This is a genomic window from Streptomyces sp. NPDC028722 (assembly GCF_040637655.1).
Classification (GTDB): domain Bacteria; phylum Actinomycetota; class Actinomycetes; order Streptomycetales; family Streptomycetaceae; genus Streptomyces.
This window is the reverse complement of sequence record NZ_JBEZWU010000003.1, coordinates 452,264-495,515: the sequence shown is the minus strand read 5'-3', so window position 1 is coordinate 495,515 and position 43,252 is coordinate 452,264. Positions and strand designations below refer to the sequence as shown.

Genomic DNA, 43,252 nt, shown 5'->3' with positions numbered 1-43,252 from the left:
CCGGATCTGGAAGCACGGTAACGTGTGGAGGTGACCGGTACTAATAGGCCGAGGGCTTGTCCATTGATGCTCGCGTTCACTGTGTTGGTTCTGAGACCACGACCACGTCACCCCGTCACGGGGTGTTTCGGTTGAAGTGTTTCATAGTGTTTCGGTGGTCATAGCGTGAGGGAAACGCCCGGTTACATACCGAACCCGGAAGCTAAGCCTCACAGCGCCGATGGTACTGCAGGGGGGACCCTGTGGGAGAGTAGGACACCGCCGAACAATCTTTGGGAAAACCCCCGCATCTTCGATGCGGGGGTTTTCTGCGTTCACCCCCGATCACGGCTGAAGACCGTCAGAAAGTGACTTCTTCCGTCCGGTTCGGTGTCCTCCTGGAAGGAGTGGTCTACGGTGACCACATGACCAGCCTCACCGGTGCACCTGGCCTGACCAGGGATGACTACACCGTCCGTGCCATACGTCCCGACGAGTGGGTCGCCGTGCGGCAGCTGCGGCTCGACTCGTTGCGGGATCCGGCCGCGCGCATCGCCTTTCTGGACACCTACGAGGAGGCTGCCGGCAGGCCCGACGAGTTCTGGCAGGACCGGGCCGTCCGGTCCGGTGCGGGATCCACCACGTCCCAGCAGTTCATCGCCGAGGCGCCGGACGGAACGTGGGCCGGCCCCAGGGTGCCTACCGCAAGGCGGGGTTCCTGCCGAGCGGACTCGCCGTCGCGTTCCCCCACGACGAGTCAGAGAACGAGCTGGAGTTCGTCCTGGACCGGCAGGCCGAGAACCCGCCCGCTTAGACCGATGCGGCCGACGTCTTCAGACCGGCAGTTCCTGGTGCGGCCAGCGGGAGCGGGCCTGTTCGCGGGAGCGGAGCAGGGCCAGCGTCGGCAGGCCCTGGTCGGTTCCGGTGGCGAGCAGGGCCGGCAGCTCGGGGAACGGCGCCACGGCGGCGATGTCGTCCAGGACCAGGGTGAGTGGTGGGTCGAGCCGACCGGAGGATGACCGTTCGGCCATGCGCCGGCCGTGCTCGACCACGCTGGAGACGAGGGCCGTCAGGAGCGGCATCGCGCCCGGGTTGCTCCGGGGGTCCTCGATGGATTCACCGACCACGTAAAGTGTGCCCCCCTCGTGGACGAAGGAATCCAGGGCGAGGGCGTCGGATCGGTTCGGGGTGCAGGCCTCGCGGATGTTGACCGTGAAGAGGGCGGACAGGGCCCTGCTGGTCAGTTCCTGCGCCATGTCCCGGCGTTCGGGGTGTGCGGTGAGGGCCGCCTCGAGTTCGCCCGCGGCGCCGGGGGCGGCCTTGGCGTGGGTGCGCAGCGTCCGTACGGCGTCCTGGACCTGGGTGCCCTGGGTCCAGCGGTGGACGTGGCGGATGGTGCGGTTCTCCAGGGCGGCGGCGTGGAGGTAGCTGCGCAGGAGGGTGGTCGCCGTGTCGGCCACGGCCTGGTCGATCCTGGCGGTGGGCCGTACGGGGGCGAGGAGGGCTGTCGCCCGGTGCAGCGCCGTCTGTCTGTCCGCGCAGCCCGCCGTGGGGGACCAGTGGAGGCGGGCCGGGGTGTCGCAGAGGTGTGCGGGGTCGTAGAGAAGGGTGGGGCCGAGCTTGGCCTTCGCGTCCTTCGTCTCCGCCCAGAGGGCCGGGTTCGATGTGACGACGAGGGTGGGGCCGGCGGCGTCCCTGATGGCCTGGACCGCGGCCGGCTGCCGGGTCGCGGGGGTGCCGTAGCGCACCGGGCCCTCGGTACGGGAGGCTTCCCGACCGCCCGTCCCCGCGGCGCCGGCGGGCAGGGGTCCGGCCCCCTGGGGCTCGGGCTCGCTGCGAGGTGCCGGGATCTCGTGCGTGGGGGCGGAGGCGGGACTGAGCGGGGGTGTCGGTGCCGGTGTGGGCGGTGCGGGGGCCGGGACCTCGAACGCCGGACTCGCGGTCATGGGCTCGGGGACGACAGGCCCCTTGGTCACAGGCACGGTCGCATCAGGTCCGCTGACCTCGGCCCTGTCGTCCGTCGGCCCACCGCGTCCGATGGTCGCCCGGCGCGCGCGCCATCGCGTCACCGTGCCGATCACGAACACGGTGAGGACGAAGAGGATCATCAGCTGGCCGATGAACAGGCCCCAGAACAGGCCCCAGCCGGGCAGCTGGGCCGGCGGGGTGTCCGGCCAGGCACCGGTGATGTCGTGGGGCCGGGCGATGAGGTGCCGCATGGCCAGGGGGGTCCTGGTGAAGGTGACGCCGTGGGGCCAGGCGCCCTGGGCGAACCGGGCCGCCAGCCCCGTGGCCGTCCACACCAGCAGGGTCATGCCGAGGAGGAACGCGAGCATGCCGACCAGCAGCCCGTCGGGGATGCCGCCGCTCCGGCCCTCCCCGCGGCTGTCACGGCGGTCGTCCGGTCTCACCCTGCCCCTCCCTACGCCACCGTCGACTCGGAGTCGCCCAGATGCTGCTCCACGAAGGCCGCCGCGCGCTGCTCGGCCTCCAGCTCGGCCGCGCGCAGGGCCTCGTCGGCCGCCAGGTCGCTGGACGACTGGGTCATCGCCCGGTCGGTGAAGACCAGTGGGCGTTCCGTCTCCGTGATCAGGTGTTTGACCACCTGGACGTTGCCGTTGACATCCCAGACCGCGATGCCGGGGGTGAGCGTCGGGATGATCTCGACCGCCCATCTGGGCAGGCCCAGCACCCGGCCCGTGGCGCGTGCCTCGTCGGCCTTCTGGGCGTAGATCGTGCGGGTCGACGCCATCTTCAGGATGGCCGCGGCCTCCTTCGCGGCGGCACCGTCGACCACGTCGGACAGGTGGTGGACGACGGCCACGAAGGACAGGCCGAGCCGCCGCCCGAACTTCAGCAGCCGCTGGAACAGCTGGGCCACGAAGGGGCTGTTGATGATGTGCCAGGCCTCCTCGACCAGGAAGATGCGCTTCTTCCGGTCGGGGCGGATCCAGGTGTGCTCCAGCCACACGCCGACGATCGCCATGAGGATGGGCATGGCGATGGAGTTGCGGTCGATGTGGGAGAGGTCGAAGACGATCAGCGGGGCGTCGAGGTCGATCCCGACCGTGGTCGGGCCGTCGAACATGCCGCGCAGGTCACCGTCGACCAGCCGGTCCAGGACCAGGGCGACGTCCAGGCCCCAGGCCCGTACGTCGTCTATGGCGACGTTCATCGCCTCGGCCGACTCCGGCTCGGGGTGCCGTAGCTGCTCCACGATGTCGGTGAGGACCGGCTGACGGTCGAGAATGGTCTCGTTGACGTAGGAGTGGGCGACCTTGAGGGCGAAGCCGGAGCGTTCGTCCAGGCCGTGGCCCATCGCCACCTCGATGATCGTCCGGAGCAGCGCGAGCTGGCCGGTGGTGGTGATCGCCGGATCCAGGGGGTTGAGCCGGATCCCGTGGTTCAGGGCGGCCGTCGGGTCGAGCCGGATGGGGGTTATCCCCAGCTCCTCGGCAATCAGGTTCCACTCGCCGACCCCGTCCTCGCCCTGGGCGTCCAGGACGACGACCTGCCGGTCCTTGAACCGCAGCTGGCGCAGGACGTACGTCTTCTCCAGCGCCGACTTGCCGTTGCCGGACTCGCCGAGGACGAGCCAGTGGGGGGCCGGGAGCTGCTGGCCGTACAGCTGGAAGGGGTCGTAGATGTATCCCTTCCCGGAGTAGACCTCGCGGCCGATGATGACGCCGGAGTCGCCGAGGCCGGGCGCGGCCGTGGGCAGGTAGACGGCCTGGGCCTGGCCCGTGGAGGTGCGCACCGGCAGCCGGGTCGTCTCGACCTTCCCGAAGAGGAAGGAGGTGAAGGCTTCGGTGAGGACGGACAGCGGATCCCGCATCGGCGAATCAGCCCCTACCTTCGGATGCCGGTGGCGAACGGAAGTGTGTTCACGAAGGCGCGGTGGTGCTCTCGGTCGCACCATTCCAGCTTGAGGTACGACTTGCCGGCGGAAGCTCTTATCGTGCGCTTGTCGCGGGCGAGTGCCTCGGGGGAACGGGAGGATACGGTGATGTAGCCGACGAGGTTGACGCCCGCGGCGCCGCTGGCGAGGTCCTCGCCGCGCTGGTCGAGGCGGTTGTGGGCGGCGATGTCCCGGGGGTCCACGGTGCGGTTCATCTTGGCGGCGCGGGACGCCTCGGCGTCGTCGTTGGTCTTCTCGGTCAGCATGCGCTCGATGGCCACCTCGGTGGGTTCGAGGTCCATCGTCACGGCGACCGTCCGGATGACGTCCGGGGTGTGGACGAGCAGCGGGGCGAGGAAGTTGACGCCGACGGGGGTCATCGGCCACTCCTTCACCCAGGCGGTGGCGTGGCACCAGGGGGCGCGGGTGCGGGACTCGCGGGTCTTGGCCTGGAGGAAGGTGGGCTCCATGGCGTCCAGTTCGGCCGGCCAGGCGTTGCGCTGGGTCATCGCCTGGATGTGGTCGATGGGGTGGTCGGGGTCGTACATGGAGTGGATGAGGGAGGCCAGCCGGCCCTGGCCCAGGGGCTGCCGTACGCGGATGTCGGCCTCCTGGAGCCGCGAGCAGATGTCGGTCAGCTCGCGGGCCATGACGACGGCGAGCCCGGCGTCCCGGTCGACCTTGGTGCCGCGGGCGCGGACGGCGCGGGCCATGGCGTTCGCCTCGGAGGCCAGGTCGCGGGTGTAGTGCATGCAGGCGACGAGGTAGGCGCGGTGCTGCTCGCTGCTGGTGGACACCATGGACTGCAACTGGTCGTAGGACCGCTGGAGCCAGTCCGGGGAGCGGTCGTCGCCGCGCAGGGTGACGTCCTTGGCGTGCGCGTCCGGGTCGGCCGGCAGGGTCCGGGCGAGCATCTGGATCCGGGTGACGAAGCCGTCCCCGTTGGCGACGTGCTTGAGCAGCGTGCCGAAGCGGTCGACGAGGGCCTCCTGGTCCTCGGAGTCGCGCAGGCCGACGCCCGGGCCCTCGATCTCGATGGCGGCGGTGACCGTCTTGCGGTCGGCGTGCAGCAGTACGGCGATCTCGTCGGGCCCGAAGGGGGCGGCGAGCCAGTTGATGCGCCCGATGCCGGGGGGAGGGCCGATCTCGACCTCGCGTCCGTCGAGGCCGGTGCCGGCCTCCATGACGGTCGAGCGGTAGTGGGCATTCCGCTTGACGGTCCGTTTGTAGCTGCGGTTGATCTCGAACCACTTGTAGAAGGTGCGGCGCTTGTACGGCACGTAGACCGCGGCGAGCGCGAGCAGCGGGAAGCCGGTCAGCAGCACGATGCGCAGGGGCAGCACCGGGACGAGGAGGCCGCACATCATGCCGAGGAACGCGCCGATGACGATCAGCGCGATCTCGCCGGACTCGCGGTTCCGGCCGACGATCGCGTTGGGCCGGGCGCGGCCGATCAGATACGTACGGCGGGGCGTGATCGGATGGGACAGATGGGACTCGGTCGTCAACGCCCTTCACCTCCCGAGCGGTTGTTGCGGGTGTTGCTGGCGTGCGGGGTGTTGACCGGGCTGGCCGCGCGGGGCGCGGGGGCGGCGGAGGGGACGGCTCCGCCGGAGCTCCCGGTCGGGGTACGGCTGCTGTGGGCGGCGACACCACCGGTGAGGGGGTTGGCCGGGCGCGGGGCACCGCCGGACTGGCCCCCGCCGCCGTTGTTGTCGGCGCGGGTGCTATGGGTCTTGATGCCCTGGGCGACGAGGGTGGCGGGCGAGCTGATGACGGCGGCGGCCTTGCCCTCGGCGCCCTGCATGATGCGGTTGCTGCGGGAGCCGGCGATCTCGTCGCCGAAGCCGGGGACGAAACGGTAGATCATCGCGCTGGCGAAGATGGCGAGCAGGATGATGGCGAGGCCGGAGACGACGGCGGAGAAGGCGTCGGGGCCGTCGGCGCCGGAGAGGGCTCCGGCGAGGCCGAGCACGATCACGATGACCGGTTTCACGAGGATGACGGCGATCATGATGCCGGCCCAGCGGCGTACGTGGCCCCACAGGTTCTTGTCGACCAGTCCGGCGTAGACGACGGTGCCGAGGAGGGCGCCGACGTAGAGCAGGGCGGCGCGGATGACCAGCTCCAGCCAGAGGATGCCGGCGGCGAGGATGCTGACCAGGGAGACCACGATCAGCATGATGGGGCCGCCGCCGATGTCGGTGCCCTTGTTCAGGGCGCCGGAGAAGGTGCCGAAGAACGTGTCGGTCTGGTCGCCGGTGGCCTTGGCGAGGACGTCCGTCACGCCGTCCGTCGCCGACACGACCGTGTAGAGGATCAGGGGCGTGAAGGCGGAGGCGAGCACCGTCAGCCACAGGAACCCGATGGCCTCCGAGATGGCGGTGGTCAACGGCACACCGCGGACGGCCCGCTTGGCCACGGCCAGGAGCCACAGGAGCAGCGTGAGGATCGTGGACGCGGCGAAGACGACGGCGTACTGCTGAAGGAACTTCGCGTTGGTGAAGTCTACGTTGGCGGTTTCCTTCACCGCGGTACTGAGCTTGCCGATGGTCCACGCGGCGGCGTCGGCACAGCCCTTCGCGAGAGAGGAAAGGGGGTCGAGGGTGTCGGTGAGGGGGTTGTTGGTGATACCGGAGGAGCCTTTGGACCCGTGGCTGCCGTTCTCGCAGTACTTCTTAGCTGGACCGGCGATCAATGAACAGGGATCGTCGCTCTTGGAAGGTGTCGGATGGGGGGCTGCGACCGCTTGCGTGGCCAGGAGTACGACGGCTGTTTGGACGGTGGCCACTAGGCCGGTGAGCTTGAGCGCGCGGTGCTGGCTACCGGGCATAGGTGAAGCCTCCGAACTCCTGAACCGCCCTGCTGATGTCGCCGGCCCCGGACACAGGGTTGTCACCAGTGACGGGGGTGGGACCGGTCTTCTGGGTGGATTCCCGAACCTTCCAGTCACCGTTGTCCCAGCTCAGTCTCATGGTCACGGTGAACCAGTTGCTGGTCACCGGGTTGGTTGAACTGTCGCTGGCCAGGCCGAACAGGCCGTTGCACCAGACCTCGACCGTCGCTGCGCCTTCGCTGAGCGTTGTGGTCCTGGTGCCTACCGGCACTGTGCGGTTCACGAATGTGCTGCCTTTGGGCGCGCTTCCGTCGTCATTGAGGCCGACCTTCCTGAGGAAGGAGGACGAGTAATCGGCGTCAAATCCAGCCTGGAGACTGCTCACCGTGCTGGGATCGGCGACGGTCTGCACGATCTGGTGCCGTCGGGCGGTATTGAACATGCCGTCAGACCCCAGAACTACCGCATAATTCGCCGCCGCACTCTGCGCCCCCTGTTCCGTGCGGGGGAAGTTCGAGGGGATGCCTGTGGTCTTGGTGCCGACGGGGTGGGTGCCTGAGGGGGCTGTCGAGGAGGTCTGGGGGCGGGAGCCCTTGGTGGTGGCGGTGTCCTTGGTCGTGTCGTCGCCCCTGTTCGCGAAGGCGATGGCTGCGATCAGGAGGACGACCACGCCGACCACCGTGACCAGGCTTTTGGAGGAGGAGCGGTGGGGGCGGCGGGGGGCGCCGCCGTAGGGGTCGTTCTCCGGTAGGCGGGTCCGGGTGTGGCCCGTGTCGCCGTAATCGCTGTAGCTCTGTTCGTCTCCGGGATTCATGCCGCGTACGCCCCCTCCACCTCGTAGACGTACGACGGTAGCCGTGCTGGTTCCCGCGCGGGCGCGGTGTGGTGACTCGACATCAGGGAGACGCAACCTCAGCCGGTGGGCACGACGGGTGGGTGGGGTGGAGGGGACAGCCGGGCGTGCCCGGGAGGGGAGGGGCTACACCGCCATGCCGTACACGATGGTGAACAGGGTGCCGAGGGAGCCGATGATGAAGACTCCGGTGAGGCCGGCGATGATCAGGCCCTTGCCCTGCTCCGCGCTGAAGGTGTCCCGCAGGGCCGTGGCGCCGATGCGCTGCTTCGCCGCGCCCCATACCGCGAGGCCGAGGCAGAGGAGGATGGCCACGGCCATGACCACCTCGATCATCACCTTGGCCTCGTTGCCCAGGCTGCCGAAGGGGCCCCAGTCCGGAGCGATCCCGCCGATGATGGTGTTGATGTCTCCCTTGTCGGCCGCAAAGAGCATGTAAGTCACCGCCCCTGGTGGGTAGTTCCGCGTGTGCCTCTGCGGTGTGCAGAGGTCAGGCCTCATTGTCGCCGACAACGTCGCCTACGTATGTCGACTTGGCGTCATTGGCTGGCGGGTTTCGTGCGAATGACTCGCACGGTCACTCTGTGTATCACGGCAGGTCACCCCGGGCAATGAAGTCGGAGCGGAACCTGGCGTGTGGTTCGGTCGTTGACCTCCCTCACGGCCGGTCGCTTGTGTGGCGCGGTTTCTGACGGCCGGTCGGGTGAGGCTCCGTGCCGATGTTCTCACGGGTGGCGGGGCCGGTGGCTTGGCGGACCTGGACGGCGTGGTCGTCGTGGTCTTCGCGGGGTGATGGCCGGGGTGGTTGTCGGGGGTCGGGCGTACGTTCGATGGGGTCGTCGGCGGGTGGGCGCGGGGGACCGGTGGCCCTTGGGTTTTCGGATCTGCGGTGGCGGGGCACCGGGTGTTCACAGGAGAATCTCAGTGATGTCGGAGCGGGTTTCTCAGCTTCGTGGGACAGAGTGGGGCTTGATGAAGCGCATCTCACGCATCTCACGCATCTCGGTCACCTCCCGGCCCGCGCTGCTCGGCGCGGTGGTGCTGCTGGCGCTGACCTCGGCGTCGGTGGCCGCCGCCGACGACGGGCGGGGGCCGCTGGAGGTCACGGCCGATGCGGTCGCGACCCGCCAGAGCGCGCGGGTCGGGGCGCTGTTCGGCGCGGACCGGGCGGGCAGGCCGTCCGGCGGTCACTTCTGCACCGCTTCGGTGGTGCACAGTCCGCGCGGTGACCTCGTCGTCACCGCCGCGCACTGCGTGGACGGTGACGACGGCGACCTGGTGTTCGCGCCGGGCTACCGGGACGGCCGGACGCCGTTCGGGGTGTGGAAGGTGACGCGGCGGTTCCTGCCCGACGGGTGGACCGGCGGTCAGGACGAGGACAGCGACGTCGCCTTCGCCGCCGTCGCCGAGCGTGACGGTGAGCGCCTCGAGGACGTCGTCGGGGCCAACCGGTTCGCGGCCGGGGTGGCCACCGGTGCCACCGCCGTGACCGTCACCGGCTACCCGGACTCCCGCGAGGCGCCCATCAGCTGCACCGACAGGCCGGCATCGCACAGCAGGACGCAGCAGCGCATCACGTGCCCGGACTTCACCGGCGGCACCAGCGGCAGCCCCTGGGTCAACGGTGACGGCCAGGTCGTCGGTGTCATCGGCGGTCATGAGCAGGGCGGGGACACGGCCGACGTCTCCTACAGCGTGGTGCTGGGCGGCGAGGCGGCCGAGCTGTACCGGGACGCGGTGTCTGAGTCCTGAGCAGGCGTCAGTCGGGCGGTTCAGCGGTGAAATGACGCCACTTCGCGTCCAAATGGCCTTGAACGGGGTCCGCATGGGGGAAAGTTGAACCGTGCGGAAGGTATGGGTGTTCGGTGGGGCGGCCGTCGCGCTCGGCATGGGCTTCGTCATGCTGCTCGTCGTCGGGGTGTACATCGTGGCCGGGAACCTGGTCAACGGGGCGACCTCGGGTGCCCGGGGGCTCGCCAAGGGCGCCGTACCGGCCGCCTACAAGTCGCTCGTGCAGCAGTGGGGCAACCTGTGCCCGGCGCTCAGTCCGGCGCTGCTCGCCGCCCAGCTGTACCAGGAGAGCGGGTGGAACCCGACGGTGGTCAGCCCGGCCGACGCCCGCGGCATCGCCCAGTTCATCCCGAGCACGTGGGCGACCCACGGCATCGACGGCAACGGCGACGGCCGGCGGGACATCTGGGACCCGAATGACGCGATTCCGTCGGCCGCGTCGTACGACTGCGAACTCGCCAAGTACGTCAAGGACGTCCCCGGCAACGTCTCCGACAACATGCTCGCCGCCTACAACGCGGGCGCCTACCGTGTCATAAGGGCGCGCGGGGTCCCGGCCATCAGCGAGACGCGGAACTACGTCCAGCGCATCCGCAGCCTGGAGGAGAGCTTCGCCGCGCCGGTCAGCCGGCTGGACCCCACCCGGGCGGCGGCGGGTGCCATCGCCTTCGCGCAGAGCAGGCTCGGCACGCCCTATCTGTGGGGCGGCAACGGCACCGCCGACCAGGGCGGACGCTTCGACTGCTCGGGTCTGACGAAGGCCGCGTACGAGAAGGTCGGCATCACCCTGCCCCGGGTCGCCAACGACCAGTACAACGCCGGCCCGCACCCCTCGCGGGACCAGCTGCTCCCCGGCGACCTCGTGTTCTTCTCGGACAATCTCACCGACTCCCGGGCCATCCGGCACGTGGGTATCTACGTCGGCGGCGGGTACATGATCGACGCGCCCCGGACGGGTGCCGTGATCCGGTTCGACCCCGTCGACACCCCGGACTACTTCGGGGCGACCAGGGTCACCGAAGATGGCGCAAAAGCACTCCCCACAAGGGTGTGAACCGTGCGTGAACCCGCCCCCTGAGCTGCGGCGATGAGTCTCTCTTCGATAACGTCTGCGTGATCATTCGGTGGAGAGTGGAACGTATGAATGGTGGCTGTGCGTTCCTGTTGACGTAGCCGAGCGGACGTCAGTGCGGCAGTGCAGCGGATGCGGATCTACGTACCACGGGGGGCAGGAGCGACGCACACCCGGTGCGTCCGGACGAACGACGAAGGGGCCGCAGCACCATGGCTGTACTCGCCGATTCCGGATCGAACCCCGACGTCGACCTGCTCTACGACATCAATGGCCTGGCCAAGGAAGCGCCGCACTGGTGGGACCGGGTCATGGCGTTCGTCGGCGAGTACGGCCTGCTGCTGGCCATGGTGCTGCTGATCCTGGGCTGCTGGTGGTCGGTGCGGCGCCGGGGCGGCGAGGAGGCGGCGCCCTCGGTGGCCGCGCTGCTGTGGGCACCGCTGGCGGCCGGCCTGGCGGTGCTGGTGAACGTCCCGATACGGGGTTTCGTGCAGCGCCCCCGCCCCTTCCTGGACCACGAGGGGCTGGACGTCCTCGTCGCCGGGAAGAACGACTTCTCCTTCGTCAGCGACCACGCGACGATCACGATGGCGCTCGGGGTCGGTCTGTTCGTCGCCCACCGCCGCTTCGGCCTCGTGGGCATCGCCCTGGCCCTGCTGGAGGGCTTCTGCCGGGTCTACATGGGCGTGCACTACCCGACGGACGTCGTCGGCGGTTTCGCGCTCGGTACGGCGGTCGTCCTGCTCCTGTCCCCGCCGGCCACCGCCCTGCTGACCCCGCTGATGCGGGCCGTGGAGCGCTCGCCGTGGGTGGGCGGCCTGGTGCGGCGGCGCTCGGCGCCGGGCGTCCCGGTCCTCGCCGGCGCCCACCGGCCGGCGGAGTCCGAGGAACGGGACCTGGCCGCGTGAGCCGGCGCCGGCCGGTGTCCCCCGCCGGGGGATGACCCCCGGCGGGTGCTACAGCCCCTGCGTGTAGGAGAAGAAGCGCTGGGGGTCGTACTGCTTCTTGACCTTGGCCAGACGGGCGGCCGCGTCCCCGTAGTACGCCGCCTTCCAGTCCTTCAGCGTCGGGTCGGTGTAGTTCTGGTAGGCGGCGCCCGAGGCGTACGGCTTCATCGCGCTGTGGGCCGACGTCAGCCAGGACTGGGCGGTGCTTCCGGAGGCCCCCGCGCCCCAGGACACTATGTACTGGGCCAGCATCCGGGAGCGGCGGTGGACGAACGCGGTGGCGGTCGGCGAGACCCGGTTGACCGCGCCGCCGAGGGCGGTGAACGCGATGCTGCCCGCGCCGCCCCGCACGGCGGCGGTCTGCTTGAGCACGGTCTGGATGCCGGCCGCGGACAGCGAGCGGTCGAAGAAGTCGGAGCGGGCCGCGTACGTCTCCCGGCCGAGCCTGCCCTGCGGGGAGCGGCCCGGCGTGGAGCCGGGCAGGTGGCACTGGGCGTCGGTGGAGAAGGAGGAGCAGCCGGCGTAGATCTCCATCGCCTCCTCGTAGCCGCGGCGGCGCAGGGTGACGGAGGCGGCGTCGGCGCCGGCCCGCTGGGCCAGGTGGTCCACGGCGTTCTTGAGTTCGCCGTAGGTGCCGAGGGAGAAGCAGGAGACCGAGACGCTCGGGGCGCGGCCGGGGGAGCACGACAGGTGCAGGGCGGACCAGATCTCGTCGGGCTGGCTCGGGCCCCACTCCTGCCAGGCCTTGAACACCCGGGCGGCCTTGGCCCAGGGCCAGGTCAGGTAGGCGGTCACGGCCTGCGGTGCCGGGTGCGTCCGGAAGTGCAGCTCGGTGACGACGCCGAAGTTGCCGTTGCCGGCGCCGCGCAGCGCCCAGAACAGGTCGGAGTGGTGGGTGGCGTCCGCGGTGACCTGGGTGCCGTCGGCGGTGATCACGGTGGCCTGGGTGAGGCTGTCGCAGGTCAGGCCGTAGGCGCGGGAGACGACGCCGTGGCCGCCGCCGAGCACCAGCCCGGAGATGCCGACGGTGGGGCAGGAACCGGCGGGCAGGGTGACGCCCTTCGCGGCGAGCGCGCGGTAGACGTCGATCAGCTTGGCGCCGGCGCCCACGACGGCTTGGCCGCCGCCGGCCCGGACCCGGTTCAGCCGGGAGACGTCGAGGATGAGCCGGTTGTCGCCGGAGGAGTAGCCGGCGTAGGAGTGGCCGCCGTTGCGGATCGACACCTTGACGCGGTGCGCGTGGGCGTAGGCCAGGGTCGTCCGGATGTCGGCGGGATGCGCGACGTAGGCCACCGCGGCCGGCTTGAGGCCGTCGAAGCGGGTGTTGTACAGCTGGTGGGCCGTCTTCCAGGAGGCGTCACCGGGCCGCACCAGGGTGCCGTCGAGGTCGCGGGCGAGGGCGGCCCAGTTCGCGGCGGCGCTCGCGCTGGTGGTCCGCAGGCCCGTGAGCGACGATGAACCCGACGGTGCGCCCGGGTGCGCCGCGGCCGGGGCGGAACCGCCTCCGCCCGCACCGCACGCCGTCAGTGCGGTCGTCGCCAGGGCGGCCGTGCCGCCCGAGATGAACGTACGCCGTTCCATGTCCGTCGCCTTTCGTCGGCTCTCGGGGAACGAGACGACGCCCCGCACCGCGGGGTTCCCCCGACCGGATGAAGAACAGCGAATATACGTCCGTGTGGTCCCGCCGCCGGAACCTCCACGTGCTCTCCCCGTGAGCATTCCGTGACCTCACCGGGCCGACGGCAGGGGTTCACTCCTCGTTCACTTCCGGCCATTGGTGGCTTCACCTGTTCTGCCTAATTTCGGCCGTACCGGGTGCTGAGTGCGGGCATGAACGCGCTCGACACACTCGTGCATCTTTTCTCGACCCTCGCGCGCCGCCGACAGCGGCGGCTCCTGGAAGGAACCACCAGAAGTGAAGCTTCAGCGCAAGAACCGGCTGCGCGCCCTGTCCCTCGGTGCTGTCGCTGTCTCCGGCGCCCTGGCGCTGACGGCGTGCGGCTCGGACGACAACGGCGGCGGCGGCAAGGCGTCGGGCAACACCTCCGCGTCGGCCGGCACCGGATCGGTCAAGTGCGACGACGCCAAGGGGCAGCTGCTCGCGGACGGCTCCTCCGCGCAGAAGAACGCGATCGACGCCTGGGTCAAGGCCTTCTCCCAGGCCTGCCACGTGCAGATCAACTACAAGGGCGCCGGCTCGGGTGCCGGTGTCACCTCCTTCAACCAGGGCCAGATCGCGTTCGCCGGTTCGGACTCCGCGCTGAAGCCCGAAGAGGTCACCGCCTCCAAGAAGGTCTGCTCCGGCGGCCAGGGCATCGACCTGCCCATGGTCGGCGGCCCGATCGCCCTCGGCTACAACGTCCCGGGTGTCGACAACCTGGTCCTGGACGCCCCGACCCTCGCCAAGATCTTCGACAGCAAGATCACCAACTGGAACGACGCGGCGATCAAGAAGCTGAACCCCGGCGCGAAGCTGCCCGACCTGAAGATCCAGGCGTTCCACCGCTCCGAGGACTCCGGCACCACGGACAACTTCACCAAGTACCTGATCGCCACCACGCCGGACAACTGGAAGTACTCCGGCGGCAAGGCCTGGCAGGCCAAGGGCGGCCAGGCGGCGTCCGGTTCGGCCGGTGTGGCCCAGGGCGTCAAGCAGAACTCCGGCGCGATCGGCTACTTCGAGCTGTCCTACGCCAAGGACATCTCCACGGTCTCCATCGACACCGGCGCCAAGTCCCCGGTGAAGCCGTCGACCGACTCCGCCACCGCCGACATCGCGGCCGCCAAGGTCGTCGGCACCGGCAAGGACCTGTCGCTCCAGCTCGACTACAAGACCAAGGCCGACGGCGCCTACCCGATCACCCTGGTCACCTACGAGATCGTCTGCGACAAGGGCAACAAGGCCGACACCCTGCCCGCCACCAAGGCGTTCCTGCGCTACATCGCCGGTGAGGACGGCCAGAAGGTGCTGGCGCAGAACGACTACGCCCCGATCCCCGACGAGATCATCACCAAGGTCCGCTCCACCATCGAGGGCCTGAGCTGACCTGATCCGAGAGTGCGGCCCCGGACCACGCAGGTCCGGGCCGCACCGTCCGGTGCACCGCCGCCACGAGTCGCGGCCCCAGATGGGGGCGCGACTCCGCAGACCGGAGAACCCGATGGACATATCGACGACGACCGACGTTCCCCCTCCAAGCCCCCAGCCCCCGGTGACGGAGCAGAAGCGCGCGTCCCGTGGCGCAACCCGCCCCGGTGACCGGATCTTCCTGGGCCTGACCCGCGGCTCCGGCATCCTGCTGCTCGCGGTGATGGGCGCGATCGCGGTGTTCCTCACCTACCGCGCCTCCCTCGCGATCAGCAAGGACCACGGGAACTTCCTCACCACCTTCGAGTGGAACACCAACCTCACCCCGCCGGTGTTCGGCATCGCGGTGCTGGCCTTCGGCACGGTCGTCTCCTCGATCGTCGCCATGGCCATCGCCGTCCCGATCGCCGTCGCGATCGCGCTGTTCCTCACCCACTACGCCCCGCGCCGGCTGAGCGGTCTCATCGCCTACGTGATCGACCTGCTCGCCGCCGTGCCGTCCATCGTCTACGGCCTGTGGGGCGCCCTCGTCCTCGTCCCGCACATGCAGGGCCTGTACGGCTGGCTGGACACCTACCTCGGCTGGACCGGCCTGTTCGCCTGGGACGGCGGGGCCCCCCGTGCGATGCTCACCGTCGGCATCCTGCTGGCGATCATGATCCTGCCGATCATCACCAACGTCAGCCGTGAGGTCTTCCGGCAGGTCCCGCGGATGCACGAGGAGGCCGCGCTGGCCCTCGGCGCCACCCGCTGGGAGGTCGTCCGCATGTCCGTCCTGCCCTTCGGCCGCTCCGGTGTGATCTCCGCGTCGATGCTCGGCCTCGGCCGCGCCCTCGGCGAGACGATGGCCGTCGCCACCGTGCTCTCCCCGGACTACGACATCCATCTCAGCCTGCTCGACCCGGGCGGCGGCACCTTCGCCCAGAACATCGCCAGCAAGTTCGGTGAGGCCACCGAGCAGGGCCGCGACGCGCTGATCGCCTCCGGGTTGGTCCTGTTCGTCATCACCCTGGTGGTCAACGGCGCGGCCCGCGCGATCATCGCCCGCCGCAAGGAGTACTCGGGGGCCAACGCATGAGCACCGCAGCCGTCACCGACAAGCGCCCCGGCTCGCTGCGCGGCGCCCGCCTGCCGAAGTGGTCCCCGTGGGCCATCGCCGCCGGTTCGATCGTCCTGGCGGTCGTCATCGGCCTGGCCGGCGGCCTGCACAGCAAGGTCCAGTGGGGCCTGATCGCCGCGATCCTCTTCGTCCTCGGCACCTACGGCATCGCCACCCGGGTCGAGGGCCGCCGGCAGGCCAAGGACCGGGTCGCCACCTCCCTCGTCTGGGTCGCCTTCCTGCTCGCCGTCGTCCCGCTGGTCTCCCTGGTCTGGACGACCGTCTCGCGCGGCACGAAGGTCCTCGACTTCTACTTCCTCAGCCACTCCATGGGCGTCGTCGCCGACTCCGAGGCCGGCGGCGGCATCTACCACGCCATCATCGGCAGCCTGGAGCAGGTCGGCCTCGCCACCGTCATCGGTGCCCCGGTCGGCGTGCTCACCGCGATCTACCTGGTCGAGTACGGGCGGGGCCGCCTCTCGCAGGCGGTGACCTTCTTCGTCGACGTCATGACGGGCATCCCGTCGATCGTCGCGGGTCTGTTCATCCTCAGCCTGATGCTCATCTTCAAGATGCAGCCGTTCGGCTTCGCCGGTTCGCTGGCCCTGGCCATCCTGATGATGCCGGTCGTCGTCCGCTCCACCGAGGAGATGCTCAAGCTCGTCCCGAACGAGCTGCGCGAGGCGTCCCTGGCGCTCGGCGTGCCGAAGTGGCGGACCATCCTGAAGGTGGTCCTGCCGACGTCCATCGGCGGCATCACCACCGGCATCATGCTCGCCATCGCCCGTATCGCGGGCGAGACGGCGCCGGTCCTGCTGCTCGTCTTCGGCAACCCGTTCATCAACAACAACCCGTTCGAGGGCGCCCAGGCGTCGCTGCCGCTGTACATCTACCAGCAGTACGCGCAGAGCGCGGGCGCCAACGCGGCGTACGACCGCGCGTGGGCGGCGTCCCTCACGCTGATCGCCTTCGTGATGATCCTCAACCTGGTGGCCCGCGGTATCGCCCGCTGGAAGGCCCCGCGCTGACAATCCGCGGCTACCGCCGCGTGGCCGGCCGCCGACCGGGGCCCGCCAGTGCGACTGACTGGAAGTGAAGTAGTAATGGCCAAGCGAATCGACGTGAGCGGACTCACCGCCTACTACGGCTCCCACAAGGCGATCGAAGACATCTCGATGACCGTCGAGCCGCGCTCGGTGACGGCGTTCATCGGCCCCTCCGGCTGCGGCAAGTCGACGTTCCTGCGCACGCTGAACCGGATGCACGAGGTCACCCCGGGTGGCCGTGTCGAGGGCAAGGTGCTGCTCGACGACGAGGACCTTTACGGCACCGGTATCGACCCGGTGTCCGTCCGCCGCGAGGTGGGCATGGTCTTCCAGCGCCCGAACCCGTTCCCCACCATGTCGATCTTCGACAACGTGGCGGCGGGCCTGCGGCTGAACGGCAACTACAAGAAGAGCGAACTGAACGACGTCGTCGAGAAGTCGCTCAAGGGCGCGAACCTCTGGAACGAGGTCAAGGACCGCCTGAACAAGCCGGGCTCCGGCCTGTCCGGCGGCCAGCAGCAGCGCCTGTGCATCGCCCGCGCGATCGCGGTCGCGCCGGACGTCCTGCTGATGGACGAGCCCTGCTCGGCGCTGGACCCGATCTCGACGCTCGCCATCGAGGACCTGATCTGCGAGCTGAAGGAGCGCTTCACGATCGTCATCGTGACGCACAACATGCAGCAGGCGGCGCGGGTCTCGGACCGCACGGCGTTCTTCAACCTGTCGGCGGTCGGCCAGCCCGGCCGGCTGATCGAGATCGACGACACCGAGCGGATCTTCTCCAACCCGTCCGTCCAGGCCACCGAGGACTACATCTCGGGCCGCTTCGGCTGACCCCAGGACCCCTCGCGGTGCTGCATGGCGGTGCCACCGCGAGGATGCAGAAGGGCCCGCCCCCGGATCCCGGGGGCGGGCCCGACGCGTTGTCCGTCAGAGCGCCACGAGGTCGACGATCCCGAAGGCCGCGGCGGCGACCAGCGCGGCGGCCGGCATCGTGATGAACCAGCCGAGGACGATGTTCTTCGCCACGCCCCAGCGGACGGCGTTGACGCGCTTGGTCGCGCCCACACCCATGATCGCCGAGGTGATGACGTGGGTCGTGGAGATCGGCGCCTTGAAGAGGAAGGCGGTCGTGAACATGATCGACGCGCCCGTCGTCTCCGCGGCGAACCCCTGCGGCGGGTCCAGTTCGATGATCTTGCGGCCCAGGGTGCGCATGATCCGCCAGCCACCGGCGTAGGTGCCGAGCGAGAGCATCATCGCGCAGACGAGCTTCACCCAGACCGGGATCGGGTCGTCGAACGTCGAGTGGCCGGAGATCACCAGGGCCAGCACCACGACACCCATGGTCTTCTGGGCGTCCTGGAGGCCGTGGCCGAGCGCCATGCCGGCCGCCGAGACGGTCTGCGCGATGCGGAAGCCCCGCTTGGCCTTGTGCGGGTTGGACCGCCGGAAGAGCCACATGATCGCGGTCATCATCAGGTAGCCGACGATCAGACCCACGACCGGCGACAGGAACATCGGAATGATGATCTTGTCGAGGACGCCGCTCCAGAGCACGTCCGTGCCGCCCGCCAGCGCCGCGCCCACCATGCCGCCGAACAGCGCGTGGGACGACGAGGAGGGCAGCCCGAAGTACCAGGTGACCAGGTTCCAGACGATCGCGCCGACCAGCGCGGCGAAGAGGATGCCCAGCCCCTTCGAGCCCTGGGGTGTCTCGATCAGGCCCTCGCTGACCGTCTTGGCGACCCCGGAACCCAGGAAGGCGCCGGCGAGGTTCATCACGGCCGCCATGGCGAGGGCCGCCCGCGGGGTCAGCGCCCGCGTCGACACCGAGGTGGCGATCGCGTTCGCGGAGTCGTGAAAACCGTTGGTGTACGTGAAGAAGAGCGCGACCGCGATGGTCACGATCAGGGCAAAGGTGTCCATCGACGCCTCAGGACTCCTTGACGGCGATGGTCTCCACCGTGTTCGCCACGTGCTCGAACGCGTCCGCCGCCTCTTCCAGGACGTCGACGATCTGCTTGAGCTTCAGCACCTCGATCGCGTCGTACTTGCCGTTGAAGAGCTGGGCGAGCAGCTTGCGGTGGATCTGGTCCGCCTGGTTCTCCAGCCGGTTGACCTCGATCCAGTACTCGGTGAGGTTGTCCATGGTCCGCAGGTTCGGCATGGCCTCGGCCGTCAGCTCGGCCGCCCGGGCCAGGACCTCGATCTGCTGCTCGACGCCCTTGGGCAGTTCCTCGACGTTGTAGAGGACGACCAGGTCGACGGCCTCCTCCATGAAGTCCATGATGTCGTCGAGGGACGACGCGAGGTTGTAGATGTCCTCGCGGTCGAAGGGCGTGATGAAGGAGGAGTTCAGCTGGTGGAAGATCGCGTGCGTGGCGTCGTCACCGGCGTGTTCCGCGGCCCGCATACGCTCTGCGATCTCGGCCCGGGCGGAGGAGTCCGCCCCGAGCAGTTCCATCAGGAGCTTCGAGCCCGTGACGATGTTGTCCGCGGACGCGGCGAACATGTCGTAGAAGCTCGTCTCCCTGGGGGTCAGACGAAAGCGCACGTGGGGTCCTCGGGGTGCTTCGGTTTCGGTCAGGCTGATGCTAGGCGCATCATCCGGCCACGGCTAATGGGCCGTCCCCCAGTGTCGCCCATGAACCTCGGTGATCAGCACGGGGGCGTACCAACGGCCCTCTACCCCGCAAAGTTCGTTACCATATACCCACAGGGGGTATGTTTCCCTTTTGTCCGCAGCTCGTTCCGAGACGGAGGCCAGCGATGACGACGACCGAGGCCGGCGCCACGCACGGCTACCACCAGCAGAAGGACGAGCACCTCAAGCGGCTGCGCCGCATCGAGGGCCAGATCCGCGGGCTCCAGCGGATGGTCGAGGAGGACACCTACTGCATCGACATACTCACCCAGGTCTCCGCCTCCACCAAGGCGCTCCAGTCCTTCGCGCTCCAGTTGCTGGAGGAGCACCTGCGGCACTGCGTCGCCGACGCGGCCGTCAAGGGCGGTGACGAGATCGACGCGAAGGTGGACGAGGCGACGAAGGCGATCGGCCGCCTGCTGCGCACCTGAGTCGTCCGGTCCCGGTCCCGGTCGGGGTAGCCGTCAGGCCGGATCCCGCTCCTTCGCCACCCGCAGAACCTTGTCGATGCTCTCCAGGCTGAGCCGGTCCTCGGCCGCCGACGCCGCGATGATCAGCTCTCCGCACAGTTCGATCTCGGCGAGAGCCACGTGGTCCTGTACCGCCGTACCACCGACCGGAGCCACCCGCCTCACCTCTTTCCCGCCGTCACCGACTTCCTAGGGTAGGCAGCGGCCCACACGCCGCGCATGGCACGGACGGGCTACTTACCGGGTGGTGTCCCGGACTAGTGCTCCGGCCGGTTTCCGACCCCGCCGGTGGTGGTGCGCTCGGCGACCCGGCCGGCGTAGATGTCCGCCGGCGCCGGCAGCCGCACCTCGGCGGGGACGCCGAAGTCGTACAGCAGCAGGGTCGAGGCGACCGCCACGGTGGCCTTCCGGCGGCCGTTGACGAAGCTGAAGCGCTGCCGGAGCTTGCGGATGCGGCCCTGGTCGTCCAGGTAGACGTCGAACGGCACCGCGGCCGTGGCGAAGCCCTTCGCCGCGGCGGCCAGGGACGCGGCGTTGCCGGCGGAGGCGGACCGGGCCGCCCGGGCCAGGTCGGCGATGCCCCGGTAGTGCCGCACCGCCGTCCCGCCGACCCGGGTCCGGCCGACGAACACCGCCTGCCGCGTCCCGCGCAGCACCTCGGCCGCCGCGTACGGGTCGGTCGCGCCGCCGGTGACCAGGTTGCCGTCGGACAGCGTCGCGCTGTCCACCCGCACCCACTTGTCGGCGGGCACGCCCGCGCCCCGGTTCTTCATGAACAGCGCGCCCGGGGCGAGGAGTTCGGTGATGGGCCGGTGCTCGGAGGTGCCCGCGGGATCCTCGGGCAGCATGACGGTGAGCCGGCCCAGGCGGTGCCGGTAGTCGTAGACACCCCGGCCGCGGATGGTGACCCGGGTGCCGCCGGTCGCCATCTCCATGGAGGTGCCGGCCTTGGAACTGCCCGCGTCACGCAGCGCGTCGGCCGCCCGGTGCAGCACGGCGACCGGATCGCCGCCGCCCTTGACGTCCTCGGCGGCGGCCCCGCTGCCGGCACAGCCGGTGGCGGCCGTCCCGAGGCCCAGGAGGATGCCCACCGCGACGACCGTCCTGCCCGCGCGTCTGTCCTGCCGCCGATCCATCGCCTGCCTACCCCCAGCCGGAGTGTCCGTCACGGGTCGCCCTGTCGTCCGGATAACGACGGCTGGGGAACGCCGTCACGCGCCGCCCCGGGCACCGAGCGGAGGCGCGGAAACCCCGGGCATGCGCGGGGGTGGCTTCGCCGCCGGCTGGGTACCGTTGTCGGCGTGGCAGTCACCGCGGCGCAGCAGGACGGGCCGGAGCGTGCCCGGCCCGGGCAGGAACACCTCACGACGACGGCGGAGCAGGGCCGTTTCTGCGTGGCCAGATGCAGCTGCGGCTGGCGCGGCCCCGCCCGCCGAGCCCGCAGCCAGGCCCGCACGGACGCGGAGAGCCACCCGACGGTCCGGTGACGCAACGGCCCCGTCCCTCCGCGCGCCCGCTGCCTCTGGCCGTTCCTCCCAGGCCCCCGGCCGCCGGTGCCCCGGTGACGGAGCCCACCACCACGGCGCCCACCGAGTGCGCCTGGCCCGGCCACTCGGTGTCCGGCGCCCGGCGCTGCGGCCTGCGGCTGGCCGCCTGACCCGGGGGGCGCCCGCGCCCCGGCCCGGCGCCGGGGCTGAATCCCGCCGTTCCGCGCGGCCGATGAACACGGCAGGCCCTCGGCCACTCGGTGGCTGCCCCGGCGGTGCGGCAGTGGTTGGCCAGGCCAGCCCACGGGGTGCCCGCGCCCCGGTCCGGCGCCGGGGCTGAACCCCGCCGTTCCGCGCGGCCGGTGGACATGGCAGGCTGCCGGACGCCGGTGCCGGGGTGCGTAACTCACCTCCGGCTGCCTGGGCCGTGAGGTCGTTCACACCTCGGCTCGGTGATGGGGCTCCACCCGCGCGCCGGCGCCCGGCGCTGCGGCCCCGCGGCCGGCCGCCCGGCCCGCGGGATGCCCACGTCCCGGCCCGGCGCCGAGGCTCGATCCCGCCGCTCCGCGCGGCCGGTGGGCATGGTGGCCCTCGGCCGCTCGGCCGCTCGGCCGCTCGGCGCCCGGCGCTGCGGCCGCGGCCGGCCGCCCGGCCTACGGGTGGCCACGTCCCGGTCCGGTGCCGGGGCTCAATACCGTCGCTCCGCGCGGCCGGTGGGTCTGGGCGGTCCCGGGCTCCGGGCGGTTTTGCGGGGCGGGTTCCCCGCCGTCGGGCGCTCCCGTGGCTCAGGGGGTGGTGGCCGTGTGGTTCTGCCAGGTTCGCTGGAAGGTGAAGCGGGATGCTTCCACCTCGTGGCGTTGGTCGGCGTGGAGGACGCCGAGGGCGTAGGCCGTGGCCGGGGTGATGCGGGGGGTGCGGGCCGCCTGGGCCGCCGCGGCTGCCGCCTCCGAGGCGTCCCGGTGGCGGTTGAGGGCCTGGCCCGCGGTCAGCAGGCGTACGTCCACGGGGGCGGCGGTGCCGGGGCCGTGCAGGACCTCGTGGGCGTACCGGTGCAGGCGCAGCAGGAGGCGGACCTGGTGCCAGGGGCCGTCCTGGGCGTGCGGTGACGGGTCCGGGGACAGGCCGTGGACCAGGGCCTCCGCGTTGTAGGGGTGGCCGGCGGTGACCAGAGGGAGGGCGGCGACGGCGTCCGTGAGGCGTTCCTCGGCCGCCGCGGCGAGCGTGTGCAGGGCGGTGGTGGGGGCGGCCGGGGCGAGGGGCACCTCGCTGGCGAGCAGGGCGACCTTGTCCGCGACGGCGTGGAAACGGGAGGAGCCGAGGGCCTGGAGGGCCGTGGAGTGGGCCCGGGTCCGGGCCAGGGTGAGCTGGCGTTCGAGCAGGGCGCCCGCCTTGGCCGCGCCGACCGTGAGGGCGCTGCGCTCCGCTGTCGCCGTCGGGCGGTCGGGGCCCGAGGGGCCGACGGCGGCCGGGGTCACCGTACGCCCGGGGAACACCACCGCTCCCGACAGCCGCTGCAACGCCAGCAGCAGCCGCTCCAGCCGGGCCTCGTAGGCGTGCTCCAGGCCCAGCGTGCCCGACAGCCAGGCCAGTTCCGGGCGCATCTCCTCGGACCAGTCGGGGTCGACCAGGGGGCGGAAGGTGTGCAGGCTGCCGCTGATGCGGCGGGCCGAGCGGCGCAGGGCGCGGGCGGCGTCGACGGACGCCTCCGCGCCGTTCGGGCCCACGCCCGTGCCTCCGCCGCCCGCGCGCGCCCGGGCGGGGGCGCTTCCGCTCTGGCCCCCGGTCTCCCGGTGCAGCCGCAGGGCGCGGAGGAACTCCGTGGCCTGGGCACGCAGGTAGCCCGCGAGGGCGTCCCCGGTGACCGTGAGGGGCGGGGTGTCCGTCGGGTCAGGGTGTCGCTGTGCCACGCCGGCGCCTCCGGGCGTCTATGAGCATCTCCTGGACGTTGCGCAGGGGCTGGCCGTCCGTGTCGGTCGCGTGCCGGGTCCACTCGCCGTCGGGGCCGAGGTGCCAGGAGGCCGTGGTGTCGGACATGCCGGTGTCCAGCAGCCGGTCCAGGGCCGCCCGGTGGCCGGGGTCGACGACCCGGACCAGGGCTTCTATCCGGCGGTCGAGGTTGCGGTGCATCATGTCGGCGCTGCCGAACCACACCTCGGGTTCGCCGCCGTTGCCGAAGGCGAACACCCGGGAGTGTTCGAGGAAGCGGCCGAGGATGGAGCGGACCCGGATGTTCTCCGACAGGCCCGCGACGCCGGGGCGGACGGCGCAGATGCCGCGGACCCAGATGTCGACCGGTACGCCCGCCTGGGACGCCCGGTACAGCGCGTCGATGACCGCCTCGTCCACCATCGAGTTGACCTTGATGCGGACGAACGCGGTCCGGCCGGCCCGGTGGTGCTGGGCCTCCTTGTCGATCCGCGCGATCAGGCCGTCGCGCAGGGACTTGGGGGCGACGAGGAGCCGGCGGTAGGTCTCGCGGCGCGAGTAGCCGGACAGCCGGTTGAAGAGGTCGGAGAGGTCCGCGCCGACCTGGGGGTCGGCCGTGAGGAGGCCGAGGTCCTCGTAGAGGCGGGCCGTCTTCGGGTGGTAGTTGCCGGTGCCGACGTGGCTGTACCGGCGCAGGGTGTCGCCCTCCTGGCGGACCACGAGGGACAGCTTGCAGTGGGTCTTCAGGCCGACCAGGCCGTAGACGACATGGCAGCCGGCCTCCTCCAGCTTGCGCGCCCACTTGATGTTGGCGTGCTCGTCGAAGCGGGCCTTGATCTCGACCAGGACGAGGACCTGCTTGCCGGACTCGGCGGCGTCGATGAGCGCGTCGACTATGGGGGAGTCGCCGGAGGTGCGGTACAGGGTCTGCTTGATGGCGAGGACGTCCGGGTCGGCCGCCGCCTGCTCCAGGAAGGCCTGCACGGAGGTGGAGAAGCTGTCGTACGGGTGGTGCAGGAGCACGTCCCGGGCGCGCAGGGCCGCGAAGACGTCGGGCGCGGACGCTGACTCGACCTCGGCGAGGTCGCGGTGGGTGCCGGCGACGAACTTGCGGTACTTCAGCTCCGGCCGGTCCAGGGAGTGGATGCGGAAGAGGCCGGTGAGGTCGAGGGGGCCCGGCAGCGGGTACACCTCGGCCTCGGAGATCTTCAGCTCGCGCACGAGGAGGTCGAGCACCTCGCGGTCGATGGACTCCTCGACCTCCAGGCGCACGGGCGGGCCGAAGCGGCGCCGCATGAGTTCCTTCTCCAGGGCCTGGAGGAGGTTCTCGGTGTCGTCCTCCTCGACCTCCAGGTCCTCGTTGCGGGTGAGGCGGAAGGTGTGGTGCTCCAGCACCTCCATGCCCGGGAACAGCTCTTCCAGGTGGGCGGCGATGACGTCCTCGATGGGGACGTAGCGGCCGGGGCTGCTCTCCAGGAAGCGGGACAGCAGCGGCGGCACCTTCACCCGCGCGAAGTGCCGGTGGCCGCTGACGGGGTTGCGTACGATCACGGCCAGGTTCAGGGAGAGACCGGAGATGTACGGGAAGGGGTGCGCGGGGTCCACGGCCAGCGGGGTGAGGACGGGGAAGATCTGGTGCCGGAAGAGGGTGAAGAGCCGTGCCTGCTCCTTCTCGGCCAGCTCGTTCCAGCGGACGAGGTGGATGCCCTCCTCGGCGAGCGCGGGGGCGATGTCCTCGTGGTAGCAGGCGGCGTGCCGGGCCATCAGCTCGCGGGAGCGGGCCCAGATCATCTCCAGGACCTCGCGCGGCTGGAGGCCGGAGGCGGAGCGGGTGGCGACGCCGGTGGCGATGCGGCGCTTGAGGCCGGCCACCCGGACCATGAAGAACTCGTCGAGGTTGCTGGCGAAGATCGCGAGGAAGTTGGCGCGCTCCAGCAGGGGGGTGGCCGGGTCCTCGGCCAGTTCCAGGACGCGTTCGTTGAAGGCCAGCCAGCTGCGTTCCCGGTCGAGGAAGCGGCCCTGGGGCAGTGGGCTGCCGCCGGCCTGTGACTCCTCGTACGCGTCGAGGTCCGCGTCGATGTCGGGTTCCAGATCGGAGACCGCGGCCGCCACGGTGTGCGGGCGGTGCGCGGCGAGGGAGCCCACGGAGGGCTGGGGGTGCTGGACTTCCGCCTGGGTGTCTGACTGGCTCATGAACCCATTCTTCCGCGCGGCGGGTGACACAGGCGCGTCGGAACGTGCGGGCGGGAGCGTCACGGCCCCGTTCCCCGCGGGCCCCTCGGGGGGCGGCGAAGATTCTGGCACGGCGGGCTTCATTGGCCGAGCGTCGCAAGCCCGTCTGAATCAGCGGTTACGGAGACATGACGTGCGGGATAGCGCGGGGCGGCCCGAAGGGGTTCTCGGTCGTGAAAAGGCCCGGTCCGGTACGTGCGGTGGCGTACCGGACCGGGCGCGCGCGGCGGAGGGATTCGGGCGGGCCGGAGGACTCGGGGCGGACCGGAGGGCTCAGGCGGACCGGCGGCGCAGGACCGCGTAGGCGGCGGTGGTGGCGAGTGCGGTCAGGGCGAGGGCCATGCCGGTGGCGGCCAGGTGCAGCGGCCAGAAGCCGTGCAGCGGGCCGCGTAGCGGCAGCCACAGCTCGCGCAGGTACAGCCGTACGGCCAGGGTGGCGGCGCAGGCGGCGGCGAGCGCGGGGAGCGTACGGCGCAGGGCCAGGCCGGCGAGGGCGCCCGTGGCCAGCGCGCACAGCGTGAGCGCGGGCAGCAGCGGGCCGCGCGGGACGAAGACGCGGTCCCAGGCCCAGTGGGTGACGAAGACGTCCTGGTCGGCGGACCACACCGTGTTGTACACCAGGGCGAGCACGGCGGTGCCGGCGAGCAGGGGCACCGCGGCCGTGGCCAGTTTCGCGGTCAGCCAGCGGACCGGGGTGGCGCCCTGGGTCCAGGCGAGCGCGGCGGTGCCGGACTCCAGTTCGCGGCCGACGAGGGCGGCCCCGGCCCAGGCGGCCACCGCGCAGGGGGTGTAGGAGAGGGCTTCGCCGAGGAGGTTCATGACGTTGCTGGTGTCGGTGAACGCGGTGTACACGCACCAGCGTCCGGGCACGCAGGACCGGTCCCGGGGAGCCGCCGAGCAGTGGACCCAGAGCAGTCCGCCGGCCGTGAGGACCACGAACGCGGTCCACACGAGCAGGGCCGGGCGGTGCAGCCGCAGCAGGGTGCGGCCGATGGCCGGGCGGCCGGCGGCCGGGTGGGCGGTGGCGGGCGAGAGGGTCATGCGGCGGTTCCTCCGGTGGCGGTCCTGCCCGCGGTGGTGGCCGTGGCCGGTCCGGTCAGCCGGCGCAGGGCCAGGAAGCAGCCGAGGACGAGCAGCCCGGCCACGGCGAGGACCAGCGCGCTGGTGGTGAGCTGGAGCGGCCAGTAGTGGGAGAAGGGGTGGTAGGTGTTCCAGTGCCCGGTGAATCCGGCGTACGCGTTCTGGCAGGCCTCGAAGGAGCCGCATTGGGGGACGGGCACGTGGGCGCCGGTACGGGTGATCACGCCCTGGTCGACGGTGAGGCCGGAGCCGGCGAATCCCTGGTCCATCGTGGAGACGCGGGTGACGGCGGGCCACAGGTGCGGCAGCGCGATCTCGGCCAGGCCCCGCACGCCGGCGGCGACGACCGTGCCGACCAGGAGCGCGGGCAGGGTACGGCGGAGCAGCAGCCCGGCGAGGGCGCCGGCGGCGAGTCCGGCGAGGGTCAGGGCGACGATGCTGGGGCCGCCCGCGTGGAAGGTCCAGCGGTCGGACCACGGCTTGGCGGTGTCGATGCGGCCGTGGCCCGCGTTCCAGGCCAGGTGGTGCAGCCAGAAAAGCGGCGTGGTCCCGGCGGTGACGGCGAGGGCCGGCACGGCCAGCCGGACCGCCAGCCAGCGTGCCGGTGACGCGCCCTGCGTCCAGGACAGCAGGGCGGTGCCGGACTCCAGTTCCCGGCCGGTGAGGGCGGCGCCGGCCCAGGCGGCCACCAGGAGGGGCAGCGCGTTCAGCGCGAGGGTGGCGTAGCCGTAGTAGTCCTTGTAGCGCAGGATCGCGGCCTGGTCGTAGTGGCACCGCTCACCGGCGCAGGCGTCGTACTGCCGCCAGGCCTCGGCGGCGGCGTCGGCGAGCGGGCCGCGCAGGGCGAGCAGCAGGGCCGCCAGGGCGAGCACCAGGGCCGCCCACCCGTACAGCGCGGGCCGGTGCAGGCGCAGCACCCAGCGGGACAGGCGCGGGCTCGTGGCGGCCGGCGCCGGGGCGGTGCCGGTCACGGTGGCGGTCATGCGGCACTCTCCTCGGTGAGGCCCGGCGCGCCGGGGTTGCGCAGGTGGGCGAGGACCAGGTCCTCCAGTGAGGGGGCGGAGGTGCGCCAGTCGCCGGGGAGCGGGGCGGCCGGGCGGATCAGCGCGGTGAGCTGGCGGCCGGTGACCCGGGACTCCACCACGGTGTGCCCGCCGAGGGCGGTGGTGTCGGCGGCGCCGGTCACCCGCAGATGGGCGGCGAGCAGGTCGTCGATCTCGCCGGCCAGCCGGATCCGGCCGCCGCCGACCAGCAGCAGGTGGTCGCAGGAGTCCTCCAGCTCGGCGACGACGTGCGACGACATGACGATGGTGGTGCCGTACTGGGCGGCGTCCGCCATCAGCGTGCCCATCAGCTCGTGCCGGGCCAGCGGGTCCAGGTCGGCCATGGGCTCGTCGAGGAGCAGCAGGCCGGGCCGCTTGCCGAGGGCGAGGGCGAGCGCGACGCGGGTGCGCTGGCCGCCGGACAGGGAGCGGACGCGGGCCTTCGGGTCCAGGTCGCCGCCCGCGACGACCTGCTCGGCGACGGACGTGTCCCAGTGGCCGGGGTTGAGGTCGGCGCCCATGCGCAGGGTCTCGGCGATGGTGAGCTGCGGGTAGAGCGGCTTGTCCTGGGCGACGAAGCCGATCCGGGGGCGGGCCGCGGCGGGTGTGGTGCCGAGGACGCTCACGGTGCCCTCGGTGGGGGCGGTGAGGCCGGCGGCCAGGGCCAGCAGCGTGGACTTGCCGGCGCCGTTGGGGCCGACGACGGCGCACACACGCCCGGTGGGCAGCCGGAACGAGCAGTCCCGCAGGGCCCAGGCCCCACGGCGGCCGAACCGTTTGCCGAGAGCCTCGGCCCTCAACGCCGTGTCGCTGCTCATGACGGATCTCCCTGGAAGTGCTTGTCGAGTACGGCGGTGAAGAGTGCGGCCACGTCGTCCCGCTCCAGCCCGGCGGCGCGGGCGTCGCGCGCCCACTGCTCCAGTTCGGTGCGCAGCGGGGAGTCGGCGGGGGCGGTGCCGAGGGACCGGCGCACGAAGGTGCCGAGTCCGCGCCGCGCCTCCACCAGGCCCTCGCGTTCCAGCTCCCGGTAGGCCTTCAGGACGGTGTTGGGGTTGATGGCGGTGGCCTCCACCACTTCGCGTGCCGTGGGCAGCCGGTCGCCCGGTTCCAGCAGGCCCATGCGGAGGGCCTGTTTGGTCTGCTGGACGATCTGCACGTAGGTGGCCACGCCGCTGTGCCGGTCGATGCGGTATTCGACCATCGCTACACCACCCTTTCACTAATCAAGTAGTGAAAGGGTGGTGCAAGGGCGCGCCGAAGTCAACTCCGGTACGCCGGACCCCGGCTCCGGATGCCGCCGGGGTCCCTCACGCGCGGGTGCGGCGGGCGGGGCTCACGTCTCCGTGCGGTACATCAGGTCCGTCTCGTGGACCCGGAAGCCCAGGCGTTCGTAGACCGACACCGCCGCCTTGTTGTCGGCGTCGACGTAGAGCATCGCGGCCGGCAGCTGCTGGGCGGCCAGGTGGCGCAGGCCGATCGTGGTGAGGGCCTTGCCGAGGCCGCCGCCCTGCGCGCCGGGGCGCACGCCGACGACGTACACCTCGCCCAGCCCCTCCTCGGCGTGCGTCTTGGTCCAGTGGAAGCCGATCAGCTCCCCGGCCCGCTCGGCGAGGAAGAAACCGGCCGGGTCGAACCACGGCTCGGCCTTGCGGGCGTCCAGGTCCCGCTGGGTCAGCGAGCCCTGCTCCGGGTGGTGGGCGAAGGCGGCGGCGTTCACCGCGAGCCAGGCCGCGTCGTCCTTGCCGGGCACGAAGGCGCGTACGGTCACGCCCTCGGGCAGTGTCGGGGCGGGCAGCTCCAGGTCGGTCAACGAGCGGCGCATCTGGCGCAGTTCGCGGAACAAGGTCAGCCCGAGGACCTGGGCGAGGTGCCGAGCGGCCGGGTGCCCGCCGTGCGCCCACACCCGCAGCCGCTTGCCGGAGGCGGCGAGCAGGGCCGAGCCCAGCGCCCGGCCGTGCCCGTGCCCGCGGTGCGCCGGGTGCACGACGAGCTCGGCGGCCGGCGCCTCCACCGGGTCGGTGTCCTCCAGCTGGGCGTAGCCGGCGGGCTCCCCGTCGACGGTCAGCAGCAGATGGGAGACGCCCGGGCGGGCACCTCCGCGCAGCTGGAGCCGGCCCTGCTCGGACACCGGCTGCTGCCCGTCCACCCGGGCGGCCTCGCCGAGCAGGTGCAGCACGGCCTCGGCCCGGTCCGGGGTGAGCGCGGAGTAGGTCTCGATGGAGCGGGAGGGGAAGGCCCCTACGGTGTCGTCGCTGCTCATGCGTACGAGGGTACGGGGCGGGCGCCGGGAAGTGCCGAAACCAGGATGTGACCCCGAACCCCCTGTCGCGCTACGCGCGTTGACCCTAGGCTGCGCCGAGCCAGCACAGCCGACCCACAGGGGGGTCCCCATGCCAGCCGCGCCCCGGCGCACCGGACGTCGCACGTACGGTCTTCTCGCCACCGCCGCAGGCCTCGCCACGATGGCCGCGCTCACCGCCGCGCTCCCGGCGGACGCGCACGACGGCGGGAGCCGTCCCGGCCGCTACCAGGACGTGCAGCTGCTCTCCTTCAACGACCTGCACGGCAACCTGGAGCCCCCGGCCGGCTCCTCCGGCCGGGTCAGCGAACTCCAGCCGGACGGTACGACCAGGACGGTCGACGCGGGCGGTGTCGAGTACCTCGCCACCCATCTCCGCCAGGCCCGTGCGGGCCACCCGTACTCGATCACCGCCGCCGGCGGAGACATGGTCGGCGCCTCCCCGCTGCTGTCGGGCCTGTTCCACGACGAGCCGACCGTCGAGGCGCTGAACAAGCTGGACCTGGACGTCACCTCGGTCGGCAACCACGAGTTCGACGAGGGCGCCCGGGAGCTGGCCCGCCTCCAGAACGGCGGCTGCCACCCCACGGACGGCTGCTACACCGGCAAGAGGTTCCGGGGCGCGGACTTCCCGTACCTGGCCGCGAACGTCACGGACGACAAGACCGGCAAGCCGATCCTGAAGCCGTACTGGATCTGGAAGAAGAAGGACGTCCGCATCGGCTTCATCGGCGTCACGCTCAAGGGCACCCCGGGCATCGTCTCGGCGGACGGCGTCAAGGGACTGACCTTCAAGGACGAGGCCGACACCATCAACAAGTACGCCAAGGTGCTCCAGCGCCGGGGCGTGCAGTCGATCGTGGCCCTCATCCACGAGGGCGGCTACCCGGCCTCCGGCACCTACAACTACGACTGCGACTCCCCGGGCGCCGGCGCCGGCCTGTCCGGCCCGATCGTGGACATCGCCAGGAACGTCACCCCGGCGGTGGACGCCCTGGTCACCGGCCACACCCACCAGGCGTACGTCTGCACGGTCCCCGACCCGTCCGGCCGGCCCCGCATGGTGACCTCCGCGGCCTCCTTCGGCCGGCTCTACACGGACACCACACTGACGTACGACCGCCGCACCGGCGACATCGCGCGTACGGCGGTGAGGTCCGCGAACCACGTGGTCACCCGGGACGTCCCCAGGGCGCCGGACATGACCGACCTGATCTCCCGCTGGAACACCCTGGCGGCCCCCATCGGCAACCGCCCCATCGGCTACATCTCCGCCGACGTCGACAACACCGGCACCGAGTCCCCGATGGGCGACCTGATCGCCGACGCGCAGCTCGCCCACGGCCGCGCACTCGACCCGAGGACCAGCCTGGCCCTGATGAACCCCGGCGGGGTGCGGGCCGGCCTGACCTACGCGGCCAAGGGCACCGAGGGCGACGGCGTGGTCACCTACGCCGAGGGCTTCACGGTCCAGCCGTTCGCCAACACCGTCAACCTCCAGGACTTCACCGGCGCCCAGCTGATCCAGGTGCTGAAGGAGCAGGTGAGCGGGGTCAACGAGGCGGCGCCGAAGATCCTCCAGCCGTCGGCGGGGCTGACGTACACGCTGGACCTGACGAAGTCGGGCGCGGACCGCGTGGTGACGGACTCGATCCGGCTGAACGGCACGCCGGTCGACCCGGCGGCCACCTACCGCGTCGCCACCAACAGCTTCCTCGCGGGCGGCGGCGACGGCTTCCCGACGCTGGGGCAGGGCACGGGCGACCTGGTGGGCGGCGACGACCTGACCGCCCTGGCGGACTATCTGACGGCGCACTCGTCGGCGAGCGGCCCGATCGCCCCGCCGAAGGCCGACCGGATCACCGTCGTGCGGTGAGAGCCGGATGAACCCCTGGTGGCTCCGCATCCGCGACGGCGGGTGCGGAGCCACCGGTGTATCGGGGACCGGTGGGTTCAGGACGCGGCGGGCGTCCAGTCGCCGAGCCAGTCGACGACATCCTCGTCCGCCGTGCGGGCGTCGCTGAGCTAGGGGCGGTCGGTGCTAGCCGCGCCCGCGCCGGGGCCGGTGTTGCGGTATTCGGCGAAGCGGTCGTCCTTCCAGGAGAAACCGCTCATGTCGGTGCACGGTGCGGACCGGACGGCGGCGCTCAGCGTGGTGTCGCGGACGGTGGTCTGCGGGGTCAAGGGTGGTCGCCGCCGGCGTGCCGGGGCCGCCCCCAGGTAGAAGGAGCGGTCGGCGACGTCGCCGGTCACGGCCGAGCTGGCGATCAGGAAGCCCTTGCGTACGGCCGCCACCGTGCCGCCGCCCTCCGCGCGGGCCAGGGTGACCTGGCCGCCCGCCTGGCGGACCGTACGGGCGACGATCGACAGGCCGAGGCCCGAGTCGGGCAGGGCACGGGCGCTGGAGGAGGGGCCGGGTGAGCACCGCCGTGGCACCGAGGCGAAAACATCGAAAACGAACTGGCCCCCGAGCCGCTCAACCTCCCCCAGGCCATGGCAAAGAGATTTTCACCACTAGGTCAGACCCACTGAGCATGACGAAACAGCAGTCTCGTTGAGGCGTCCTGATCGGATTCTCTGGTGCCGAGAAGAGGGGTCCTCTTGGCCCTTCGATCAGGACTTCACGTCGCGCTCGGGGGAGCAGCGGCTGAAGGAGCCCTTTACGGCGCACACCCACATTTTGTAGGTATGGTTCTCCGGCAGGTCGCCAGTGGCAGTGCCCGTTGCCGGGCTCTCAATACCTTGAGTGGATGCCGTCCGGCCATCGCTCAGGTGAGCCACGATGGCGTATCCGTCGGCCAGGCCATCGTGCGCGATGAGCTTGTCGCCATCCGAAATCCACCGGGCATATCCGGCGGTCTTGTTCTTGGTCTCGTTCGTTACAAGGGTTTCGTACACGCCCTGGATTTCAAGCGGGGGTCGAGAAAAGCTGAAGTCGTCGTTGACCGCGACGGCGGGCGCCGGACTTGCCCCCGTCATCAGCAATCCGGCCGTCAGGGCGGCGACTCCGCCCAGTGTCACGAGTTTCGACTTGCAGGTGAACCACATGGTTTCCCCGTTCATGTAGTTGTCATAGTCACGCCAACCCTAGCAGGCAGTCGAAGGCATACGGGGTGGTTCGGCTTCCGGGTTTAGTGCCCGCTCTGCCAGCAGCCGCAGACGGGTGACAACGCATGGTCGCGTGCCATGCCCCGGCCGGAGTGAACCGTCAGGGTGTCTCCGGCGGCGGGGTCGGCGCTCCCGGCAGCCGTACGGCCGCCACCGTGCCGCCGCCCTCCGCGCGGGCCAGGGTGACCTGGCCGCCCGCCTGGCGGACCGTACGGGCGACGATCGACAGGCCCAGGCCCGAGCCGGGCAGGGCGCGGGCGCTGGGGGAGCGCCAGAACCGGTCGAAGACGTAGGGAAGTTCGTCCTCGGGGATGCCGGGTCCGTGGTCGCGGACCGTCAGCTCGCCCCCGCTCAGCCGCACGTCGACCGTGCCGCCACCGGGGCTGAACTTCACCGCGTTGTCGAGGATGTTGACGACCGCCCGCTCCAGCGCGGCGGGCTCCGCCCGGACGAACCAGGGCTCCAGCTCGGCGGTGATCTTCAGTTCCGGGCCGCGCAGCCGTGCCCGGCGCAGGGCCGCCTCGACCGCGTCCTGGAACGCGGTGACCTGGACCCGCTCGCCGCGCTGGTTCTCCGTGCGGGACAGCTCCTGGAGGTCGCCGATGAGGGCGGCCAGTTCGGTCATCTGCGCCTTCACCGAGGCGAGCAGCGCCTTGCGGTCCGCCGGCGGGATCGGGCGGCCGGTCTCCTCGCTGCGGCTGAGGAGTTCGATGTTCGTGCGCAACGACGTCAGGGGTGTGCGCAGTTCGTGGCCGGCGTCCGCGATCAGCTGCTGCTGGAGGTCGCGGGAGCTGGCCAGGGAGGCGGTCATCGAGTTGAACGACCGGGAGAGCCGGGCCACCTCGTCCTCGCTGTCGTCCTGGACGGGGATGCGGATCGTCAGGTCCTCGGTGCGGGCGACGTGTTCCACGGCCTCGGTGAGCTTGTCGACCGGACGCAGCCCGGCCCGGGCGACCGCGAGTCCGGCGGCTCCGGCGCCGACGACACCGATCGCGGACACCAGGAGCAGGACCAGGGCCAGGTCGTTGAGGGTCTTCTCGGTGCTCTTGAGCGGCAGGGCGACGAGCACGCCGATGTTGGGTCCGCGCCCGCCGCTCGCGGTGGAGGTGGGGCCGAACGGCTGGGTGAGCACGCGCAGCTCGTTGCCCTCGCTGTCGGTGCCGTTGCGGAAGTAGATGACGCCGGGCTTCAGGTCCGCGATCTCGGACTTGTCGCCCTGGGTGACCCGGATCCTGCCCGAGGCGCCACCGAACAGGCAGACCTGGCCGTCCTCGGTGACCACCTGGGAGTACCGGTCCCGGAACAGGCCGTTGCTCTGCGGGGTGTCGGTGCAGTGCTCGAGGGTGTCCCGGAGCTGGTCGGTCTGTGTCGTGGCCCGCAGCGACTTCTTCAAGTCCTCGTCCAGCTGGTCGTACAGCTTGCCCTGCACGATGAACCAGCACGTCACCGAGACCGCCGCCACCGCGAACGCGACCGCCGCCGCGACCAGCATGGCCAGCCGGGCGCGGATCGGCAGCGCCCGGTAGCGGCGCACCAGCTGGTTCACTCGGCGCCGCCCTGGCGCAGGACGTATCCCACGCCGCGCACGGTGTGCACGAGGCGGGGCTCGCCGCCGGCCTCGGTCTTGCGGCGCAGGTACATGACGTAGACGTCGAGGGAGTTGGACGACGGCTCGAAGTCGAAGCCCCAGACGGCCTTGAGGATCTGCTCGCGGGTGAGGACCTGGCGCGGATGGGCCATGAACATCTCCAGGAGCGTGAACTCGGTGCGGGTCAGTTCCACCTGCCGCGTACCGCGCGTCACCTCCCGGGTCGACAGGTCCATGCGCAGGTCGGCGAAGGTGAGGGCGTCGTCCTGTTGGGCCTCGGCGGACACGGTGACCGCGTAGGAGCTGCGGCGCAGCAGGGCGCGGATGCGGGCGAAGAGCTCGTCCAGCTCGAACGGCTTGACCAGGTAGTCGTCCGCGCCCGCGTCCAGGCCGGTGACCCGGTCCCCGACCGTGTCGCGGGCCGTGAGCATCAGGATGGGGGTGGTGTCACCGGTGCCGCGGATGCGGCGGGCCGCGGTCAGGCCGTCCATGCGCGGCATCTGGATGTCGAGGACGACCAGGTCCGGCTGATAGGCGGTGGCCTTGTCCAGGGCGTCCGCGCCGTCGACGGCGACCTCGGTGTCGTACCCCTCGAAGGCGAGGCTGCGCTGGAGTGCCTCGCGTACGGCCGGTTCGTCGTCGACGATCAGGATGCGCTGGGGGTCACGGTCGCCTTCGGCGGGGCTCATCGCTCGCGGTTCCTCGGGGTGTGGTGGGTGGCCCGGTCGGGGGCTTCCAGCCTCGCACGGTCCCGGGCCGGACAGCGGGCAGGCCGGGCCTCAGACGCCGAGCGTGCTCAGGCTGCGCATCGTGTTGAGCCGGTTCAGCGGCACCTTGCGCCGGTGCGGCCGGGCGGCGGAGGTGCGCAGGCCCATCAGCTCGGGGACGCGGGCGGGGATGATCTCGGGGGCGCGGGCGGTCCCGGTGGCCGCGTGCAGCTCGTGCGCGACCGAGAGGGCGACGGTCAGGTCGGCCGGGCCGCGGCCCGCTTCCTGGTGCGTGACCTGCTGGATCATGGCGTGCTCCCTGCTGGCTGGACGGACACCGGCCGGACGGGTGCCGGCCGGGCGGCCGTCAGTTCTGTGCACCCGCCCTGAGCTTGGCCAGGTCGGACTTGACGGTGTTGACGGGGATGGCGAAGCCGAGGCCGACGCTGCCCGCGTCCGAGGACGAGGACGACTGCGCGCTCGACGCGTACATCGCGGAGTTGATGCCGATGATGTGACCGCTCGCGTCGATCAGGGCACCGCCGGAGTTGCCGGGGTTCAGGGACGCGTCGGTCTGGATGGCCTTGTACGTGGTGGTGGACGAGCCGGTGTCGCCGTTGAACTCACGGCCGCCGAACTGGAACGGCCACTGTCCGTCGCCGCCCTGGCCCTGGCCCTGGCTCTCCTCGGTGGGCACGGTGACGTCCCGGTTCAGGGCGGAGACGATGCCGCTGGTGACGGTGCCGGTCAGGCCCTCGGGGGAGCCGATCGCGACGACCGTGTCACCGACCTGGACGCTGCCGGAGTCGCCGAGCGCGGCCGTCCTCAGACCCGAGGCGCCCTGGAGCTTGATCAGGGCGAGGTCCTTGGAGCTGTCGGTGCCGACGACCCGCGCGGGGTAGCTTCTGCCGTCGCTGGTGCGCACCTTGACCGAGGTGGCGCCGGAGATGACGTGGTTGTTGGTGACGATCTCGCCGCCGGAGGTGATGACCACACCGGAGCCGGTGGAGGTGCCGTTGCTCAGCGTCGCGTTGATCTCGACCACGCTGGGGCTGACCGCCGCGGCGATCGCGGCGACGTCGCCCTTCTTGGCGGCCGGCACCACGGTGGTGCTGCTGCCGGCCACGGCGACGGAGTCCGGGCCGGCCAGCTCCTGGAAGGCGTACGCGGTGCCGCCGCCGACGGCCGCCGCGACGATCGCGACCGCCGCGAGCAGGGCCACCGGCCTGCGGGGGCGCTTCTGCCGCGGCGCCGGCTGCGGGGCGCCGGCCGCCGGCACCGGCGCGTACGGCGGCGGGGGCGGCCACTCGGGGTTCACGGGAGCGGAGTAGCTGTGCTGCTGGGGGTACGCGCCCTGGGTGTCGCCGTACCCGTACTCGCCGCTGCGGCGGATGCTCTCGGTCATGACAGAAGAGTCCCCCGCGACCATGAGAGCTTCCTGAGTGCACCCTGAGAAGCCCGGCAGAACCTCGTTCGCCCGATATGAAGGGCGGCCGGGGCCGGTCAGCCCAGGCAGCCGCAGGAGGTCCGCACCACGAGCCGCGACGGGAACGTCTTCAGCCGCTCGCGCCGCGACCCGGCGACGCGCAGCCCGTCGTCCAGCACCAGGTCGACCGCCGCCCGGGCCATCGCCGAGCGGTCGGAGGCGACCGTGGTCAGCGGCGGGTCGGCGAGCGCGGCCTCCTTGATGTCGTCGAAACCGGCCACCGCGAGCTGCCCGGGCACGTCGATGCGCAGTTCGCGCGCGGCCCGCAGCAGGCCGATCGCCTGGTCGTCGGTGGAGCAGAACACCGCGGGCGGCCGGTGCGGGCCGGCGAGCAGCTCCAGGGCGACGCGGTAGGCGTCGTAACGGTTGTACGGCGCCTCGAACAGCCGGCCCTCGGTGGGCAGGCCCGCCTCGGTCATGGCCCGCCGCCAGCCCTCGACGTGGTCGGACACGGGGTCGCCGACGGCCGGTGTCTGTGCCGTGCCGCCCATGCAGGCGACGTACTCGTAGCCGTGTTCCAGCAGGTGGCGCACGGCGAGGTGGGCTCCGCCGAGGTCGTCCGTCACCACGGCGACGTCGTCGATGGCCTCCGGGCGTTCGTGCAGCAGCACCACCCGGGCGTCCCAGGCGTCGATCTCGGCGGCGGCGCTGTCGTTCAGCGCGTGGGAGACGAGGATGAGCCCGGAGACGCGCATGCCGAGGAAGGCGCGCAGATAGTGGACCTCGCGTTCACCGATGTAGTCGGTGTTGCCGACGAGGACCATTTTCCCGCGCTCGGAGGCGGCCTGCTCGACCGCGTGCGCCATCTCGCCGAAGAAGGGCTGGCGGGCGTCCGGGATGATCAGGCCTATGAGGTCCGTGCGGCGGGACGCCATCGCCTGGGCGACCCGGTCGGGCCGGTACCCCAGCTCCTTGATCGCGGCGAGTACACGCTCGCGCGTGGCCGGTGCGACCGGCCGGGGTCCGTTGTTGATGACGTAACTGACGACGGCGGTGGAGGTCCCCGCCAGCCGTGCCACATCATCCCGAGTCACCTTGGCCACGCGCGGAGTCTACGCGGATTGACCCGCCCTGGGCAGGGCGTATCACATCCCGGCCGGCCGGGCCGGGCACCCCGCCCGGCCCCTGCCGCCCGGCCCTACGCCTCGGCGTGGATCTCGACGCCGTCCAGGACGGCGGTCGGCGTGTCCTCCGTCTTGGCCCGCCCCGTCCTGGCCTGTGCCTCGTCGGCGGGGCGTTCCTTCTTGTCGGCGGACCGCTCGGGCTTCTCGGGCGTCACGAAGCGGTAGCCGACGTTGCGTACGGTCCCGATCAGCGACTCGTGCTCCGGGCCGAGCTTGGCGCGCAGCCGCCGTACGTGCACGTCGACCGTCCGGGTGCCGCCGAAGTAGTCGTAGCCCCACACCTCCTGGAGCAGCTGGGCGCGCGTGAAGACCCGGCCCGGGTGCTGGGCGAGGTACTTGAGCAGCTCGAACTCCTTGAAGGTCAGGTCGAGGACCCGGCCCTTGAGCTTGGCGGAGTAGGTCGCCTCGTCCACCGAGAGGTCACCGTTGCGGATCTCCATCGGGGAGTCGTCGTTGACGATCTGCTGGCGGCCCATGGCCAGCCGCAGCCTCGCCTCGACCTCCGCGGGACCTGCGGTGTCGAGGAGCACGTCGTCGATGCCCCAGTCGGCGGTGACGGCGGCGAGGCCGCCCTCGGTGACCACGAGGATCAGCGGACAGCCGGGTCCGGTGGAGCGCAGCAGCTGGCACAGGCTGCGCACCTGTGGGAGGTCGCGGCGGCCGTCGACCAGGATCACGTCGGCGCCCGGGGTGTCGACCAGTGCGGGGCCCTCCGCCGGGGCGACCCGCACGTGGTGCAGAAGCAGGCCGAGGGCGGGAAGCACCTCCGTCGACGGCTGGAGGGCGTTGGTCAGGAGCAGCAGAGAACTCATACGTCTGGTTCCTCCTCGGTCCCTGCGAGGACGTGTGCGGTGCGGCACTGCTCTGCGATCCCGAAGGCCCCGTACACCTGCGGTCACCTGAGGTTTCCCGCTTCGTATACAACGCTTCCGAAAGCACGAAAGGACCCGGGGGCTACGCTGCCCGAGTCCTCTGCCCAGCAGAATAGCCCACATGAGCAACCGTCCGGCAGGTCATGTGGCAGGTTCCACCATTCGTCCGAATGCCGAGACAGGCAGACGGGGCCCTATCCGGACGTTCCTGCGCACGCCCGACGGAATTCCGGTCGAGGCCGTATACGATCCCGGCGCCGCCGCGCCCTCGGCATCCCCGGACGCCTCCCGTGCACCCGCCCGTGACCTGGTGTTCGTGATCGCCCACGGGTTCACCGGGGACGTGGACCGGCCGCACGTGCGCCGGGTGGCACGCGTCCTGCGCGCTCACGGCGCGGTCGTCACCTTCTCCTTCCGCGGCCACGGACGCTCCGGCGGCCGGTCCACGGTCGGTGACAAGGAGGTGCTGGACCTCGCCGCCGCCGTGGAGTGGGCCCGCGGCCTCGGGCACGCGCGCGTGGTGACCGTCGGCTTCTCCATGGGCGGCTCGGTCGTCCTGCGGCACGCGGCGCTGCACCCGGGCACGGTGGACGCCGTGGTCTCGGTGAGTTCACCGGCCCGCTGGTACTACCGGGGCACCGCCCCCATGCGCCGCCTGCACTGGCTGGTCACCCGTCCCGCGGGCCGCCTGGTCGGCCGCTACGGCCTGCGCACGCGCATCCATCACCGGGACTGGAACCCCGTACCGCTCTCCCCGGTGCAGGCGGTCCCGCGGATCGCCCCGACCCCGCTGCTGGTCGTGCACGGCGACCGGGACGGCTACTTCCCCCTCGACCACCCCCGGATGCTCGCCGAGGCGGCCGGTGACCACGCGGAACTCTGGGTCGAGGCGGGCATGGGCCACGCGGAGAACGCGGCGGACGAGGCCCTGCTGGCCCGGATCGGGGACTGGGCGGTGTCGGCGGCGGGCTAGCCTGACCCCACACTGTCTTTGTCCATGTCTTTTCCTGCCGTCGAGTGAGGATCGAGATGCCCAAGGTCACGGTGCGGTACTGGGCCGCCGCCAAGGCCGCGGCCCAGGTCGCCGAGGAGCCGTACGAGGCGGACACGCTGGCCGACGCGCTGGCCGCCGTGCGCGCACGGCACCCCGGTGAGCTGACGCGCGTGCTGAAGCGGTGCTCCTTCCTCGTCGACGGCGACCCGGCCGGGACCCGAGCGCATGAGACGGTACGGCTGGCCGAGGGCGGCACGGTCGAGGTGCTCCCGCCGTTCGCAGGAGGATGAGCATGACCGACCAGCCGTACCAGGGCGGCCCCTACGAGGGCTACGACCAGCATCAGAACCAGCAGCACTGGCCCGGGCACGAACCGCAGCAGGGGCAGCAGCCCGGGCACGATCCGGAACTCACCCAGCAGTGGCAGGGTCAGACCTGGGAGACGCAGACGCACGCGCCGCTGCCGGACCCGGCGTATCCGCCGCGGCAGGAGCAGCAGCCGTATCCCCAGCCGGCGTACCAGCAGCCGTACGGGCAGCCGTACGGGCAGGAGCGGCACCAGCAGGAGCAGTACCCGCCGTACGAGGGCTCGTACGGCGGCGGTTCCCACGCCGGCGGTTCCTACGGCGGCGGCGCGTACGCGGAGGCCTACGCCCCCGCGCAGCACCCCGAACCGGCCCCGGAACCGGCCCGGATCCCGGCGCCCACCCCTGCTCCTGCCCCCGCGCCCGCGCCCGCGCCGGAGGCCGAGGAGGCGCCGGAGTACGGTCCCGCCACCCTCGCCGGCAACGCGCGGATCACCGACGCCCAGCGGGCCCGCCTGGAGGGCCGCTCACCGGTCATCGAGCCCGGCATGCAGCCCGCGGCGCTCACCGCCGTACTGGGCCTGCTGCTGGCCGTGACGGCGCCGGTCGCCTCCTACGCGCTCGTCGTGCCGCTCGTGGTGCTCCAGGCGGTGACGGCGGCGGGCTGGTTCCGGCTGAACGGCATGTGGCCGGCCCGGCAGGGCATCGCGCTGGCCTTCGCGGGCGCGCTGACGGCCGACGTGGCCGTCCTGGCGGCCGGCCCCGACCACGCCCTGGTGGCCATCCTCGGTTCGCTCGGCCTGTGGGTCCTGCTGTCCCTCGTCCTCCAGCTGCGCTCGCACGCCTCGGCGGACGAGCGGATATACGGCCTGATGGCGACGGTCGCCTCGGCGGCGCTCGCCGTGCTGGCGACCGGGTTCCTGGCCGCCGGCGCGCACGCGGTGTCGGTGGGCGCGGCGGCGGTCGCGGTGGCCGTCCTGGCCCGCGCCCTGCCCCTGCCGACCCCGGCGTCGGTCGCAGTGTCCGTGCTGGCCGCGGCGGGCGCGGGGATCGCCGTCGGCTCGATGACCGGTTTCGGTACGACGGGGGCGCTGCTGGGCGGGGCCGCCGGGGTGTGCGCGCTGATCGGCCACCGGGTCGCGAGCTACGACTACCCGTCCCGCTTCGTCCACTTCACGGCCGGCGTGGCCCTGCCCCTGTCGGCGGCGGCACCCGTGGTGTGGCTGCTGGGACGGGCGCTGGGCCACTAGGGCAGCGCCGTCAGAGCGGGTTGAGGCGGGCCTTGAGGAGGCAGAACTCGTTGCCCTCGGGGTCGGCGAGGACGTGCCACTCCTCCTCGCCGGTCTGGCCGATGTCGGCCGGGCGCGCCCCGAGCCCCAGCAGGCGTTCGAGCTCGGCGTCCTGATCGCGGTCGGTGGGGTTGACGTCGATGTGCAGCCGGGACTTCCCCGGCTCCGGCTCGTCCCTGCGGCTGAGGAAGATGGTCGGCTGCGGCCCGCCGAACCCGTCGCGCGGCCCGATCTCGAGGCTGCCGTCCTCCTCGCGGCCGAGTACGACGAAGTCCAGGACCTCGCACCAGAACCGCGCCAGCACCTCGGGGTCGCGGCAACCGAGCACGAGTTCACTGATACGACATGCCATTGAGGAAACCTGCTCTCAGCGTCGGAAATGTCGGGATCGACCGCCCGAGACCGTACCGAGCGGGACGAGCGGGCGCGAAGCATATCCGGGGCTTTCCGCGCCACGTCATGACCGGGCGAGGGTGCGCGCGCTCATCCGAAGCCGTCCCCCTGCCCGGTGAACCCGGCTTCGTCGAGCGGTTCGGACCACACGTGTTCGTCCAGGACCCGGCGGCGCATGGTGGTCGCCACACCCGCACCGGCGCGCTCACCGGCTCCAGCACACGTACCGCGACGGAGTCGGGTGCAGTCAGGCGGGTTCCGGCAGGAGTGTGGTGAGCAGGGTTCGGGTGCGCCGCTCGATCTCGTCGCGGATCGGGCGGACGGCCTCGACGCCCTGGCCGGCGGGGTCGTCGAGGTTCCAGTCGAGGTAGGTCTTGCCGGGGAAGACGGGGCAGGTGTCGCCGCAGCCCATCGTGATCACCACGTCGGACGCCCGCACGGCCTCGACGGTCAGTACCTTCGGTGTCTCGGCCGACATGTCGATGCCGGCCTCCGCCATCGCCTGTACGGCGGCCGGGTTCACGGCATCGGCCGGTGCGGAGCCGGCGGACCGTACCTCGACCCGGCCGTGGGAGAGGTGGGTGAGGAAGGCGGCGGCCATCTGGGAGCGTCCGGCGTTGTGGACGCACACGAACAGCACGGACGGCTTGGGCTCAGACACGGGCGGAACCTTCCGGAGCGGTGACCGGTTCGGCCACCGGGGCGGGCTGGGGGAAGAAGCGGCGGGCGGCGAGGGCGACGTACACCAGGCCGATCAGGACGGGTACCTCGATGAGGGGGCCGACGACTCCGGCGAGGGCCTGCCCGGAGGTGGCGCCGAACGTGGCGATGGCGACCGCGACGGCCAGCTCGAAATTGTTGCCCGCGGCGGTGAACGCCAGCGTCGTCGCCCTCGGGTGATCGAGTCCGACCGTGCGGCCGGCGGCCATGGACCCGGCCCACATCAGCGCGAAGTACGCCAGCAGCGGCAGCGCGATCCGGGCGACGTCCAGCGGCTGGGAGGTGATGGCGTCGCCCTGGAGGGCGAAGAGCACGACGATGGTGAACAGCAGCCCGTACAGGGCGAACGGGCCGATCCGGGGGATCAGCTTCGTCTCGTACCAGGTACGGCCCTTGGCCTTCTCGCCGACGCGGCGGGTGAGGAATCCGGCCAGCAGCGGGATGCCGAGGAAGATCAGTACGGAGCGGGTGATCTCCCACACCGACACGTGCAGCGCGGTCTGCTCCAGTCCGAGCCGGCCGGGCAGCACGCTGAGGTAGAACCAGCCCAGCGCGGAGAACGCGATCACCTGGAACACGGAGTTCAGCGCCACCAGGACGGCGGCGGCCTCGCGGTCGCCGCAGGCGAGGTCGTTCCAGATGACGACCATGGCGATGCAGCGGGCGAGGCCGACGATGATCAGCCCGGTGCGGTACTCGGGCAGGTCCGGCAGGAAGAGCCAGGCGAGCGCGAACATCAGCGCCGGGCCGACGATCCAGTTCAGCACCAGCGACGGGATCAGCAGGCGGCGGTCGCGGGTGACGGTGTCGAGGCGGTCGTAGCGGACCTTCGCCAGGACCGGGTACATCATCACCAGCAGCCCGAGCGCGATC

42 protein-coding genes, 1 rRNA gene and 1 pseudogene (1 of these 44 only partly in view) are annotated in these 43,252 nt (G+C 71.5%); 15 read left to right on the top strand and 29 right to left on the bottom strand.

Features of this window, described 5'->3' with window-relative positions:
* The first annotated feature begins 150 nt into the window (after positions 1-150).
* Together rrf and AB0F03_RS07600 are read left to right on the top strand one after the other, a co-directional pair.
* A 5S ribosomal RNA gene (gene rrf, locus AB0F03_RS07605) occupies positions 151-267 on the top strand.
* A 391-nt stretch (positions 268-658) separates the two neighbouring features.
* The gene (locus tag AB0F03_RS07600; protein WP_361987474.1) at positions 659-793 is read left to right on the top strand and encodes a hypothetical protein; all 135 of its coding nucleotides are present in this window, start codon (positions 659-661) and stop codon (positions 791-793) included.
* Positions 794-812: 19 nt separating this feature from the next.
* Here AB0F03_RS07600 and AB0F03_RS07595 read toward each other — a convergent pair whose 3' ends face one another.
* The 6 genes from AB0F03_RS07595 to AB0F03_RS07570 all read right to left on the bottom strand — a co-directional run bounded on the left by AB0F03_RS07595 (position 813) and on the right by AB0F03_RS07570 (position 8,001).
* Positions 813-2,390, bottom strand: coding sequence for a type VI secretion protein (locus AB0F03_RS07595; protein ID WP_361987472.1), 1,578 nt, complete (start codon positions 2,388-2,390; stop codon positions 813-815).
* A gap of 11 nt (positions 2,391-2,401) precedes the next feature.
* On the bottom strand, positions 2,402-3,814 hold the full coding sequence (locus tag AB0F03_RS07590) for an ATP-binding protein (protein ID WP_361987470.1): 1,413 nt from the start codon (positions 3,812-3,814) through the stop codon (positions 2,402-2,404).
* Positions 3,815-3,828: 14 nt separating this feature from the next.
* Positions 3,829-5,385, bottom strand: a complete 1,557-nt coding sequence (locus AB0F03_RS07585) for an SCO6880 family protein (protein ID WP_361987468.1) — start codon at positions 5,383-5,385, stop codon at positions 3,829-3,831.
* On the bottom strand, positions 5,382-6,710 hold the full coding sequence (locus tag AB0F03_RS07580) for a hypothetical protein (protein WP_361987466.1): 1,329 nt from the start codon (positions 6,708-6,710) through the stop codon (positions 5,382-5,384). Before AB0F03_RS07580 ends, AB0F03_RS07585 begins: the two co-directional genes overlap by 4 nt.
* Positions 6,700-7,527 (bottom strand): hypothetical protein, encoded by an 828-nt coding sequence (locus AB0F03_RS07575; protein ID WP_361987465.1) that lies wholly within the window; start codon positions 7,525-7,527, stop codon positions 6,700-6,702. The genes AB0F03_RS07580 and AB0F03_RS07575 overlap by 11 nt, the downstream gene beginning before the upstream one ends.
* 165 nt (positions 7,528-7,692) lie before the next feature.
* The gene (locus tag AB0F03_RS07570) at positions 7,693-8,001 is read right to left on the bottom strand and encodes a hypothetical protein (protein WP_016436843.1); all 309 of its coding nucleotides are present in this window, start codon (positions 7,999-8,001) and stop codon (positions 7,693-7,695) included.
* Positions 8,002-8,538: 537 nt separating this feature from the next.
* On the opposite strand from AB0F03_RS07570, the gene AB0F03_RS07565 reads away from it, so the two are divergent.
* From AB0F03_RS07565 to AB0F03_RS07555, 3 genes are all read left to right on the top strand, one after another.
* Positions 8,539-9,318, top strand: coding sequence for a trypsin-like peptidase domain-containing protein (locus AB0F03_RS07565; RefSeq protein ID WP_361987463.1), 780 nt, complete (start codon positions 8,539-8,541; stop codon positions 9,316-9,318).
* Positions 9,319-9,409: 91 nt separating this feature from the next.
* Entirely contained in the window at positions 9,410-10,411 is a 1,002-nt protein-coding gene (locus tag AB0F03_RS07560) for a bifunctional lytic transglycosylase/C40 family peptidase (RefSeq protein ID WP_356818119.1), read from the top strand.
* Between the two features lie 230 nt (positions 10,412-10,641).
* Positions 10,642-11,337: a phosphatase PAP2 family protein gene (locus AB0F03_RS07555; protein ID WP_361987462.1), complete on the top strand. Its 696-nt coding sequence runs from the start codon at positions 10,642-10,644 to the stop codon at positions 11,335-11,337.
* 48 nt (positions 11,338-11,385) lie between these two features.
* On the opposite strand, the gene AB0F03_RS07550 is transcribed toward AB0F03_RS07555, so the two are convergent.
* Positions 11,386-12,957: an FAD-binding oxidoreductase gene (locus AB0F03_RS07550; protein ID WP_361987460.1), complete on the bottom strand. Its 1,572-nt coding sequence runs from the start codon at positions 12,955-12,957 to the stop codon at positions 11,386-11,388.
* A gap of 334 nt (positions 12,958-13,291) precedes the next feature.
* On the opposite strand from AB0F03_RS07550, the gene pstS reads away from it, so the two are divergent.
* The 4 genes from pstS to pstB all read left to right on the top strand — a co-directional run bounded on the left by pstS (position 13,292) and on the right by pstB (position 17,443).
* Positions 13,292-14,422: a phosphate ABC transporter substrate-binding protein PstS gene (gene pstS, locus AB0F03_RS07545; RefSeq protein WP_361987459.1), complete on the top strand. Its 1,131-nt coding sequence runs from the start codon at positions 13,292-13,294 to the stop codon at positions 14,420-14,422.
* A gap of 115 nt (positions 14,423-14,537) precedes the next feature.
* Complete coding sequence (gene pstC, locus AB0F03_RS07540; protein WP_361987457.1) at positions 14,538-15,542, top strand: phosphate ABC transporter permease subunit PstC; 1,005 nt, start codon at positions 14,538-14,540, stop codon at positions 15,540-15,542.
* A complete protein-coding gene (pstA, locus tag AB0F03_RS07535) occupies positions 15,539-16,591 on the top strand; it encodes a phosphate ABC transporter permease PstA (RefSeq protein WP_361987456.1) in 1,053 nt (350 codons plus the stop codon). The genes pstC and pstA overlap by 4 nt, the downstream gene beginning before the upstream one ends.
* A gap of 75 nt (positions 16,592-16,666) precedes the next feature.
* Entirely contained in the window at positions 16,667-17,443 is a 777-nt protein-coding gene (gene pstB / locus AB0F03_RS07530) for a phosphate ABC transporter ATP-binding protein PstB (RefSeq protein WP_361987454.1), read from the top strand.
* 96 nt (positions 17,444-17,539) lie between these two features.
* Here pstB and AB0F03_RS07525 read toward each other — a convergent pair whose 3' ends face one another.
* Positions 17,540-18,538, bottom strand: coding sequence for an inorganic phosphate transporter (locus AB0F03_RS07525; RefSeq protein ID WP_361987452.1), 999 nt, complete (start codon positions 18,536-18,538; stop codon positions 17,540-17,542).
* Positions 18,539-18,545: 7 nt separating this feature from the next.
* Positions 18,546-19,166: a DUF47 family protein gene (locus AB0F03_RS07520; protein ID WP_121788071.1), complete on the bottom strand. Its 621-nt coding sequence runs from the start codon at positions 19,164-19,166 to the stop codon at positions 18,546-18,548.
* A 215-nt stretch (positions 19,167-19,381) separates the two neighbouring features.
* On the opposite strand from AB0F03_RS07520, the gene AB0F03_RS07515 reads away from it, so the two are divergent.
* Positions 19,382-19,687 carry a metal-sensitive transcriptional regulator gene (locus AB0F03_RS07515; protein ID WP_356818106.1) on the top strand — a complete coding sequence of 102 codons (306 nt, stop codon included), beginning with the start codon at positions 19,382-19,384 and terminating at the stop codon, positions 19,685-19,687.
* A gap of 33 nt (positions 19,688-19,720) precedes the next feature.
* Here AB0F03_RS07515 and AB0F03_RS07510 read toward each other — a convergent pair whose 3' ends face one another.
* The gene (locus AB0F03_RS07510; protein WP_361987531.1) at positions 19,721-19,882 is read right to left on the bottom strand and encodes a hypothetical protein; all 162 of its coding nucleotides are present in this window, start codon (positions 19,880-19,882) and stop codon (positions 19,721-19,723) included.
* 101 nt (positions 19,883-19,983) lie between these two features.
* Positions 19,984-20,862, bottom strand: a complete 879-nt coding sequence (locus AB0F03_RS07505; protein ID WP_361987450.1) for a hypothetical protein — start codon at positions 20,860-20,862, stop codon at positions 19,984-19,986.
* A 165-nt stretch (positions 20,863-21,027) separates the two neighbouring features.
* Between AB0F03_RS07505 and AB0F03_RS07500 the strand changes: the two genes are divergently transcribed.
* A complete protein-coding gene (locus tag AB0F03_RS07500) occupies positions 21,028-21,213 on the top strand; it encodes a hypothetical protein (protein WP_361987448.1) in 186 nt (61 codons plus the stop codon).
* A gap of 785 nt (positions 21,214-21,998) precedes the next feature.
* On the opposite strand, the gene AB0F03_RS07495 is transcribed toward AB0F03_RS07500, so the two are convergent.
* From AB0F03_RS07495 to mshD, 7 genes are all read right to left on the bottom strand, one after another.
* Complete coding sequence (locus AB0F03_RS07495) at positions 21,999-23,120, bottom strand: CHAD domain-containing protein (RefSeq protein ID WP_361987446.1); 1,122 nt, start codon at positions 23,118-23,120, stop codon at positions 21,999-22,001.
* Positions 23,101-25,332, bottom strand: coding sequence for an RNA degradosome polyphosphate kinase (locus AB0F03_RS07490; RefSeq protein WP_361987445.1), 2,232 nt, complete (start codon positions 25,330-25,332; stop codon positions 23,101-23,103). Before AB0F03_RS07490 ends, AB0F03_RS07495 begins: the two co-directional genes overlap by 20 nt.
* A 312-nt stretch (positions 25,333-25,644) precedes the next feature.
* Positions 25,645-26,412: a hypothetical protein gene (locus tag AB0F03_RS07485; protein ID WP_361987443.1), complete on the bottom strand. Its 768-nt coding sequence runs from the start codon at positions 26,410-26,412 to the stop codon at positions 25,645-25,647.
* Entirely contained in the window at positions 26,409-27,434 is a 1,026-nt protein-coding gene (locus tag AB0F03_RS07480; protein WP_361987441.1) for an ABC transporter permease, read from the bottom strand. The genes AB0F03_RS07485 and AB0F03_RS07480 overlap by 4 nt, the downstream gene beginning before the upstream one ends.
* Positions 27,431-28,312, bottom strand: a complete 882-nt coding sequence (locus AB0F03_RS07475; protein WP_361987440.1) for an ABC transporter ATP-binding protein — start codon at positions 28,310-28,312, stop codon at positions 27,431-27,433. The genes AB0F03_RS07480 and AB0F03_RS07475 overlap by 4 nt, the downstream gene beginning before the upstream one ends.
* The gene (locus AB0F03_RS07470) at positions 28,309-28,695 is read right to left on the bottom strand and encodes a GntR family transcriptional regulator (RefSeq protein ID WP_361987438.1); all 387 of its coding nucleotides are present in this window, start codon (positions 28,693-28,695) and stop codon (positions 28,309-28,311) included. The genes AB0F03_RS07475 and AB0F03_RS07470 overlap by 4 nt, the downstream gene beginning before the upstream one ends.
* A 132-nt stretch (positions 28,696-28,827) precedes the next feature.
* On the bottom strand, positions 28,828-29,754 hold the full coding sequence (gene mshD, locus AB0F03_RS07465; protein WP_361987436.1) for a mycothiol synthase: 927 nt from the start codon (positions 29,752-29,754) through the stop codon (positions 28,828-28,830).
* Positions 29,755-29,884: 130 nt separating this feature from the next.
* Between mshD and AB0F03_RS07460 the strand changes: the two genes are divergently transcribed.
* A complete protein-coding gene (locus AB0F03_RS07460) occupies positions 29,885-31,669 on the top strand; it encodes a bifunctional metallophosphatase/5'-nucleotidase (RefSeq protein WP_361987434.1) in 1,785 nt (594 codons plus the stop codon).
* Between the two features lie 77 nt (positions 31,670-31,746).
* Here AB0F03_RS07460 and AB0F03_RS07455 read toward each other — a convergent pair.
* From AB0F03_RS07455 to AB0F03_RS07420, 8 genes and pseudogenes are all read right to left on the bottom strand, one after another.
* Positions 31,747-32,091 (bottom strand): annotated as a pseudogene (locus AB0F03_RS07455) (pectate lyase); the annotation flags it as partial.
* Between the two features lie 315 nt (positions 32,092-32,406).
* Positions 32,407-32,856: a hypothetical protein gene (locus AB0F03_RS07450; RefSeq protein WP_361987432.1), complete on the bottom strand. Its 450-nt coding sequence runs from the start codon at positions 32,854-32,856 to the stop codon at positions 32,407-32,409.
* A 145-nt stretch (positions 32,857-33,001) separates the two neighbouring features.
* Positions 33,002-34,447 carry a HAMP domain-containing sensor histidine kinase gene (locus tag AB0F03_RS07445; protein ID WP_361987430.1) on the bottom strand — a complete coding sequence of 482 codons (1,446 nt, stop codon included), beginning with the start codon at positions 34,445-34,447 and terminating at the stop codon, positions 33,002-33,004.
* On the bottom strand, positions 34,444-35,178 hold the full coding sequence (locus AB0F03_RS07440) for a response regulator transcription factor (RefSeq protein WP_361987428.1): 735 nt from the start codon (positions 35,176-35,178) through the stop codon (positions 34,444-34,446). Before AB0F03_RS07440 ends, AB0F03_RS07445 begins: the two co-directional genes overlap by 4 nt.
* Positions 35,179-35,268: 90 nt before the next feature.
* Positions 35,269-35,505, bottom strand: a complete 237-nt coding sequence (locus AB0F03_RS07435; protein WP_361987427.1) for a hypothetical protein — start codon at positions 35,503-35,505, stop codon at positions 35,269-35,271.
* Between the two features lie 58 nt (positions 35,506-35,563).
* Positions 35,564-36,601 (bottom strand): trypsin-like peptidase domain-containing protein, encoded by a 1,038-nt coding sequence (locus tag AB0F03_RS07430; RefSeq protein WP_361987425.1) that lies wholly within the window; start codon positions 36,599-36,601, stop codon positions 35,564-35,566.
* Positions 36,602-36,699: 98 nt separating this feature from the next.
* Positions 36,700-37,725: a LacI family DNA-binding transcriptional regulator gene (locus AB0F03_RS07425; RefSeq protein WP_361987423.1), complete on the bottom strand. Its 1,026-nt coding sequence runs from the start codon at positions 37,723-37,725 to the stop codon at positions 36,700-36,702.
* Positions 37,726-37,820: 95 nt separating this feature from the next.
* Positions 37,821-38,618 carry a response regulator transcription factor gene (locus AB0F03_RS07420; RefSeq protein ID WP_361987422.1) on the bottom strand — a complete coding sequence of 266 codons (798 nt, stop codon included), beginning with the start codon at positions 38,616-38,618 and terminating at the stop codon, positions 37,821-37,823.
* Between the two features lie 181 nt (positions 38,619-38,799).
* Here AB0F03_RS07420 and AB0F03_RS07415 point away from each other — a divergent pair, with 181 nt between their 5' ends.
* Genes AB0F03_RS07415 through AB0F03_RS07405 form a run of 3 tightly spaced genes read left to right on the top strand, consistent with a single transcriptional unit; the run spans position 38,800 to position 41,227 of the window.
* Complete coding sequence (locus AB0F03_RS07415; RefSeq protein ID WP_361987420.1) at positions 38,800-39,651, top strand: alpha/beta fold hydrolase; 852 nt, start codon at positions 38,800-38,802, stop codon at positions 39,649-39,651.
* A gap of 56 nt (positions 39,652-39,707) precedes the next feature.
* The gene (locus tag AB0F03_RS07410; protein ID WP_356818073.1) at positions 39,708-39,962 is read left to right on the top strand and encodes a MoaD/ThiS family protein; all 255 of its coding nucleotides are present in this window, start codon (positions 39,708-39,710) and stop codon (positions 39,960-39,962) included.
* Positions 39,963-39,964: 2 nt separating this feature from the next.
* Positions 39,965-41,227 carry a hypothetical protein gene (locus AB0F03_RS07405; protein WP_361987418.1) on the top strand — a complete coding sequence of 421 codons (1,263 nt, stop codon included), beginning with the start codon at positions 39,965-39,967 and terminating at the stop codon, positions 41,225-41,227.
* Positions 41,228-41,237: 10 nt separating this feature from the next.
* Here AB0F03_RS07405 and AB0F03_RS07400 read toward each other — a convergent pair whose 3' ends face one another.
* The 3 genes from AB0F03_RS07400 to arsB all read right to left on the bottom strand — a co-directional run.
* A complete protein-coding gene (locus AB0F03_RS07400) occupies positions 41,238-41,618 on the bottom strand; it encodes a VOC family protein (protein WP_361987416.1) in 381 nt (126 codons plus the stop codon).
* A gap of 288 nt (positions 41,619-41,906) precedes the next feature.
* Complete coding sequence (locus AB0F03_RS07395) at positions 41,907-42,320, bottom strand: arsenate reductase ArsC (protein ID WP_361987414.1); 414 nt, start codon at positions 42,318-42,320, stop codon at positions 41,907-41,909.
* A protein-coding gene (arsB, locus tag AB0F03_RS07390) for an ACR3 family arsenite efflux transporter (protein WP_361987412.1) crosses the window boundary here: on the bottom strand, positions 42,313-43,252 show its 3' portion. 176 nt of this gene lie beyond the right edge of the window; only the last 940 of its 1,116 coding nucleotides appear in the window; its start codon lies off the right edge, out of view; its stop codon occupies positions 42,313-42,315. The genes AB0F03_RS07395 and arsB overlap by 8 nt, the downstream gene beginning before the upstream one ends.

Bases quoted from the DNA above. Each gene is read 5' to 3' on its own strand.
- AB0F03_RS07590 (WP_361987470.1), bottom strand. From the start codon at position 3,814: ATGCGGGATCCGCTGTCCGTCCTCACCGAAGCCTTCACCTCCTTCCTC.
- AB0F03_RS07580 (WP_361987466.1), bottom strand. From the start codon at position 6,710: ATGCCCGGTAGCCAGCACCGCGCGCTCAAGCTCACCGGCCTAGTGGCC.
- AB0F03_RS07575 (WP_361987465.1), bottom strand. From the start codon at position 7,527: ATGAATCCCGGAGACGAACAGAGCTACAGCGATTACGGCGACACGGGC.
- AB0F03_RS07570 (WP_016436843.1), bottom strand. From the start codon at position 8,001: ATGCTCTTTGCGGCCGACAAGGGAGACATCAACACCATCATCGGCGGG.
- AB0F03_RS07565 (WP_361987463.1), top strand. From the start codon at position 8,539: ATGAAGCGCATCTCACGCATCTCACGCATCTCGGTCACCTCCCGGCCC.
- AB0F03_RS07555 (WP_361987462.1), top strand. From the start codon at position 10,642: ATGGCTGTACTCGCCGATTCCGGATCGAACCCCGACGTCGACCTGCTC.
- AB0F03_RS07550 (WP_361987460.1), bottom strand. From the start codon at position 12,957: ATGGAACGGCGTACGTTCATCTCGGGCGGCACGGCCGCCCTGGCGACG.
- pstC (WP_361987457.1), top strand. From the start codon at position 14,538: ATGGACATATCGACGACGACCGACGTTCCCCCTCCAAGCCCCCAGCCC.
- pstA (WP_361987456.1), top strand. From the start codon at position 15,539: ATGAGCACCGCAGCCGTCACCGACAAGCGCCCCGGCTCGCTGCGCGGC.
- pstB (WP_361987454.1), top strand. From the start codon at position 16,667: ATGGCCAAGCGAATCGACGTGAGCGGACTCACCGCCTACTACGGCTCC.
- AB0F03_RS07525 (WP_361987452.1), bottom strand. From the start codon at position 18,538: ATGGACACCTTTGCCCTGATCGTGACCATCGCGGTCGCGCTCTTCTTC.
- AB0F03_RS07515 (WP_356818106.1), top strand. From the start codon at position 19,382: ATGACGACGACCGAGGCCGGCGCCACGCACGGCTACCACCAGCAGAAG.
- AB0F03_RS07505 (WP_361987450.1), bottom strand. From the start codon at position 20,862: ATGGATCGGCGGCAGGACAGACGCGCGGGCAGGACGGTCGTCGCGGTG.
- AB0F03_RS07490 (WP_361987445.1), bottom strand. From the start codon at position 25,332: ATGAGCCAGTCAGACACCCAGGCGGAAGTCCAGCACCCCCAGCCCTCC.
- AB0F03_RS07485 (WP_361987443.1), bottom strand. From the start codon at position 26,412: ATGACCCTCTCGCCCGCCACCGCCCACCCGGCCGCCGGCCGCCCGGCC.
- AB0F03_RS07480 (WP_361987441.1), bottom strand. From the start codon at position 27,434: ATGACCGCCACCGTGACCGGCACCGCCCCGGCGCCGGCCGCCACGAGC.
- AB0F03_RS07475 (WP_361987440.1), bottom strand. From the start codon at position 28,312: ATGAGCAGCGACACGGCGTTGAGGGCCGAGGCTCTCGGCAAACGGTTC.
- AB0F03_RS07470 (WP_361987438.1), bottom strand. From the start codon at position 28,695: ATGGTCGAATACCGCATCGACCGGCACAGCGGCGTGGCCACCTACGTG.
- mshD (WP_361987436.1), bottom strand. From the start codon at position 29,754: ATGAGCAGCGACGACACCGTAGGGGCCTTCCCCTCCCGCTCCATCGAG.
- AB0F03_RS07460 (WP_361987434.1), top strand. From the start codon at position 29,885: ATGCCAGCCGCGCCCCGGCGCACCGGACGTCGCACGTACGGTCTTCTC.
- AB0F03_RS07450 (WP_361987432.1), bottom strand. From the start codon at position 32,856: ATGAACGGGGAAACCATGTGGTTCACCTGCAAGTCGAAACTCGTGACA.
- AB0F03_RS07440 (WP_361987428.1), bottom strand. From the start codon at position 35,178: ATGAGCCCCGCCGAAGGCGACCGTGACCCCCAGCGCATCCTGATCGTC.
- AB0F03_RS07435 (WP_361987427.1), bottom strand. From the start codon at position 35,505: ATGATCCAGCAGGTCACGCACCAGGAAGCGGGCCGCGGCCCGGCCGAC.
- AB0F03_RS07430 (WP_361987425.1), bottom strand. From the start codon at position 36,601: ATGACCGAGAGCATCCGCCGCAGCGGCGAGTACGGGTACGGCGACACC.
- AB0F03_RS07420 (WP_361987422.1), bottom strand. From the start codon at position 38,618: ATGAGTTCTCTGCTGCTCCTGACCAACGCCCTCCAGCCGTCGACGGAG.
- AB0F03_RS07415 (WP_361987420.1), top strand. From the start codon at position 38,800: ATGAGCAACCGTCCGGCAGGTCATGTGGCAGGTTCCACCATTCGTCCG.
- AB0F03_RS07410 (WP_356818073.1), top strand. From the start codon at position 39,708: ATGCCCAAGGTCACGGTGCGGTACTGGGCCGCCGCCAAGGCCGCGGCC.
- AB0F03_RS07405 (WP_361987418.1), top strand. From the start codon at position 39,965: ATGACCGACCAGCCGTACCAGGGCGGCCCCTACGAGGGCTACGACCAG.
- AB0F03_RS07400 (WP_361987416.1), bottom strand. From the start codon at position 41,618: ATGGCATGTCGTATCAGTGAACTCGTGCTCGGTTGCCGCGACCCCGAG.